Annotated in this window: 69 protein-coding genes and 5 tRNA genes (1 of these 74 running past the window's edge); 62 read left to right on the forward strand and 12 right to left on the reverse strand. The window is 31.6% G+C overall.

The genetic code is table 11. The annotated features are described in order from the left end of the window. Positions 1 to 288: 288 nt before the first annotated feature. Both feoB and QOR43_RS04040 read right to left on the reverse strand, forming a co-directional pair. Positions 289 to 2433: a ferrous iron transport protein B gene (gene feoB, locus QOR43_RS04035; RefSeq protein ID WP_265134331.1), complete on the reverse strand. Its 2145-nt coding sequence runs from the start codon at positions 2431 to 2433 to the stop codon at positions 289 to 291. Next, positions 2426 to 2665 carry a FeoA family protein gene (locus tag QOR43_RS04040; protein ID WP_265134330.1) on the reverse strand — a complete coding sequence of 80 codons (240 nt, stop codon included), beginning with the start codon at positions 2663 to 2665 and terminating at the stop codon, positions 2426 to 2428. The genes feoB and QOR43_RS04040 overlap by 8 nt, the downstream gene beginning before the upstream one ends. 99 nt (positions 2666 to 2764) lie before the next feature. On the opposite strand from QOR43_RS04040, the gene QOR43_RS04045 reads away from it, so the two are divergent. The 7 genes from QOR43_RS04045 (at position 2765) to QOR43_RS04075 (ending at position 10125) form a co-directional block, all read left to right on the forward strand. Continuing rightward, positions 2765 to 3409, forward strand: a complete 645-nt coding sequence (locus QOR43_RS04045; protein WP_265134329.1) for a response regulator transcription factor — start codon at positions 2765 to 2767, stop codon at positions 3407 to 3409. A gap of 35 nt (positions 3410 to 3444) precedes the next feature. After that, the gene (locus QOR43_RS04050) at positions 3445 to 4230 is read left to right on the forward strand and encodes a histidine kinase (RefSeq protein WP_283571427.1); all 786 of its coding nucleotides are present in this window, start codon (positions 3445 to 3447) and stop codon (positions 4228 to 4230) included. Positions 4231 to 4300: 70 nt separating this feature from the next. Further along, a complete protein-coding gene (locus QOR43_RS04055) occupies positions 4301 to 7933 on the forward strand; it encodes a pilus assembly protein (RefSeq protein WP_265134327.1) in 3633 nt (1210 codons plus the stop codon). Further along, a complete protein-coding gene (locus tag QOR43_RS04060; RefSeq protein WP_265134326.1) occupies positions 7918 to 8382 on the forward strand; it encodes a prepilin-type N-terminal cleavage/methylation domain-containing protein in 465 nt (154 codons plus the stop codon). The genes QOR43_RS04055 and QOR43_RS04060 overlap by 16 nt, the downstream gene beginning before the upstream one ends. After that, positions 8369 to 8743, forward strand: coding sequence for a type IV pilus modification PilV family protein (locus QOR43_RS04065; RefSeq protein ID WP_265134325.1), 375 nt, complete (start codon positions 8369 to 8371; stop codon positions 8741 to 8743). The genes QOR43_RS04060 and QOR43_RS04065 overlap by 14 nt, the downstream gene beginning before the upstream one ends. Continuing rightward, positions 8740 to 9687, forward strand: coding sequence for a prepilin-type N-terminal cleavage/methylation domain-containing protein (locus QOR43_RS04070; RefSeq protein WP_265134324.1), 948 nt, complete (start codon positions 8740 to 8742; stop codon positions 9685 to 9687). The genes QOR43_RS04065 and QOR43_RS04070 overlap by 4 nt, the downstream gene beginning before the upstream one ends. A 9-nt stretch (positions 9688 to 9696) precedes the next feature. Continuing rightward, entirely contained in the window at positions 9697 to 10125 is a 429-nt protein-coding gene (locus tag QOR43_RS04075) for a hypothetical protein (RefSeq protein ID WP_265134323.1), read from the forward strand. On the opposite strand, the gene QOR43_RS04080 is transcribed toward QOR43_RS04075, so the two are convergent. The 7 genes from QOR43_RS04080 to guaA form a co-directional block, all read right to left on the reverse strand. Further along, on the reverse strand, positions 10119 to 10535 hold the full coding sequence (locus QOR43_RS04080) for a type II secretion system protein (protein WP_265134322.1): 417 nt from the start codon (positions 10533 to 10535) through the stop codon (positions 10119 to 10121). The genes QOR43_RS04075 and QOR43_RS04080 overlap by 7 nt on opposite strands. Next, positions 10532 to 12448, reverse strand: a complete 1917-nt coding sequence (locus QOR43_RS04085) for an STT3 domain-containing protein (protein WP_283571428.1) — start codon at positions 12446 to 12448, stop codon at positions 10532 to 10534. The genes QOR43_RS04080 and QOR43_RS04085 overlap by 4 nt, the downstream gene beginning before the upstream one ends. A gap of 57 nt (positions 12449 to 12505) precedes the next feature. Beyond that, positions 12506 to 12910 (reverse strand): prepilin-type N-terminal cleavage/methylation domain-containing protein, encoded by a 405-nt coding sequence (locus tag QOR43_RS04090; protein WP_283571429.1) that lies wholly within the window; start codon positions 12908 to 12910, stop codon positions 12506 to 12508. Between the two features lie 134 nt (positions 12911 to 13044). Further along, positions 13045 to 14337: a UDP-N-acetylglucosamine 1-carboxyvinyltransferase gene (gene murA, locus QOR43_RS04095; protein WP_265134320.1), complete on the reverse strand. Its 1293-nt coding sequence runs from the start codon at positions 14335 to 14337 to the stop codon at positions 13045 to 13047. Between the two features lie 4 nt (positions 14338 to 14341). Then, a complete protein-coding gene (gene prmC, locus QOR43_RS04100) occupies positions 14342 to 15169 on the reverse strand; it encodes a peptide chain release factor N(5)-glutamine methyltransferase (protein ID WP_265134319.1) in 828 nt (275 codons plus the stop codon). Continuing rightward, entirely contained in the window at positions 15166 to 16335 is a 1170-nt protein-coding gene (locus QOR43_RS04105) for a class I SAM-dependent rRNA methyltransferase (protein ID WP_265134318.1), read from the reverse strand. Before QOR43_RS04105 ends, prmC begins: the two co-directional genes overlap by 4 nt. A gap of 3 nt (positions 16336 to 16338) precedes the next feature. Then, a complete protein-coding gene (guaA, locus tag QOR43_RS04110; protein ID WP_265134317.1) occupies positions 16339 to 17877 on the reverse strand; it encodes a glutamine-hydrolyzing GMP synthase in 1539 nt (512 codons plus the stop codon). 159 nt (positions 17878 to 18036) lie between these two features. Here guaA and QOR43_RS04115 point away from each other — a divergent pair. From QOR43_RS04115 to QOR43_RS04365, 51 genes are all read left to right on the forward strand, one after another. Then, positions 18037 to 18109 (forward strand) — tRNA-Thr (locus QOR43_RS04115). Positions 18110 to 18115: 6 nt separating this feature from the next. Continuing rightward, positions 18116 to 18198 (forward strand) — tRNA-Tyr (locus QOR43_RS04120). A 5-nt stretch (positions 18199 to 18203) separates the two neighbouring features. Further along, positions 18204 to 18276, forward strand: a tRNA-Gly gene (locus QOR43_RS04125). A gap of 65 nt (positions 18277 to 18341) precedes the next feature. Then, a tRNA-Thr gene (locus QOR43_RS04130) sits at positions 18342 to 18414 on the forward strand. A 105-nt stretch (positions 18415 to 18519) separates the two neighbouring features. Further along, the gene (gene tuf, locus QOR43_RS04135; RefSeq protein WP_265134306.1) at positions 18520 to 19710 is read left to right on the forward strand and encodes an elongation factor Tu; all 1191 of its coding nucleotides are present in this window, start codon (positions 18520 to 18522) and stop codon (positions 19708 to 19710) included. 12 nt (positions 19711 to 19722) lie between these two features. After that, positions 19723 to 19872 carry a 50S ribosomal protein L33 gene (gene rpmG / locus QOR43_RS04140; RefSeq protein ID WP_265134316.1) on the forward strand — a complete coding sequence of 50 codons (150 nt, stop codon included), beginning with the start codon at positions 19723 to 19725 and terminating at the stop codon, positions 19870 to 19872. 9 nt (positions 19873 to 19881) lie between these two features. Continuing rightward, positions 19882 to 19954, forward strand: a tRNA-Trp gene (locus QOR43_RS04145). 13 nt (positions 19955 to 19967) lie between these two features. Beyond that, positions 19968 to 20159: a preprotein translocase subunit SecE gene (gene secE / locus QOR43_RS04150; RefSeq protein WP_265134315.1), complete on the forward strand. Its 192-nt coding sequence runs from the start codon at positions 19968 to 19970 to the stop codon at positions 20157 to 20159. A gap of 3 nt (positions 20160 to 20162) precedes the next feature. Continuing rightward, the gene (gene nusG, locus QOR43_RS04155; protein ID WP_265134314.1) at positions 20163 to 20906 is read left to right on the forward strand and encodes a transcription termination/antitermination protein NusG; all 744 of its coding nucleotides are present in this window, start codon (positions 20163 to 20165) and stop codon (positions 20904 to 20906) included. A gap of 35 nt (positions 20907 to 20941) precedes the next feature. Then, on the forward strand, positions 20942 to 21379 hold the full coding sequence (rplK, locus tag QOR43_RS04160) for a 50S ribosomal protein L11 (RefSeq protein ID WP_265134313.1): 438 nt from the start codon (positions 20942 to 20944) through the stop codon (positions 21377 to 21379). Positions 21380 to 21385: 6 nt separating this feature from the next. After that, a complete protein-coding gene (rplA, locus tag QOR43_RS04165; protein ID WP_265134312.1) occupies positions 21386 to 22114 on the forward strand; it encodes a 50S ribosomal protein L1 in 729 nt (242 codons plus the stop codon). A gap of 13 nt (positions 22115 to 22127) precedes the next feature. Continuing rightward, positions 22128 to 22670, forward strand: a complete 543-nt coding sequence (gene rplJ, locus QOR43_RS04170; protein WP_265134311.1) for a 50S ribosomal protein L10 — start codon at positions 22128 to 22130, stop codon at positions 22668 to 22670. Positions 22671 to 22705: 35 nt separating this feature from the next. Further along, entirely contained in the window at positions 22706 to 23089 is a 384-nt protein-coding gene (gene rplL, locus QOR43_RS04175) for a 50S ribosomal protein L7/L12 (RefSeq protein WP_265134310.1), read from the forward strand. A gap of 119 nt (positions 23090 to 23208) precedes the next feature. After that, positions 23209 to 27663, forward strand: a complete 4455-nt coding sequence (gene rpoB / locus QOR43_RS04180) for a DNA-directed RNA polymerase subunit beta (RefSeq protein ID WP_265134309.1) — start codon at positions 23209 to 23211, stop codon at positions 27661 to 27663. A gap of 33 nt (positions 27664 to 27696) precedes the next feature. Then, positions 27697 to 32409 (forward strand): DNA-directed RNA polymerase subunit beta', encoded by a 4713-nt coding sequence (rpoC, locus tag QOR43_RS04185; RefSeq protein ID WP_265134354.1) that lies wholly within the window; start codon positions 27697 to 27699, stop codon positions 32407 to 32409. 112 nt (positions 32410 to 32521) lie between these two features. Next, positions 32522 to 32920, forward strand: coding sequence for a 30S ribosomal protein S12 (rpsL, locus tag QOR43_RS04190; RefSeq protein ID WP_265134353.1), 399 nt, complete (start codon positions 32522 to 32524; stop codon positions 32918 to 32920). Between the two features lie 25 nt (positions 32921 to 32945). Further along, the gene (rpsG, locus tag QOR43_RS04195; RefSeq protein ID WP_265134308.1) at positions 32946 to 33425 is read left to right on the forward strand and encodes a 30S ribosomal protein S7; all 480 of its coding nucleotides are present in this window, start codon (positions 32946 to 32948) and stop codon (positions 33423 to 33425) included. A 29-nt stretch (positions 33426 to 33454) separates the two neighbouring features. Beyond that, a complete protein-coding gene (fusA, locus tag QOR43_RS04200; protein ID WP_265134307.1) occupies positions 33455 to 35536 on the forward strand; it encodes an elongation factor G in 2082 nt (693 codons plus the stop codon). A gap of 23 nt (positions 35537 to 35559) precedes the next feature. Then, on the forward strand, positions 35560 to 36750 hold the full coding sequence (tuf, locus tag QOR43_RS04205) for an elongation factor Tu (RefSeq protein ID WP_265134306.1): 1191 nt from the start codon (positions 35560 to 35562) through the stop codon (positions 36748 to 36750). Between the two features lie 12 nt (positions 36751 to 36762). After that, the gene (rpsJ, locus tag QOR43_RS04210; protein WP_265134305.1) at positions 36763 to 37068 is read left to right on the forward strand and encodes a 30S ribosomal protein S10; all 306 of its coding nucleotides are present in this window, start codon (positions 36763 to 36765) and stop codon (positions 37066 to 37068) included. A gap of 14 nt (positions 37069 to 37082) precedes the next feature. Then, positions 37083 to 37763 (forward strand): 50S ribosomal protein L3, encoded by a 681-nt coding sequence (rplC, locus tag QOR43_RS04215; protein ID WP_265134304.1) that lies wholly within the window; start codon positions 37083 to 37085, stop codon positions 37761 to 37763. Positions 37764 to 37785: 22 nt separating this feature from the next. Next, on the forward strand, positions 37786 to 38412 hold the full coding sequence (gene rplD / locus QOR43_RS04220) for a 50S ribosomal protein L4 (RefSeq protein WP_265134303.1): 627 nt from the start codon (positions 37786 to 37788) through the stop codon (positions 38410 to 38412). Next, positions 38409 to 38702, forward strand: a complete 294-nt coding sequence (gene rplW / locus QOR43_RS04225; RefSeq protein WP_265134302.1) for a 50S ribosomal protein L23 — start codon at positions 38409 to 38411, stop codon at positions 38700 to 38702. The genes rplD and rplW overlap by 4 nt, the downstream gene beginning before the upstream one ends. A gap of 10 nt (positions 38703 to 38712) precedes the next feature. Beyond that, positions 38713 to 39540, forward strand: coding sequence for a 50S ribosomal protein L2 (rplB, locus tag QOR43_RS04230; RefSeq protein WP_265134301.1), 828 nt, complete (start codon positions 38713 to 38715; stop codon positions 39538 to 39540). Then, a complete protein-coding gene (rpsS, locus tag QOR43_RS04235; RefSeq protein WP_265134300.1) occupies positions 39540 to 39839 on the forward strand; it encodes a 30S ribosomal protein S19 in 300 nt (99 codons plus the stop codon). Before rplB ends, rpsS begins: the two co-directional genes overlap by 1 nt. Positions 39840 to 39851: 12 nt before the next feature. After that, entirely contained in the window at positions 39852 to 40199 is a 348-nt protein-coding gene (rplV, locus tag QOR43_RS04240; protein ID WP_283571430.1) for a 50S ribosomal protein L22, read from the forward strand. Between the two features lie 2 nt (positions 40200 to 40201). Beyond that, entirely contained in the window at positions 40202 to 40885 is a 684-nt protein-coding gene (gene rpsC / locus QOR43_RS04245; RefSeq protein WP_265134299.1) for a 30S ribosomal protein S3, read from the forward strand. A gap of 23 nt (positions 40886 to 40908) precedes the next feature. Further along, entirely contained in the window at positions 40909 to 41328 is a 420-nt protein-coding gene (gene rplP, locus QOR43_RS04250) for a 50S ribosomal protein L16 (RefSeq protein ID WP_265134298.1), read from the forward strand. 4 nt (positions 41329 to 41332) lie between these two features. Continuing rightward, the gene (rpmC, locus tag QOR43_RS04255; RefSeq protein WP_265134351.1) at positions 41333 to 41527 is read left to right on the forward strand and encodes a 50S ribosomal protein L29; all 195 of its coding nucleotides are present in this window, start codon (positions 41333 to 41335) and stop codon (positions 41525 to 41527) included. 16 nt (positions 41528 to 41543) lie between these two features. Beyond that, positions 41544 to 41801: a 30S ribosomal protein S17 gene (gene rpsQ / locus QOR43_RS04260; protein WP_265134297.1), complete on the forward strand. Its 258-nt coding sequence runs from the start codon at positions 41544 to 41546 to the stop codon at positions 41799 to 41801. Positions 41802 to 41863: 62 nt separating this feature from the next. Beyond that, positions 41864 to 42232, forward strand: a complete 369-nt coding sequence (gene rplN / locus QOR43_RS04265; RefSeq protein WP_265134296.1) for a 50S ribosomal protein L14 — start codon at positions 41864 to 41866, stop codon at positions 42230 to 42232. Position 42233: 1 nt separating this feature from the next. Continuing rightward, a complete protein-coding gene (gene rplX, locus QOR43_RS04270; protein WP_265134295.1) occupies positions 42234 to 42584 on the forward strand; it encodes a 50S ribosomal protein L24 in 351 nt (116 codons plus the stop codon). A 13-nt stretch (positions 42585 to 42597) separates the two neighbouring features. After that, complete coding sequence (gene rplE / locus QOR43_RS04275; protein ID WP_265134294.1) at positions 42598 to 43161, forward strand: 50S ribosomal protein L5; 564 nt, start codon at positions 42598 to 42600, stop codon at positions 43159 to 43161. 12 nt (positions 43162 to 43173) lie between these two features. Then, on the forward strand, positions 43174 to 43362 hold the full coding sequence (locus QOR43_RS04280) for a type Z 30S ribosomal protein S14 (RefSeq protein ID WP_265134293.1): 189 nt from the start codon (positions 43174 to 43176) through the stop codon (positions 43360 to 43362). A 10-nt stretch (positions 43363 to 43372) separates the two neighbouring features. Then, positions 43373 to 43783, forward strand: coding sequence for a 30S ribosomal protein S8 (rpsH, locus tag QOR43_RS04285; protein ID WP_265134292.1), 411 nt, complete (start codon positions 43373 to 43375; stop codon positions 43781 to 43783). A 21-nt stretch (positions 43784 to 43804) separates the two neighbouring features. After that, entirely contained in the window at positions 43805 to 44350 is a 546-nt protein-coding gene (rplF, locus tag QOR43_RS04290; protein WP_265134291.1) for a 50S ribosomal protein L6, read from the forward strand. A gap of 16 nt (positions 44351 to 44366) precedes the next feature. Then, positions 44367 to 44738, forward strand: coding sequence for a 50S ribosomal protein L18 (gene rplR, locus QOR43_RS04295; RefSeq protein WP_265134290.1), 372 nt, complete (start codon positions 44367 to 44369; stop codon positions 44736 to 44738). Positions 44739 to 44750: 12 nt separating this feature from the next. Continuing rightward, positions 44751 to 45335 carry a 30S ribosomal protein S5 gene (gene rpsE, locus QOR43_RS04300; RefSeq protein WP_265134289.1) on the forward strand — a complete coding sequence of 195 codons (585 nt, stop codon included), beginning with the start codon at positions 44751 to 44753 and terminating at the stop codon, positions 45333 to 45335. Further along, complete coding sequence (rpmD, locus tag QOR43_RS04305; RefSeq protein ID WP_265134288.1) at positions 45332 to 45514, forward strand: 50S ribosomal protein L30; 183 nt, start codon at positions 45332 to 45334, stop codon at positions 45512 to 45514. The genes rpsE and rpmD overlap by 4 nt, the downstream gene beginning before the upstream one ends. Continuing rightward, positions 45511 to 45957, forward strand: coding sequence for a 50S ribosomal protein L15 (rplO, locus tag QOR43_RS04310; RefSeq protein ID WP_265134287.1), 447 nt, complete (start codon positions 45511 to 45513; stop codon positions 45955 to 45957). The genes rpmD and rplO overlap by 4 nt, the downstream gene beginning before the upstream one ends. Before the next feature lie 15 nt (positions 45958 to 45972). Further along, positions 45973 to 47259, forward strand: a complete 1287-nt coding sequence (secY, locus tag QOR43_RS04315; protein WP_265134286.1) for a preprotein translocase subunit SecY — start codon at positions 45973 to 45975, stop codon at positions 47257 to 47259. Positions 47260 to 47262: 3 nt separating this feature from the next. Then, positions 47263 to 47883, forward strand: coding sequence for an adenylate kinase (locus QOR43_RS04320; protein WP_265134285.1), 621 nt, complete (start codon positions 47263 to 47265; stop codon positions 47881 to 47883). Between the two features lie 15 nt (positions 47884 to 47898). After that, positions 47899 to 48645: a type I methionyl aminopeptidase gene (gene map, locus QOR43_RS04325; protein WP_265134284.1), complete on the forward strand. Its 747-nt coding sequence runs from the start codon at positions 47899 to 47901 to the stop codon at positions 48643 to 48645. Between the two features lie 12 nt (positions 48646 to 48657). After that, positions 48658 to 48891: a translation initiation factor IF-1 gene (infA, locus tag QOR43_RS04330; RefSeq protein ID WP_265134283.1), complete on the forward strand. Its 234-nt coding sequence runs from the start codon at positions 48658 to 48660 to the stop codon at positions 48889 to 48891. Between the two features lie 15 nt (positions 48892 to 48906). Further along, complete coding sequence (rpmJ, locus tag QOR43_RS04335; protein ID WP_265134282.1) at positions 48907 to 49020, forward strand: 50S ribosomal protein L36; 114 nt, start codon at positions 48907 to 48909, stop codon at positions 49018 to 49020. A gap of 12 nt (positions 49021 to 49032) precedes the next feature. Next, on the forward strand, positions 49033 to 49383 hold the full coding sequence (rpsM, locus tag QOR43_RS04340) for a 30S ribosomal protein S13 (RefSeq protein ID WP_265134281.1): 351 nt from the start codon (positions 49033 to 49035) through the stop codon (positions 49381 to 49383). A 12-nt stretch (positions 49384 to 49395) separates the two neighbouring features. Continuing rightward, the gene (gene rpsK / locus QOR43_RS04345) at positions 49396 to 49785 is read left to right on the forward strand and encodes a 30S ribosomal protein S11 (RefSeq protein ID WP_265134280.1); all 390 of its coding nucleotides are present in this window, start codon (positions 49396 to 49398) and stop codon (positions 49783 to 49785) included. A 3-nt stretch (positions 49786 to 49788) separates the two neighbouring features. Then, entirely contained in the window at positions 49789 to 50403 is a 615-nt protein-coding gene (rpsD, locus tag QOR43_RS04350; protein WP_265134279.1) for a 30S ribosomal protein S4, read from the forward strand. 20 nt (positions 50404 to 50423) lie between these two features. Further along, a complete protein-coding gene (locus tag QOR43_RS04355) occupies positions 50424 to 51395 on the forward strand; it encodes a DNA-directed RNA polymerase subunit alpha (protein ID WP_265134278.1) in 972 nt (323 codons plus the stop codon). A gap of 21 nt (positions 51396 to 51416) precedes the next feature. Further along, positions 51417 to 51785 (forward strand): 50S ribosomal protein L17, encoded by a 369-nt coding sequence (gene rplQ, locus QOR43_RS04360; RefSeq protein WP_265134277.1) that lies wholly within the window; start codon positions 51417 to 51419, stop codon positions 51783 to 51785. 26 nt (positions 51786 to 51811) lie between these two features. After that, a complete protein-coding gene (locus QOR43_RS04365; protein WP_265134276.1) occupies positions 51812 to 52084 on the forward strand; it encodes a YggT family protein in 273 nt (90 codons plus the stop codon). A 27-nt stretch (positions 52085 to 52111) separates the two neighbouring features. On the opposite strand, the gene QOR43_RS04370 is transcribed toward QOR43_RS04365, so the two are convergent. Next, on the reverse strand, positions 52112 to 53161 hold the full coding sequence (locus QOR43_RS04370; protein WP_283571431.1) for a GGDEF domain-containing protein: 1050 nt from the start codon (positions 53159 to 53161) through the stop codon (positions 52112 to 52114). A gap of 31 nt (positions 53162 to 53192) precedes the next feature. Beyond that, positions 53193 to 53675, reverse strand: coding sequence for a ferredoxin-thioredoxin reductase catalytic domain-containing protein (locus tag QOR43_RS04375; RefSeq protein WP_265134274.1), 483 nt, complete (start codon positions 53673 to 53675; stop codon positions 53193 to 53195). 143 nt (positions 53676 to 53818) lie between these two features. Here QOR43_RS04375 and QOR43_RS04380 point away from each other — a divergent pair, with 143 nt between their 5' ends. After that, positions 53819 to 54142 (forward strand): c-type cytochrome, encoded by a 324-nt coding sequence (locus tag QOR43_RS04380; protein WP_265134273.1) that lies wholly within the window; start codon positions 53819 to 53821, stop codon positions 54140 to 54142. 113 nt (positions 54143 to 54255) lie between these two features. Here QOR43_RS04380 and cutA read toward each other — a convergent pair whose 3' ends face one another. Then, positions 54256 to 54573 (reverse strand): divalent-cation tolerance protein CutA, encoded by a 318-nt coding sequence (cutA, locus tag QOR43_RS04385; RefSeq protein ID WP_265134272.1) that lies wholly within the window; start codon positions 54571 to 54573, stop codon positions 54256 to 54258. A 66-nt stretch (positions 54574 to 54639) separates the two neighbouring features. Between cutA and QOR43_RS04390 the strand changes: the two genes are divergently transcribed. The 3 genes in view from QOR43_RS04390 to QOR43_RS04400 are tightly spaced (at most 40 nt apart) and all read left to right on the forward strand, a layout consistent with a single transcriptional unit that may run on beyond the window. Continuing rightward, complete coding sequence (locus QOR43_RS04390; protein ID WP_265134271.1) at positions 54640 to 55764, forward strand: KamA family radical SAM protein; 1125 nt, start codon at positions 54640 to 54642, stop codon at positions 55762 to 55764. Between the two features lie 15 nt (positions 55765 to 55779). Then, entirely contained in the window at positions 55780 to 56313 is a 534-nt protein-coding gene (locus tag QOR43_RS04395; protein ID WP_265134270.1) for a hypothetical protein, read from the forward strand. Between the two features lie 40 nt (positions 56314 to 56353). After that, positions 56354 to 56438 carry the 5' portion of a pyridoxal-phosphate-dependent aminotransferase family protein gene (locus QOR43_RS04400; protein ID WP_345782852.1) on the forward strand. Its footprint extends 1055 nt past the window's final position, so only the first 85 of its 1140 coding nucleotides appear in the window; it begins with the start codon at positions 56354 to 56356; its stop codon lies beyond the right edge, outside the window.

Genomic DNA, 56438 nt, shown 5'->3' on the forward strand with positions numbered 1-56438 from the left:
AATATCAGTATTGTCATTAAGCAGACTTGTAGCATACAGCAGTTTAGTAGAAATTTCAGCAATAAAACTCAAAAGACTAATCAAATGGATAGATACACGAAATTATGGATATGGATAGATGGGACGGAATAGGAAAAGAAGAGATAGGAAAACAAAAATTTCCTTTTAAAAAAGAATTAACTCTCATTATTCTTCGGTATTAGTATAAGCAATCTTGAGAATAAATTAATAATCTTTATACCAAAAACGAGATAAAAAACAACAATTTAATTTAAGAATTAAGCTAATTTAAAACATCAACTTTCCTATATTATACACTATAAAACTTGTAATCCAAGCGGTGGTGAGGCTAATAAAGATTGAAAAGAAAGCCCATTTAAAGCTATCTGTTTCCTGTTTTATTGCAAAAATTGTTGCTAAACAGGGAGTATATAGTAATAAAAATACTAAAAATGCATAAGCAGACAAAGGAGTAAAGCTATTTTTAACAATTGAGGATAATGTAATATTTTCCTCTTTTTCTTCCTCCGGTTTAATTAATTTAAATGTAGAGAGTATATTTTTAAACAGCTGAATATTTGCATCTAAGAATGATACTGCTATCTCCTTTACACCTTCTGTGAAAGATAATTTTTTATTTTCTTCCTGCTCTGCAAGCTCCGGAGCATATATATTACCCATAGTAGATAAAACTACTTCTTTTGCTACAAAACCTGATAATAAAGCACCGGCACTTTGCCAATTACCAAATCCCATAGGTTCAAAAACAGGAGCAATCGTTTTGCTTATGGTTCCAAAAATTGTATTTTCTTTATTTTTTTCTCCAAAAGGGGTATTAAGTAAAAACCATACAACAATAGAAGTAGCAAAAATAAATGTTCCGGCTTCTAAAATAAAAGATTTGGTTTTAATCCAGGTATTTAAAAATATATATTTCAAAGTAGGAAATCTATAAGGCGGAAGTTCCAAAATAAATGTTTCTGTATATGTTTTAAACATAAATTTATTGAGAATAAAAGCTACAATTACAGCCATAAAAACACCAAGAAGATATAAAGAAAGTAGCACCAAAGAGCCATACTCTCTAAAAAATAAACTCACAAAAAATGTATAAACGGTTAGCCTTGCACCACAAGACATAAAAGGTATCATAAGAATAGTTAAAATCTTTTCTTTTGGAGATTCTATTGTTCTGGTAGAATAAACTGCCGGCACATTACAACCAAAACCTATAATAAGAGGTATAAAAGATTTTCCGCTTAAACCTACTATACTCATAAATCTATCCATAAGAAATGCAGCCCTTGCCATATATCCGGTTCCTTCCAAAATAGCAATAAGTATATATAAAACAAATAAAACCGGCACAAAAGCAATAACAAAACCAACCCCACCTATTACAGCTTGTGTAACAAAAGATTTTATAAATTCAGAAGCCCCTACGTAATCAAGTAAAGATATAGCCCATACCGAGATAACATTGGATAAAACATTATCAAACCAATCAACAAAAGGAGAAGAAAATGTAAAAGTAATTTCAAAAACAAGCCATAACAAAAATAAAAATATAGGTATTCCCAAATATTTATGTAAAAATATCTTATCAAGTGTAAATGTAATATCTACTTTATCTTCTCTTTTCTTTTTTACAACCTGCTCATATACACTAATAACAATTGAATATCTTTCTTCAACAATAATAATATCTATCTCTTTACCGTAAATTTTTTCTAAATCTTTTCTTATTTTTGCTACAAACTCTTTTATATTTGGATTTATCTCAATATCAAGATTATTTTCAAGCAGAGCAATTGCTAAATATCTCTTTGGATATAATGAGAGTAAAACCGGTTGATATTTCTCTACTACTTCAATAATTTTTTTTAGATATTCTTCTATATCTGTCTCAAAATGCTCACACTGGATGAAATTTTTATTTTGATAAATTTGTATAATACTATCTAAAATTTCCGTTATACCTAAGTTTTCTTTTGCAGATGTTGGGATAGCTTTGACGCATAAAAGTTTTTCAAGTTTTTTGTAATCTATTTCATATCCTTTTTCTACTGCTTCATCCCAGATATTAAGAGCTATAATCAGAGGTATTTCAAGCTCTAAGAGTTGAATTGTAAGATATAGATTTCTTTCTAAATTGGTAGAATCTACAACATTTAAAATAATATCTGGCTTTTCTTTTATTAAAAAATCTATTGCTATTTTTTCTTCTGCCACTTTATTAGATAAACTATAAACTCCGGGTAAATCAACAAACTCTATTTTATAACTTTTATAATCAATAACTGCTTCTTTTTTTTCTACCGTTACACCTGCCCAGTTTCCAACTTTCAGATTTGTTCCGGCTATTGCATTTAGCAGAGCAGTTTTACCAACATTAGGATTTCCGGCTATTGCTACTCTGATAATATTATCCATTATCTTCCTCTATAACTATATTTTTTGCCTCTTTTCTTCTAAGAGCTAAGCAATAATCTTTAACTTTTATCTTAATAGGGCCACCGAATAATCCATTTTGTAGCACTTCTACCTTTTGCCCCGGTATCAATCCAAGTTCATATAATCTTTTTTTCATACATCCATCACAAACAATATCTTTAATAACTACTTTTTTGCCTTCTTCTACATCTGCCAACCTTTTTTCGCTCATCTTCTCTCCAATTTAAAACTAAATCTCAATTTTATTATATAACAAAATAAGCCCGATTCAATGACAAAAAGCAATAAAAAATCATATATAATTTATTTTATGAAGATTTTATTGATAGAAGATGATTTAATACTTGGTGAAAGTGTTAAGGAATATTTAGAGCTAAATGATATTGAAGTAGTATGGATTTATGATGATAGACAGTTTAAAGATGTTCTAAAATTTAATCAGTTTGATGTAATGGTGATAGATTTAATGCTACGATACAATAAAGGTGAAGATATTATTGAATGGATACGGGATAATAATATCAATACTCCTATACTTGTCCTTACTGCGAAAAATAGTATAGAAAGCAAAGAAGAATGCTTTAACAAAGGAGCAGATGATTATTTAGTAAAACCTTTTGAACCAAAGGAGTTATTACTCAGATTAAAAGCATTATCAAAAAGAAAAAAAATAGAGCAACTCATAAAAATAGGAGATATTTTAGTAGATTTAGACAATAAAATCATTAAAAAACAAAATGAAGAGATAAAAATATCAAAAACAGCCTGGAAGATACTTTATCTACTTATAAGCAGAAGAGGAGAAATAGTTGATACAGAAACTATACTCAATTATGTATGGGGAGATAAAGCAGTAGGAGATGAGATAGTAAGAGCTTATATAAAAGAACTTAGAAAAATCTTGCCTCCTGATAGCATACAAACTTACAAAGGAAGAGGTTATAGATTAGTTTGAAACTACAAACAAAAATTTTATTGGTTTTTTTTATATTGATTACAATTGTTTTTGCAGTTATAAATTTTGTGGTAATTATTTTTTATAAAAATATTCAGGATTTTTATATATCACAGATTTCACAACTTGGTGTTAAATACTCTTTACCGGATTATATATTTAAAGATTTTTTTAGTGTGCTTTTTTTATGGGAAGCTTTTCTTATTTTGAGTTTGAGTTATCTTTTTTATAAGATTTTAGATTATAGTATAAAGAAAGAAGAAGAACAAAAAAATTTTTTAGAGCTGATAATTTTGATGATTTCTCATAAATTCGGAAATTTTTTATCGGTTTTAAAAACAAATTTAGAGATATTAAAGATAAAAAAAGAGGATAAAGTTATACAAAGATTAGAAAGAACTATCGGATATATGGAAGAAGATTTTAAATCTATTATAAATATTTTGAAAAATCTAAAACAGAACATAGATAAAAAAGAGCCGGTAAATATTAAAGAAATTATAGAATATCAGATTAATCTATTTAAACCGGTAGATAAAAAAATATATTTAAGATTAAAAGATAAAAAAATAGTAGCCACTAGATTAAATATTGAAAATATTTTGTTTTTACTGATTGAAAATAGTATTAGATACTCAAAAGAGAAGATATATATAAAATCATGTAAAAATGCAATATTTATAAGAAATGATATAGCTACTACTACAAAAGGAACCGGTATAGGATTAAATATAGCCTCTTATCTTGCCGAAAGAGAAAAAATAAAAATAAAATATAGAGAAAAAAATAACAGATTTATAATAGCAATAGTTTTCACATAATTTTCACGATTTTTGATAAAAAATAGAGTATAGTTATAATAAAAAGAAAATCCGGAGATAAGGTTGTATTATGTTAAGATTTAGAATTTTAATATTGTTATTATTTATAACATTTGGCATAAGTATAGCCGGTAGTATGCAAAATTATTGTCAACTTCCTACTTACATGTCTACACAAGTATCTCCTAATGTACTTATCATAGTAGACAAAAGTGGAAGTATGAGTTGGGCTGCATATTATAAAACATGGTCTAACTCTAACAAAGTTAGTGAGATAGGGTCATACAATTCTAATACTACTTATGAAGGATACTTCGTTCCAAATAAAGTTTATGAAAAGGTAAATGGTGTATGGCAAGAAACAACTAAATCAGAAAATTGTAATTTAACTTTAAACAGTAATTATTATTGGTATTATCGTCAATACTATAATTATTATTCAATATCTGGCACTTGTTCAGGGAATAAATTAAATTTTGCTTTAATGGCAAGAATTGACCTTCTTAGATGGGCTATGACAGGTGGAAGACCACAGGGATGTAGTAATTTTACTGACCAAAACTGTGACCCGGATTTAGCTTGCACAGGAACAACTTGCACATTAGAATTAGATAATAAAAAATTAGTTCAAGTCCCTAAAGATAGAGTAAAAGGAGTAATTCAATCTCTTGAAGAAAAGAAAACTAAACCAAGATTAGGAGTTATGTTTTTTGATACAACACCCTACAGTGATAAAGTTTATATAGGCGATTATCCAAATGGGGAGAATGCAGACAAAGACCATCCATATACATATACCAAAAGAGCTATAAATTATGTTAGTCCAAGCGGAGATACCGGAACAGGCCCTGCTATGTGGGAAGCTTATGATTATTTTAAACAATTAAATGAGCATAATATTACAAATGGATTTGATATACAATCCGGAACTTATAAAGATCCTATTTATGTTTGTGATTATCAAGGTCAAAATTGTAAACCGGCTCCTTGTGCAAAAAACTTTGTAATTCTTTTGTCAGATGGACAATGGAATACAGGAATTAATGGGAATACTTCATGTTCTATAGAAGATGGTTATGAAAATAATTCAACTGACCCTGTTGTTCCTGCTTATTGGATGCATAAAAAATTAGGTAGAACTTATGGAAATTATAATATTTATGTTGATTCTGTTTATACTGTCGGATTATTTTTAGGGGGTACAGGTGAAAAATCTTTAAAAAATGTAGCTATGTATGGTTCATTTGACCCATCAAAAGACTGGCCAGATAATCTAAGTGGGTACTCTCAAAATACCTGTGGTCCAGTTGATGATTGTTGTACAGGGTCAAATTGTGGAAAAGGGTCTGCATGTACAGACCTTCCGGCTTCATCTCCCGATTGGGATAAAGATGGAAATGGAATTCCTGATACTTTCTATTCTGCAAATAATGCACAAGAGATGAAAGATTCACTTTCCAGTGCCTTTGAAAGTATATTAAATAAAGTTTCATCTTCTTCTACCGTAGGAGTTCTTACCGGTGGGAAAGGTGATAATGGTGCTTTGGTAGAACAAGTTGTATTTTATCCTGAAAAATATTTCGGTAATAATTACAAAGTAAAATGGATTAGTAAATTAATTACACTTTGGGATTATAAATCTTCACTTGCATCAAACATAAGAGAAGATACTAATAGTAATTTTAAACTTGATTTAACAGGAGATAAAGCTATTAGTTATGATCTTGATAATAACGGTAATTTAGTAATAAAAAAATGTTCCGTATATGCAGATGGTTCTACTAATACATCTGATTGTCAAACTTATACCGGAGATATTGGTAAAAATAATATAAATTATCTAATAGATGTAGGTGAAAAATTAAAAGATAGAAGTTATAGTGATAGAAAAATATACTCTATTGATGAAAATGGAAATTTTAAACTATTTACATCTTCCAATGCATCTTCATTTGATACACTTCTTGGAACTAATACATCAGAATTCCCAAGTTGTTTAAAAGATACCAATGGTAATATAAAATATGGAGATTTGATAGATTATATACTTGGAAAACAAATATACGGATGTAGAAACAGAAAGGTTGATGATAATGGAAACACTTGGAAACTTGCCGATATAATGAATTCATCTCCACAAATAGTTCATTATGATAACTATGATGTTGTATACGTTGCATCTAATGATGGAATACTTCATGCATTTAAACTCGGTAAATATGAAAGTTTAAATCAAACTGACCAAGTTGCCCAGTTGACAGGTGATAATATAGGCAAAGAACTTTGGGGATTTATACCTAAGAATGCATTACCTTATTTAAGATACCTTGCAGACCCTAATTATTGCCATATATATCTTAATGATTTAACACCATATATTTTTAATAGTATTTCCGGTAAAAAGATATTAATAGGTGGATTTAGACTTGGTGGTGGATGTGGTTATAACTGTAGTGGTGACCAAAGTAGTTGTAGCAATCCGGTAAATCCACCGTCCGATACTTGCACATCATCTTCTTGTGTAGGACTATCTTCTTACTATGCACTTGATATTACAGACCCTGAAAACCCTAAGTTCTTATGGGAATTTACTTATAAAGATTTAGGATTTGCATATTCAGGTCCTGGATTAATCAGAACAAAAGAAAATGGTGTTGATAAGGAATACATTATATTTGCATCCGGAATGCATAACTACTCGGCACAATTCGCAAATGGTGCAAATAATGAAACTGACAGAGAATTGAAAATCTATGTTTTAGACTCTAATACAGGACAACTTGAAAGAACAATATATACCGGAATACAAAAAGCTTTTAGTGGAAGAATATTTTCTGAAGGACTTGATTTTGATGGTGATGGATATACAGATTATATTGCATTTGGATATACACAACAATCCGGTAGCAATACAAGTTTCAAAGGTGGAATAATACTTCTCGGTGGGAAGAAGATAAATAATAATTTATATCCATTTAAAAATGCTTCTTCTGTAAGTGATTGGAGTTTTAATAATTATACTTCATTTAAGATAGATGATAAAAATACGGTAGATATAAATCCGGTAACGACAAAAGTTGAGTTTATGAAATGTTTTGACAGATGGTATATCTATTTTGGAACCGGTAGATGGTTTAAAAAAGATGATGATTGGGAGGTTAATAGAAATACGTTATTCGGTGTTCCTTTTGATATAAAGAGCGATAATAATGGACAATATATAGATTTCATAACAACAACACAAAATGTTACAGACGAAAGCAATGTTTCAAATATATGCACAAGTAGTAGCTCAATAGGATGGTATATCAATTTAGACCCTGCTGATAGTAATACTTATAGTTTAAAAGAAAAGAATTTATCTGACCCGGTAGTAACAACTCAAAACCTTATAATATTTACAACAACTAAACCAAACGGTGATTTGTGTGGATTTGGTGGTAATACAAGAGTATGGACTCTAAATTGTGCTACCGGCGGACTACCTTCCGGATGTAGGGGTGATTTATATCAAGTATCAAATGTTGCTGGAACGCTTCTTTTACAACTTTCCGGTAGTAATATACAAGAAATTAATATTGCAAATATTGCCGACACCGGCAGAGTGTCCAATTGGTATAAAGGAACTCCACCGGAAGGTGCTTCGCCGTTTATTCAGTACGGAAATAGAAGAGGAGAAATTATATTATGGATAGAAAAATAAATGGATTTAGTTTAATAGAACTTTTGGTGGTTATTGCTATAATGACTATTATTTTATCTATTGGTATTCCTAATTTTTTTAGATGGATAGAAACATACCGGATAGAAAGCGATACAAAAAATATTTATGCCTTTATCCAACAAGCCCGTATGAAAGCTTTTACTGAAAAAATAAAGTTAGATATTGTTTTGGAAAATTCTAACACACCCAATAGATTATGCTTAAAATGTGATAGTAGTGATGATGATTGTAAAAATGAATATGGAACAAATTATATACAATGCATAGATTTAAAAAGACCTTTTAATGGAAATCAAGTAAATATATCAAAAAGAGGAACACTTAATGGAGGCCCTGTATATTTTTCGTCGCAAAATGATTCAGAGTATGATTGTGTAAGAGTTAGTGATATAAGAGTAAAAATGGAGAAATGCAATGGAAATCCTTAAAAACAATAAAGGTTTTACGCTTATTGAAAGTTTAGTTGCATTAGTTATTCTTGCTATCGTTTTGCTTGGACTATTAACCGGTTTGATGGTTGCTATTGATATGAATACGAGAAATATTTTAAGAGATGAGGCTGTAAAAATAGCAGATAAATATGCAGAAATATGTAAAAACGATATAACTAAATGCACATCATCAACAGAAGAAAGACAATTTAGAAATTTTAAGGAACAATATAATATTGATATTACAATAGATATTCCAACTGTTACAAATGTGAAGATAGTGACTATAAATGTAACTTGGCAATATAGAGGCAAAAATTATTCTCATACCACAAAAACAGCGGTAGGTGGAACATGAATAATAAAGGGCTAACTCTAACCGAACTATTAGTAACAATAATTATAATCATTGTAGTATTAGGTGCAGCATATCTAACATATATAAAAATACTTAAAGGATTCAAACAAGAAAGTGAAAAAACTGCTACACAGATAGAAAATATAGTAGGTCTTGAAATGCTAAGACTTGATTTGGAACATATAGGATATGGCATACCAAAAGATGAAAATAATTTAATAATAGAATGGAAAGATGACCCAGATAAAACAAAAAGATCATTAACATTAAGAATGACCTTAAACAATACAAACCAAAAAACAAGAGGCTATTTAATATCACAATGCAATAGTAGTAATAAACTTAATATTACCTATGATGGAAGGGAAGATAAAAGTAATAATTATGTAGTCTTAATAAAAGCTGAAGATAGAAGTTTCGTTGATAAAGCTGCTGATATTTCTAATATAAGTTGTGAGTCTGACAAAGTTTATATTGCTTTTCCTATAAGAGACGAAGTATATAATGGAACATCTAATGCTTGCTCTGTTTCTTATTGCGAAAAAATAACATATAAACTCTCTGAAGAAACCAATAAAAATAATGAAGATAGTGTAAAAAGATGTAATCCTAATACTTATAATCTGATAAGACGGGTTGGTACCTCTAATACAGGTGGAAAACCGGTTTTAAATTGTGTAGCCGATTGGACAGTTACATTTGATACTACAGATAATGATTTAAGCACAAATGACAAGATTAGAACAAATTTAAAAGCCATAAATGTTTATATACTTGTTCAGGAAGGAAAATATGATAGAGAGTATACATTTAAACCAGATACATCTGATAACTCCGGTAGTTATATGTTAACAGATGACGGTCAAGCTTTAAAACTTCCACAAGATTATCAGCATTACAGATGGAAGGTTTTAAAAATAAAAGTTAAACCAATGGATTTGTGAGGTAAAGATATGAAAAATAATGAAAAAGGTATAGCTTTAGTTACGGTTTTGGCTTTAAGTGTAGTGGCTTTATTGATAGTTGGTGCTTTAATTTATATGTTAATCAAGGGAACTTGGCTATCCGGAGCGGATAAAAGATATCATTCTGCCCTTGAAGCCGGTAAAGGTGCTGCAACTATTGTTATGAATAAATTATTAAATGGTGAAAATCTAAAATGTAATAAAAATAACTGTACTCCTTGTCCTACAACGGAAAATGACAATTGTAAAATTGATTTAGGCGTATCTGATTTTGGTGATTATAATGTAAATGTTTATCTTATTGATATGAAACCAACTCAAAACAGTGGAACAATTTACACTTTCAGAGTAAGAGCCAAGAACAAAAATAACCAATCTGAAAAAGCAGAAATAGAGTTTGTGTATAGGGTTTATTGATTTTCAGTTCCAATCATTGGGTCAGTGCAAGAGTTGAAAGAAAAATTATAATTTAATGTTTTATTCTGTCCTGTTATTTTAAATCCTTTAGTATTATTTTGACAGGTTATTTCTTCCATTTTAAGTTCTACACCTTTTGTTTTCCTTATAGTATCTTGATTTGTGCCATCTGTCAGTGCACATGTAGTTAAGTCTTCACTGCAGGGATTAGGATATAAATTTGGAGTGGTTTTATATGTGGTTTCAAATAAAATAATACTTTCTATTAAATTCCTTACATCACTTTTTACCTGAATTTTATAAGCGGATTCTTTATATTTTAGATAATAAGGTATTGAGATACCAACAAGAACACCTATTATTGCAATAACAACAAGTAATTCTATGAGAGTAAATCCTTTTTTATTCATTTTAAAACCTCATAAATCACCAAATCCGGAAAATCATCAAAAACAATTTTAAAGTTTGTAAAACTATCTTTAAATATTAACATTCTATTTAAAATAGAATTTTTAATTTTTCTATTTCCAATTAAGATATAAAGTTCATTTCTATCTTTTATTATTTCTAACATTCTATCGTAAGGATAATTTTCATTTTGATATATAACTTTTCTTGTAGAGTTATCTCTATTTATAAAAATTACTTCCTTATATGGTGGATTATTTTTTAATGATTGTCTTGCCCATGTTAATTCTTCATTTTCTTTTTGTAATTTAAATAAACCACAATCATAAAAACCTATTTTATTATCACATTTTTCAAATACAGAAACAGAGGCAACATCTTTATCATATAAATTTAGACCAAAAGTCCCTAAATTATGAATGATAGATTTTTGCATAATATCTCCAAACAAAACAACATATACCGGTTGTTTTAAAGGTTTATCATACAAGTATGCCTTATCTTTTAATAACCAAGTATCTTTTAAACTTTTCAAATTTAGACCATAATCTTTATAAAGATTATTTGTAATAAATGCAATTAGATTTCGTGATTTGTTTTCATCATCTATTATAATAGAATGGGCAAAAAAATAGTTTTTTATAGGATTGAAATTCCCATTATCTACATATACACCTTTATTTAAAGCATAACTTAAAATATAACCATAATCCCACCAACTCCAAAGATAAGCATTCTCTTTCAAAGAAGATTTTACAATCTTAAAATCTTCCCATATTTTATTTTTTAAAAGAGGTTTTGGGTCTGCATAAATTCTTTGTGCCGGAAAAGAAAAAAACAATACTAAGAATAAAGAGAATACATAAAATATATTTTTAAAATTAGAATATCTCTTAACTCCAATCTCATATAATAAATAGAATATATATCCAAGCCCCATACCTATAAAAGGAGCTAAATACATAACAAATCTATTTCCTGCCCAAAAAGAAGTTATACCTATTATAAGTATAGGCAAAGAAATTATCATATATCTAAAATTTTTATAAAAAAACAAAAACAATCCAATAAAAGATAATATAACCGTATAAATGTTATCTGTTGTATATGCAATTAATTGATTAAAATCAATAGGCATCAATTCAGTGATATTTGCCATCAATGAAATAGGTATTATTTGGCTACTTTGTTTTAAAACATATACATCTATATATCCTTTTATATATCTTCTGATGCTATCAATTAAAAATAAAGGATTTGTTAAAAGGATAAATAATGATACTTTATAGAGTATACTTTTTAAGTTTTCTTTATTTATCAGAAATCCTAATAGTAATGATAATAAAAAGAAAAAAGAAAATATAGGTTTATTATACCACCACATAAAAAGATTAAAAATAATTGAAGATACAACTATCCAAAAGTAGGATTTTTCTCTATCGTATACTGCTTTTGTAATGAAGATAAATATAAGAAAAACAAAAAATAAAATTAAACTATCTGTATCAAATCTTCCAAGCATTGTTCTATTAAAATAGATAAGATTAAAAATTCCAAGTATCGCTCCACCAATAAAAACATGAACCGGAGCAAATCTTTTGAGCCAAAAATAAAGCGGAAAGATAAATAAAATAGATGTAATAGGAGGAATTAAAACAAAAAATGTTTCTAATTTAATACCGGTAATGTTTGAGAGCCAAACAGGTAATAAACTGATTAATGGAGGTGGATAACTATTAATACTAAAGTCAGGGACATCTCTTAAATAATCAATACCCAAATAATTTCCATTTAATATTTCCTTAGATAATCTTGCATACCAAAAAGCATCAAATCCTGATAGGACATTTTCTCCTGAAAAGTTTTCTAAACCTTTTAGTTTTATAATTAAGGAAAAAAGAAAAATCCCTCCCACTAAAAGGAGAGATTTAATAGAATTGATATTTTTCATGATTTTTTTATTATTTTTTTATTATTCACAAGTTATACTTCCGCCAGGAGAACCAATACATTTAACTTTAAATTGACTACCTGTTGCTGTTACGTTATAGCTTTTATCAGTACTATTACTACTTATATCTATACTAATAGTACTAACTGCTCCACCTTGATATTTTTGACAGATACCTGTATTTTGGGATAAATCAAAACTTACGTTATCAGCATATTGTGCTTCAATTTCGGTGATACAGTTTCTAACTGCACTTTCAACTGCTGCTTTTTCCGCATTCTTTCTATACTTGTTGAACTGCGGAATTGCAATGGCTGCAAGGATTGCAATAATTGCAATAACTACGAGTAGCTCAATGAGTGTAAAACCACCTTGAGCTTTGTTTTGCCCTACTCTTCTTTGGGCATTTGACAATGTTTGTAACATGATACACACCTCCTAAAAAGATTTTATTTGCAATTCTATTATATACAATTTTCGTGCCAATTTCTGAATATTGATTTTTCGTAAAATAATATTAAAAACCTGACAATTTTTGTCAAGATTAATAGCGATTTTTGTCATTCGTTTATCTCTCTCCAGAGGTTTGCACCTATATTTTTTAGTTTTGTGTCTATATGCTCATAGCCTCTGTCAAGGTGATAGATATTATGGATTTTTGTTATTCCATCGGCTACAAGGCCAGCTATTACCATTGCAGCACTTGCTCTTAAATCTGTTGCTTTTACATCTGCTCCGGTTAACTCTTTTATACCTTTTATTATTGCAGTTCTATCTACTATCTTTATATCTGCTCCCATTCTGTTTAGCTCTGAGACATGCATAAATCTATTTTCAAATATATTTTCTGTTATCTGGGATACACCATCTGCAAAACATAAGAGCGTCATAAATTGGGCTTGTAAATCTGTAGGAAAAAGAGGATATTCTTTTGTTTGTATATCTACCGGTTTTAATCTCTCTTCTCTTTTTATTATCACTTTATCTTTATCTACCGGTAAAATATAAATACCTATATCTTTAAATACTTCATTTACATATTCTAAATATTCCATAGGATAGTTTTGTATTATTATCTTTCCATCTGATAATGCTGATAAAACTGCAAATGTTCCGGCTTCTATTCTGTCAGGGATTATTGTATGTTTTGTGCCGTTTAGCTCTTTTACGCCGTTTATTACTATTCTCGGTGTTCCTTCTCCCTGTATATCTGCTCCCATCTTTTTTAACATTTTTGCTAAATCTACTACTTCCGGTTCCAATGCAGCATTTTCTATAATTGTTTGTCCTTCTGCAAGGACTGCTGCCATCATTATATTTTCTGTTCCGGTTACTGTTATTTTTTCAAAGAATATATGGGCTCCTTTTAGACCTTTCGGTGCATAGGCTTTTATATATCCGTGTTGTAGCTCTATTTTTGCTCCCATCATTTCAAGGGCTTTTAGATGCAAATCTACCGGTCTTGCTCCTATGGAACATCCACCGGGAAGGGCTACCTCTGCATAACCAAATCTTGCAACCATAGGGCCAAGCACAAGTATAGAAGCCCTCATTTTACTAACTATATCATAATTAGCCACAAAAGATTTTGGCGAAGATAATCTAAAACTACAAACATTGTTATCTATACAATCTATATGAGAGCCTATATCTTCAAGAAGCTGTTTCATTAATTTTACATCTAACAAATCCGGAAGATTTTCAAGAATCACTTCTTTATCTGTTAGTATTGTTGCTGCCATATTAGGAAGGGCTGAATTTTTTGCACCGGATACTCTCAAAATACCTTGTAGTTTTCTTTTTCCTTCTATTACAAGAACTTCTTTTTGCATTTTTTCCACCTGTGTTATCATTTTATCATCTCCTTGCAATTATTACCCTTTCTATATCTTGCAAATCTTTTATTATCTTTATATCTTCATATCCATAAGATTTTAAAATCTGTTTTACTTTTTCTGCTTGATTGTATCCTATCTCAAAAGCTAAAAATCCATCTTCTTTTAAATAATTTTTTGCTTGCTTTATTATTTCTTCGTAAAAATAAATTCCTTCTTTAGAAATTAATGCTTCTTTTGGTTCTTTTTTTACTTCTTCTTGAAGATATTCATATTCTTCTTCCGGTATATATGGCGGATTAGATACTATAAAATCAAATTTTTCATCTATATTTTCAAAAAGATTGGATTTTATTATTTTTATTCTATCATAAAGCTTTAATATTTTAGCATTTTTTTCCGTTATTTTTAATGCTTTTTCAGATATATCCGTTGCATACATTCGTAGATTTTCTCTATTTTTTAAGAGTGATAATGATACTACCCCGCTACCGGTTCCTATATCCAAACCTATTATCTCTTTATCCGTAGGCAGTATTTTTAAAATCTCTTCTACCAAAATCTCTGTTTCCGGTCTTGGTATTAATACTCCTTCCTCTATATAAAATGTTATCCCGAAAAACTCTTTTTTATTAATAAGATAAGCAAGAGGATATCTCTTTGCCCTTTTTTCTGCTACTTTTAACACTTCTTGATAATTTATTATATCTAAATCCGGCTCGGTTATTACTTTATATTTTGGTATATTTAAACTTTCTGATATTATTATTAATGCTTCAAGCTGTGGATTTGGAATTTCTGCTTCTTTTAATTTATTTATAACTTTTTCATAAAGCTCTTTTAATTTCATAATTTTTGTATAAGTAAGCCTTTTAAATATAAAGAGTTTGGTATATTTAATATAAAAGGATGGTCTATATCTTGAAATAGATGTTCTAAAATCTCTATCCTTGTTTTTGTATCTACCGATGCAGATAAGGCTGTATTTTTTAAATCTTCTAAATCTATATGATGGGAGCAGGAAAAAACTGCTATATAACCATTTTGCTGTAGTATTTTTAAAGAATTTAGTATTAAATCTTTAAATCCTCTTAATGCTCCTTCTTTTTGATTTTTTGATTTTGCAAATGCCGGTGGGTCAATGATTATCATATTATAGATATTTTTGTTTTTTCTTTCTTCTCTTAAAAAATCAAAAGCATCTGCTTTTATTGCTTGAATTTGGGTATTATTTAATTTTGCATTTATATCTATCTGTTTTATTGCTTCTTCTGATATATCTACTGCTTTTATCAGGGATGCTCCTTTTGATTTTGCATATAAACTAAATCCACCTACATTAGAAAATAAATCAAGAACTTTAAAATCTTTTTCTATATATTCAGATACTATTTTTCTGTTCTTTCTTTGGTCTAAAAAAAATCCGGTTTTTTGTCCTGATTTTAGATTTATCCTAAATTTTATATTATTTTCTTCTATATATATATCCTTCGGAACTTCTCCATATATAACTTTTTCCTCTGTTTGTAAGCCTTCTTTTTCCCTTGCTTTTTCATCTGATTTTTCATAGATACCTTTTGGTGAGATTATATCTATCAATGCTTTTATTATAATATCCCTAAACTGCTCTATTCCAAGGGTATTGAATGCTACCGATAAATAGCCATTATAATAATCAACAATTAATCCGGGTATATTATCTGCTTCCGAATGGATAATTCTAAACGCATTGCTATTTTTTATTCTTTTTAATCTTTTTTGATATGCTTCTTCTATATTTTTATAAAAAAAATCTTTATCTATATTTATATCTTCAAAAGATAAAACTCTAAAAGTTATTTTGCTTTTTGTGTTGATATATCCAATTGCAAGAAATTTTCCGTTTGGCGAATATGCTTTTACAATATCTCCATCTTTTACGGATTTTGATATCTCTTTTATCTCTTGGTTATATATCCAGGGGTTTAATGCTTTTATCTTTTCTATACCGGCTTTTTTTAAGATTATTTTTTTCAAATTTTACTCCCACTCAATAGTAGCCGGTGGTTTTGAAGATATATCATAAACTACCCTATTTACGCCTTTCACCTCATTTATAATTCTTCTGCTTATTATATCTAAAACATCATAAGGAAGCCTTGCCCAATCTGCTGTCATTCCATCTGTGCTTTCTACTGCTCTAACTGCAATAACTTTTTCATAAGTTCTGTAATCTCCCATTACTCCTACTGTAAATACAGGAAGTAATACTGCAAAAGATTGCCATAAATCTCTATATAAACCGGCTTTTTTAATCTCTTCAACAACGATTGCATCGGCTTCTCTTAATATATTTAAATCATTTTCATTAACTTCTCCTATTATTCTGATTGCAAGACCGGGTCCCGGGAATGGCTGTCTGTAAATTATTTCTTCCGGTAATCCAAGCTCTTTACCAAGCTCCCTCACTTCATCTTTAAATAACTCTCTAAGTGGTTCTATTAGCTTTAAATTCATTCTTTCAGGTAATCCGCCTACATTATGATGGGTTTTTATTACAGCAGAAGGTCCTTTTACAGATACACTTTCTATAACATCCGGATAAAGTGTTCCCTGAACTAAGAACTCAACATCTTTTATTTTTTTAGCTTCTTCTTCAAATACCTCTATAAATAGATTTCCTATTATTTTTCTTTTTTGCTCTGGGTCTGTTACTCCTTTTAAAGCATTTAAAAATCTATCCTTTGCATCTACTACAATAAGAGGAATATGAAAATTATCTCTGAATGTTTTTTCTACCTGCTCCCTTTCTCCTTTTCTAAGTAATCCGTTATCTACAAATATACAGGTAAGATTATCTCCTATAGCATTATGCACTAAAACTGCTGCTACTGAAGAATCAACCCCACCGGATAAAGCACATATAGCTTTTTTATTGCCAACTAAATTTTTTATCTCAACCTGCTTTTCCATTAAGAAATTGCCCATTGTCCAATCTTGAGAACATCTACATATCCTTACGGCAAAATTTTTAAGAATTTCTTTTCCAAGATAAGTATGGGATACTTCCGGATGAAACTGGACACCCCATATTTTCTTTTCTTTATTTCTTATTGCAGCATAAGGTGCATTAAATGTTCTTGCAATTACCTCAAAACCTTCCGGTAGTTTTATAACCTTATCTGCGTGGCTCATCCATACATGCATATGATTTGGTAAATCATAGAATAAATCTTCGTGGTCTAAAATATCTATCTCTGCTTTTCCATACTCATGTTTATCCGATTTTACAACTTCTCCACCAAAAATATGGGTTATAAGCTGTAATCCATAACATATTCCAAGTATCGGAAGCCCAAGGTCAAAAATTCTTTTATCCGGAAAAGGTGCATCTTTTTCATAAACAGAAGCAGGACCACCGGATAATATTATTCCTTTTGGATTGTGGGATTTTATCTCTTCAACTGAAGCATTAAACGGCAGTATTTCACTATATATATGTAATTCTCTAATTCTTCTTGCTATAAGCTGTGTATATTGAGAACCAAAATCTAAAATAACTATCCCTTGATGACTCAAAACTATACTCCTTTATTTTTAAGATTTTTTAGATTATAATATTTTAACACACTCAATGATGACCATTTTATAAATGTTAAAAAAAGTTAAAAACTATTGACAAAAATAAGCAAGAGGATATATAATATTATTTGCAATTTTGCAATGGTTCTTGAATAGGCCGGTGTAGCTCAGTCGGCAGAGCAGGTGATTTGTAATCACCAGGTCGTGGGTTCAAGTCCCACCGCCGGCTTTTGATGGAGAGGTAGCCAAGCGGCCAACGGCAGGAGACTGTAAATCTCCCGGCGCAAGCCTGCGTAGGTTCGAATCCTACCCTCTCCATATATGCGGGAGTAGCTCAGTTGGTAGAGCATCTGCCTTCCAAGCAGATGGCCGCGGGTTCGAGTCCCGTCTCCCGCTCTCTTATCCGTTAAAAAGGACGCAAAAGGATAAGTTCGTCTTTTTGCGTCTTTTTATATTTTTATGCCCAGGTAGCTCAGTCGGCAGAGCACACCCTTGGTAAGGGTGAGGTCGCGGGTTCAAGTCCCGTCTTGGGCTTATGAATAGCAAGAATATGAGTGTTAAAGTTTAAAAGATTATAAATATGGAAAGATGAGACGGAAGATTAAAGATATTATAGATTTATATCCATAGGAGGAAATTATGGCAAAGGAAAAATTTGTAAGAGGAAAAGAACATTTAAACGTAGGAACAATAGGACACGTTGACCATGGTAAAACAACATTAACCGCTGCTATCACTTATGTTTTATCTAAAAAAGGTCTCGCTAAATTCGTTGGATACGGAGATATTGATAAAGCTCCTGAAGAAAGAGAAAGAGGTATTACTATTAACATAACCCACGTTGAGTATGAAACTGAAAAAAGACATTATGCCCACGTTGATTGCCCTGGACACGCTGACTATATTAAAAATATGATTACCGGTGCTGCTCAAATGGATGGTGCTATCCTCGTTGTTTCTGCTGCTGATGGCCCTATGCCTCAAACTAGAGAACACGTTCTTCTTGCCAGACAGGTTAATGTTCCTTATATCGTTGTTTTCTTAAATAAATGTGATATGGTTGATGACCCTGAATTGTTAGACCTCGTTGAACTTGAAGTTAGAGAGTTATTAAATAAATATGAATTCCCTGGAGATGAAGTTCCTGTTATTAGAGGTTCAGCACTTGGTGCTTTAAATGATGACCCTAAATGGGTTGCTTCTATTGAAGAGTTATTAAAAGCTATGGATGAATATATCCCAACTCCTCCAAGAGAAACTGATAAACCTTTCCTTATGGCTGTTGAAGACGTATTTACTATTACAGGAAGAGGTACAGTTGTAACAGGAAGAGTTGAAAGAGGTGTTTTAAAAGTTGGTGATGAGGTAGAGATAGTAGGACTTTCTGATGAGAAAAAGAAAACTGTAGTAACCGGAATAGAGATGTTTAGAAAAATATTGGATGAAGCAGTAGCTGGAGATAACATAGGGGTATTATTAAGAGGTATAACAAAGGATGAAGTAGAAAGAGGACAGGTATTGGCAAAACCTGGAACAATAACTCCACATAAGAAATTCAAAGCACAGGTATATGTGCTTAGCAAAGAGGAAGGTGGAAGACATACACCATTCTTCTTAGGATACAGACCACAATTTTATATGAGAACAGCAGATATAACAGGGACAGTAGTAGGATTACCGGAAGGACAAGAGATGGTAATGCCTGGAGATAATGTAGAATTAACAATAGAGTTAATGGTGCCTGTAGCTATGGAAGAGCAGATGAGATTTGCTATTAGAGAAGGTGGTAGAACTGTTGGTGCAGGTGTTGTTACACAAATTATTGAGTAAGAGGGCTGAAAAATGAGAGAAATAATAACCTTAGCATGTACAGAATGTAAAAGGAAAAATTACACAACAACAAAAAATAAAAGAAAACATCCGGAAAGATTAGAGTTAAAAAAATATTGTAAATTTTGTAAAAAACATACTCTACACAGAGAGATTAAGTAATATTTGGTCGGGGTAGTAGCTCAATTGGCAGAGCAGCGGACTCCAAATCCGCAGGTTGAGGGTTCGAGTCCTTCCTGCCCCGCTTGGAGAAAATGATGTCTATAAAAGAAGGTATTAACTTTTTAATAGAAGTTAAAGAAGAGCTAAAAAAAGTTACATGGCCATCTAAGGAGCTTGTAAAAAATGCTACGATAGCAGTGATTGTTTTTACCTTACTTGTTTCTCTTTATCTTTGGGGATTAGATATAATTTTTTCAAAAATAATAACATTTTTATTAGAGAGGTAATTGATGCCTGAAGAAAAAGATGAGAAAAAGTGGTATGCTCTCTATACCCAATCTAACTTAGAAATAAGAGCAAAAGAAAATTTATTAAAGATGCTTGAATTAAATAACCTTTCTGATTTAGTTGATGAGGTTTTGGTTCCGGCAGAAGAAAAAGTTGTTATAAAAGCTCTTGGAAAAGAAAGATATAGATTATCTTTAAAAGGTGCAAATAGAGAAATACCTGTTCAAGGTAAAAAAGGAGAAACAATATTTGTTTTAGAAGATGGAACTGTAAGGGTAAAAGAAAGCGTACCTGGAGATGAGGCATGTGTAGCCCATAGCCCAATCTCAAAGCCTGGACAAAAAATCAGTTGTAAAGAAAACAGAACGGAAGCTAAAATTATTTTAGAAAATAAAGTTTTCCCGGGATATCTTTTAATAAAAGCTAAATTAACAGATGAGTTGATAGATTTAGTAAGAAAAACTCCTTATGTTATTGGTTTTGTCAGTGCTGGTGGAATACCTGTTCCTCTTGAAGAAAAAGATGTTATGAAAGTTCTCGGACAGATACAAAAAGGTGCTCCAAAAACAAAAAAATTATTATTTGTAAAAGGTGATAATGTAAGAGTTATAGAAGGTCCATTTATGAACTTTACAGGTGTAGTTGATGAAGTAATCCCTGATAAAGAAAAATTAGTTGTTTTAATAAATATTTTCGGAAGAGCAACACCGGTTGAACTTGATTTCTCCCAAGTAGAGAAAATTTAGTCAGCCGGGAGAAAAATTTCAAGGAGGTGTAATTTATGGCAAAGAAAGTAACAGGAACAGTTGAGCTACTTATTCCGGCTCAACAAGCATCACCATCTCCACCAGTTGGTCCTGCACTTGGACAACGTGGTGTAAATATTATGGAGTTTGTTAAAAGTTTCAATGCCGCTACGGCAAATATGAAACCGGGAACATTAGTTCCGGTTATCATCACTGTTTATTCAGATAGGTCTTTTACTTTTGTCCTCAAAACTCCACCGGCATCTTATCTTCTAAAAGAAGCGGCAGGTATCAAAACAGCTGCATCTGACCCTAAAAGACAAAAAGTCGGCAAAATAACTGTAAATCAGCTTAGAGAAATCGCAGAAATGAAACTAAAAGACCTGAACACAGAAGATATTGAAGCTGCAATGAGAATTATTGCCGGTACTGCAAGAAGTATGGGAATAGAAATTGAAGGATATAAGGGGTAAGAAGCCATGGCAAAAAGAGGAAAAAAATATTTAAAAGCTTTGGAATTGATTGATAAAAATAAAGCATATTCTTTGCCAGAAGCAATAGAAACATTAAAACAGGTAGAAAATGTTTTACAAAGAAAATTTGATGAAACAGTAGAGCTTATATTTAGACTTAATGTTGACCCTAAGTATGCAGACCAGATGGTAAGAGGCTCTGTTGTTTTACCTCATGGGCTTGGAAAAGAGTTAAAAGTGCTTGTTTTAACACAAGGTGAAAAAATTAAAGAAGCGGAAGAAGCCAGTGCAGATTATGTAGGTGGAGAAGAACTAATAGACAAAATAGCCAATGAAAACTGGATTGATTTTGATGTTGTTATTGCTACACCTGATATGATGCCAAAAGTAGCAAAGCTTGGTAAAATACTTGGGCCAAGAGGATTAATGCCAAATCCAAAAGTAGGAACTGTAACAACAGATATAAAAAGAGCTGTAACGGAAGCTAAAAAAGGTAGAGTAGAATTTAAAGTTGATAAAACAGGAAATCTACATGTTCCAATTGGAAAAATATCATTTGATACAAATAAACTTGTAGAAAACGCTCTTGCTGTAGTTGATGCTGTAATTAAAGCAAAACCTACCGGTATAAAAGGAAATTATATTAAAAATGCTGTAATCAAAACAACAATGAGTCCGGCTGTAAAACTTGATGTTGCTCAGCTTCAAAAATCTTTAGAAGCTAAGGTAGCTTAATTAGGAGGCGAAAATGGCTGTTTTAGAAAGAAAATCAATACAAAAGAAGAAAGAGATAGTTCAAGAGCTAAAAGAAAAAATAGAAAAAGCTCCTATCGTGATACTCCTTGATTTTAAAAAGATAGATGCAAACTCGGTTGCAGATTTCAGAAAAGCCTTAAAAAAAGAAAATGCAGAGATGAAAGTTGTAAAAAATACACTTTTATATAGGGCTTGCAATGGGACACCACTTTATGATAAAATAGATATCTTCAAAGAGCAAACTGCTGTTATATTTGGTTATGGAGATATAGTAGCACCTGCTAAATTATTAAAAGAGTTTTTAAAAGGAAAAGAAGAAGCTAAAATTAAAGCAGGTCTTGTAGAAGGTGCATTTGCTACTGCTAAGGATATAGAAGCTGTTGCATCTTTACCAAGCAAAGAACAGCTTATTGCTCAGCTTCTTGCAGTTATGCAGGCACCTATTACAAACTTTGTGCGTGTGCTTAATGCACTGCCGCAAAAAACTGTTATGGTTTTAAATGCTATAAAAGAGCAAAAAGAGAAACAAGGTTAATTTTTAAATAAAATTTTATAGGAGGTTTAAATAGTATGGCAACAATTTCAAGAGAAGAAATCAAGGAAGCTATCAAGTCTATGACTGTATTAGAACTCTCTCAACTTGTAAAAGAGTTAGAAGAAGAGTTTGGAGTTTCTGCTGCTGCTATGGTAGCTGCTGCTCCTGCTGCTGTTGGTGGTGCTGCTGCTCCTGCTGCAGAAGAAAAAACAGAGTTTGATGTAATACTCACAAATCCTGGAGCTAACAAAATTAATGTAATTAAAGTTGTTAGAGAAATTACAGGACTTGGATTAAAAGAAGCTAAAGATTTAGTAGATGGAGCACCAAAACCAATTAAAGAAGGCGTTTCTAAGGATGAAGCTAACCAAATCAAAGCTAAATTAGAAGAAGCTGGTGCTACTGTCGAAATTAAGTAATTTTAGCAATTTGTTTAGTAAAACAGAATTTTGTTAACAAAAAAGGCAGGCCAAGGGATAGGTCTGCCTTTAATCATTTTAATACTAAATTTTGAATAAGAAATAAAAGGTGGTGTAGAATGAAGATAAAAGCTTTAACAAATAATCCTTTAAGAAAGAGATTATCAAAAAGAAAAGAAATTATATCACCTCCTGACCTTCTATCTGTCCAAAAAAATTCATTTGAAGATTTTATCCAATTTCATAAAAATCCTTATCAGAGAGAAAACAAAGGCCTTGAAAATATATTCAGAACTTCCTTCCCTCTAAAAGATACTAATGAACAAATAGAAATTAGATATATCGGTTATGAAATCGGTGATTGGGAATGTGGAAAATGTAGAAAAGAATTACCGGATGATGTGCTTGGCGGCGTAGATGTTAAATGTCCTCATTGCGGAAGTGTATTAATCTATAAAGAAAAACATTCTGTAGAAGAATGTAAATATAAAGGTTTAACTTATGCTGCTCCACTTAGAATTTTAGTTGAGCTTGTGGTCAATCAGGTAGACAAAACTACCGGAGAAATTGTACCTAAAACAGTAAGAAAACAAAAAGTTTATGTTGGAGAGATACCTCTTTTAACAGAATTTGCTTATTTTATAATAAATGGTAGCGAGAGGGTTATAGTTAGCCAGCTAATCAGGTCTTCCGGTATATTCTTTGAAGGTAAAGAAGATAAAACAAAAGACGTTATAACAAGGGTAATATATAAAGGTAGTGTAATTCCTGAAAAAGGTTCAAGGGTTGAAGTTGAGTTTGCAACAAATGCAGAATTATTTTATGCAAAGATAGATAGAAGAAAAATTATCGGAACAACATTAATCAGGGCTTTTGGACTTGATACTGCTTATAAGATATTAAAAGCATTTTATGATGTGGTAGAAAGATATACAGTTTCAGAAGGAAATCTAATAGATGAGAAAGGAACACCGGTTTCTATTGAAGCTTTAGAAAATAAAGAAATATTTGTAACTTATGTTGTAGAAGAAGAACAAGATAAAGGAGTAAAAGTTCCTGTAAGACATGAAAAATCAGTAGGAGTTTCAGAACTTTTAAAACTTTTAAAAGATGAAAGATTTAAAGTAGAAGAAGTTGTTGCAATTGAACCAATTGTTATAAGAAAATCTCCTTATTCAAATATTGTTGTAGAAACCCTTAAAAAAGATGAAGTTAAGATTAATGCTATATTTAGTTTTCAAGATGCCGCCCAAATTGAGATATACAAAAAAATGAGACCTACCGATACTGCTGTATTAGATCCTAAGGCATTTATGAGAAGAGCAAGAGAATTATTTAACACAATGTTCTTTGATATACAAAAGTATGATTTATCAAAAGTCGGTAGAGTTAAATTAAATGCAAAAGTTCATAATATACCACGAGAAATCTATCCAAAAGATATAGAAACTCTTTTTGAAAAATATCCTCCTCTTGCCCTTGATGAAGATATAGAAATTGGTTCTGAAAAAATACCTGCCGGAACCAAGATAGATAAAAATTTAGCAGAAAAATTAATAAATCTTCCAAAAGTAAAAGTCAGAGAATATCTTGATGAAGAAGCAAGATTTTTATCATTAGCAGATATTGTTGCTATCGTTAAATATTTACTTGAATTAAGACTTGGAAAGAAAACAGTTGATGATATTGCTCATCTTGGAAATAGAAGGGTCAGACCTGTTGGGGAACTTCTTGAATTTCAAGCAAGAACCGGTATAGTAAGAATGCAAAAAGCCTTTAAAGATAGGTCTGCTACTGTAGATATAGAATCTCCGGATTTAAAACCATCAGAATTAATTAATCCAAGATATATATCTAATGCTGTATTGGAATTTTTAAAAGGTGGACAGTTATCACAATTTATGGATCAGACAAATCCACTTTCAGAACTTACCCATAAAAGAAGATTATCTGCCCTTGGCCCTGGTGGATTAACAAGAGATAGTGCAAAATTTGAAATCAGGGACGTTCACCCATCCCATTATGGAAGGGTTTGTCCGATAGAAACACCGGAAGGTCAAAATATCGGTCTTATTTCATCAATGACTGTTTATTCAAAAATTAATGAATTTGGATTTCTTGTTTCACCATATAGAAAAGTGGTAGATGGAAAAGTTACAAACGAAATAGAATATCTAACTGCTTATGATGAGGAAAAATATGTAATAGCACAGGCAAATGCTCCTATTGATGAAAATGGTAATTTCTTAAAAGATAGAATTCTTGCAAGGGCTTACGGTGATATAAGATTAGTAGAAGCAAAAGAGATACATTATATGGATATATCTCCAAAACAGGTTGTTTCGGTTTCTGCTTCTTTAATACCTTTCCTTGAGCATGATGATGCAAACAGGGCTCTTATGGGTTCTAACATGCAGCGTCAGGCAGTCCCTCTTATAAAAACTGAATATCCAATTGTTGGAACCGGTATGGAAAGAATTGTGGCTACACATAGTGGCTCTGCAGTTGTGGCAAAAAGAGGTGGTGTAGTTGATTATGTTGATGGAAATAAAATAGTTATAAAAGTAAATGATGATGAAATTAATGAAAATGACCCACTTGATATAGGAATGGATATATACACCCTCAAAAAATTCAAAGGTTCAAACCAAGCAACATGTATGAACCAAAGACCTCTTGTTAAGAAAGGCGATGTTGTTGAAAAAGGAGCTGTAATAGCAGATGGAACATCTACGTATAAAGGAGAATTGGCTCTAGGTAAAAATGTTCTTGTTGCATTTATGCCTTGGAGAGGTTATAACTTTGAGGATGCTATAGTTATTTCGGAAAGATTGGTTAAAGATGATGTATTTACATCTATCCATATTGAAGAATTTGAAGTAGAAGCCAGAGAAACTAAAATTGGTGCAGAAGAAATTACAAGAAGTATTCCTGGAGTTTCAGAAAAAGCATTAGCTAATCTTGATGAACACGGTATAATAAGAGTAGGTGCTTATGTTAAACCGGGAGATATACTTGTAGGTAAGGTAACACCAAAAGGAGAAACAACACCTACACCGGAAGAAAAACTATTACTTGCAATATTTGGTGAAAAAGCAGCTGATGTAAAAGACTCTTCCTTAAGGGTTCCTGTTGGAGTAGAAGGTGTTGTGATTGATGTTCAGGTTTTTGCAAGAAAACCAAAAGAAGGAAAAAGCGGTAAAAAGAATAAATATATAGAAAATCTGATAGAAGAAGAAAAGGAAAAGCTTAAAAAAGAGCTTGAAGATAAGAAAAAATTCCTTCTTGAGAAAAGAGACAGCTATGTAAAAGAGCTTATTATAGGTCAAAAAACAACAAATGATATAAAAGTTAGAGGACAGGTTATTCTCAAAGCTAAGGAAAAAATTACAGAGGAAAATGTTGAAGAAGTTTTAAGATTTATCATACTTAATCCTTCTTTATATATAAAAGACGAGAAGATTTTAGAAAAGATACAGGATATTGTTGATAAAACTAAATTGCAGATAGAGTTGTGGGAAAATCTATATGAGAAAAAGATAGGTGAAGTAGAAAAAGGTGCAGATTTAAAACCGGGTGTAAATGAGCTTGTTAAGGTTTATATTGCCCAAAAAAGAAAGATACAGGTTGGTGATAAGATGGCAGGAAGACACGGTAATAAAGGTGTTATATCCGTTGTGCTTCCTGTTGAGGATATGCCATTTATGGAAGATGGAACACCTGTAGATATAGTTCTAAACCCTCTCGGTGTGCCTTCCCGTATGAACGTAGGACAGATATTAGAAACTCATCTTGGACTTGCTGCTAAATTACTCGGTAAAAAGCTCGGGGAAGAAATTGCAAAAATAACAGACAGGGAAAATATTATCAACACTATTTTAAAGTTTTATAAAATAGCAAATGATGTAGAAGACCCAATATTGAAAAAATTAAGAGATGAAAATGTTGAAGAGCTTGAAAAATTCTTAAGAGAACTTGATGATGATTCTTTAAAAGCTGTTGTAAAAGATTTATCTGAAATAGGAATTCCTATTGAAACAGCAATATTTGAAAGTGCATCGGAAGAAGATATTAAGAAAATGTTAAAAGAAGTAGGTATAAAAGAAACCGGTAAAATGAAGTTAATAGATGGAAGAACCGGTGAACCATTTGATTTTGAAGTTACAGCCGGATATATGTATATGTTAAAACTTATACATATGGTTGATGACAAGATACATGCCCGTTCTACAGGACCATACTCTCTTATCACACAACAACCTCTTGGTGGAAGAGCACAGTTTGGTGGACAAAGACTTGGAGAGATGGAAGTTTGGGCTCTTGAAGCTCACGGTGCAGCTTACACACTTCAAGAAATGCTTACAGTTAAATCTGACGATATAGAAGGAAGAAAGAGAGCTTACGAAGCTATTGTAAAAGGAAAATATTATTATGATATTGGTATTCCTGAATCATTTAAAGTTCTTGTAAGAGAGCTTAAAGCACTCGCACTTGATGTAAAATGCCATAACAATGGCGATGAAGGTGTAAGCTGTGACCAAGTTGATTCAGTAGCTAAGAAAAAGGAGGTTTAAGCCTTGATTAATGAAGAAAAAGCAAAAGGATTAATGCCATTTGAAAGTATTAGACTTGGTTTAGCTTCTCCTGAGGTTATCCGTTCTTGGTCTCATGGAGAAGTAAAAAAACCTGAAACATTAAATTACAGAACATTAAAACCTGAAAAAGATGGATTATTTGATGCAAGAATATTTGGACCAATAAAAGATTATGAATGTCTCTGTGGAAAATATAAAAAGAAAAAGTATGAAGGAACCATTTGTGATAGATGTGGAGTTGAAGTTACCCGTTCTGATGTAAGAAGAGAAAGATTTGGACATATAGAGCTTGCTTCTCCGGTCGTTCATATATGGTATTTAAAATCAACACCATCTAAAATAGGGAATCTTTTAAATTTATCTTCAAGAGATATAGAAAGAGTGGTATATTTTGAATCTTATATGCTTATAGAACATCCAGCAGAAGAGGAAGAGGAAGCTTTTGAAAAAGACAGTTCAACATTACCTTTATTTGAAGGTGGATTAACAAAATACGTAAAAATCTCTGTTATTTCTGAAGATGAATTTAGAGAAAATGAAGCTATTTATTCAAACTCAGAAAAGTACGAATATGGTATGGGTGCTGAAAAAGTTAAAGATTTACTTTCCCGTATAGACCTTGAGATGCTTGCTAAAAAATTAAAAGATGAAATTCATGGTTATGCAATAGGGTTTGATGATTTAAATCTTGAAACAAAAATTAAATATCCAAAATCTTATCAAAAATTAGTTTCCGATATTGCAAAAAGATTTACAGAATACGGAATAAATTTAAACGGACATTTACTCTCTGACAAAGAGATAGATGCGATAATAACCGGTGAGCTTTATGTAGTAATAGACCCAAAAGATTCAGGATTAGAGAAATATAAAGTAATAAGTGCAACAGATTATCAATCAATTGCTGAGAAGGTAGAAGCCTTAACCGGAATAGAAGCATTAAAAGTAGTTTATAAAGAGTTTAGAAAGATAAATCCTGAGATACCACTTCTTGAAGTATTTAAAGAGAATTTAAGAAACAGCTTACTGAGAGAAACTGCTGAACAAAAACTTAAAAAATTAGTTAGAAGGTTAAGACTTGTAGAAGGATTTTTAAAATCCGGAAATAAACCTGAATGGATGATTTTAGATGTTATACCTGTTATACCACCTGATTTAAGACCTTTACTTCCACTTGATGGTGGTAGATTTGCAACATCTGATTTAAATGATTTATATAGAAGGGTTATAAATAGAAATAACAGATTAAAAAGATTAATAGACCTTGATGCTCCTGAAATCATTATTAGAAACGAAAAAAGAATGCTACAGGAAGCAGTTGATGCTCTTATAGATAACGGAAGAAGAGGAAGAACAGTAACCCAAAACAACAGACCTTTAAAATCCCTTTCTGATTCATTAAGAGGTAAGCAAGGAAGATTTAGACAAAATCTTCTTGGTAAAAGGGTTGATTATTCCGGCCGTTCGGTAATAGTTGTTGGGCCTGAAATGCAAATGCATGAATGTGGTCTTCCAAAACAGATGGCTCTTGAACTATTTAAACCTTTCGTTTACAGAAGACTTGAAGAAAAAGGATATGCTACTTCTATAAAAATGGCTAAAAGAATGGTAGAAAATAAAGAACCGGAAGTTTGGGAATGTCTTGAAGAGGTTGTAAAACAGCATCCGGTTCTACTAAACCGTGCACCTACACTTCATAGAATGTCAATACAAGCTTTTGAGCCTAAGCTTGTAGAAGGAAAAGCTATAAGATTACATCCTCTCGTCTGTCCTCCTTTTAACGCAGACTTTGACGGCGACCAAATGGCAGTTCATGTTCCTTTATCAGTAGAAGCACAGCTTGAATCATATATATTAATGCTTTCTACCCAAAATATTCTCTCTCCTGCCCACGGAAAACCTGTTACAATGCCTTCTCAAGATATAATTCTCGGAGCTCACTATATTACACAGGAATTAAAAGGAGCAAAAGGAGAAGGAAAAATATTTGCAAACCCTGATGAAGCAAAACTTGCCTATGACCTTGGTAAGATAGATTTACTTGCAAAAATAAAAGTTAAGCTAAATAGAAAGATAATAGAAACAACAGTCGGAAGATTAATATTTAATGAAATTCTGCCTGAAGGATTTCCTTTTGTTAATGAAGTTTTAAATAAGAAAAAGATATCTAAGTTAATCTCGGATATATATGAAAAATATGGTAATGAGGTAGCCGCAATAACCCTTGATAGAATAAAAGAACTTGGGTTTAAATTTGCTACAAAAGCCGGAATATCCATATCTGTATCAGATTTAGTAGTTCCACAAAAGAAAGCAGAGATTATCCAAAAAGCAATAAAAGAAGCAGAAGAAGTATGGCAACAGTATGTAGATGGTATCATAACAAGAGGAGAAAGACATAACAAAGTTATTGATATATGGTCAACAGTCACAAATGAAGTTGCTAAATTAATGTTTGATGAGATAGAAAAAACAGAAAGAGTTGAAAATGGCAAAAAATATCCAGGAGAATTTAACCCTGTATATATGATGGCATCTTCCGGTGCAAGAGGTAGTAAAGACCAGATAAGACAGCTTGCAGGTATGCGTGGTCTTATGGCTAAACACTCAGGAGAATTTATAGAAACTCCTATTATATCTAACTTTAGAGAAGGTCTATCTGTTGTTGAGTACTTTATATCAACATACGGAGCAAGAAAAGGTCTTGCAGATACAGCTTTAAAGACAGCAGTAGCAGGATATCTTACAAGAAGACTTGCAGATGTAGCTCAAGATGTTATAATTACAGCAGAAGATTGCGGAACATTGAAAGGAATTACAGTCTCTGCCATTATTGAAGGTGGAGAAATTGTAGTGCCTCTAAGAGATAGAATTATTGGAAGATATGCAGCAGAAGATATAATAGACCCTTACACCAATGAAGTTATCGTTGTTATGAATGAAGAAATTACAGAAGAGAAAGCCACACAAATAGAAAAAGCAGGCATAGAAAAAGTTAAAATCCGTTCTGTGCTTACCTGCGAACAAACAGTTGGCGTATGTGCTAAATGTTATGGAAGAGATTTAGCCCAAAGAAAACTTGTAGATATTGGAGAAGCGGTAGGAATTATAGCAGCCCAATCTATCGGTGAACCGGGAACACAGCTTACAATGAGAACATTCCACATTGGTGGTGCAGCTACAGCACAGGCAGCCCAAACTGCTCATATAGCATCAGTTAATGGAATAGTAAAATTAGTAAATGTTAAAACAGTTAAAGATAGAGAAGGAAAAGAATTAATTATAAACAGGGAAGGTTCAATAATAATCTTAGATAAAGAAGGAAAACCATTAGAAAGATTTCCGGCTCCTTATGGTGCTATCTTAAAAGTTAAAGATGGTGAAGAAGTAAAAGAAGGAACAATCTTAGCAGAATGGGATCCATTTAGTATTCCGATTATTGCTGAAAAAAGCGGTACAGTTGAGTTTAGGGATGTTATCGCAGATGTTACTTTAAGAGAAGAAAGAGATAATATCACCGGTAAAACAATTCTTGATATTAGCTTTATGAGACCTAAGGATGCAGCTTTACATACACCAAGAATGGTTATCCATGGAGATGATGGAGAAGATTATGTATATGATTTACCTGTGAACTCTTTAATATTATTAACAAAAGACCAGCTTGAAGAAAAATGGGATAAATGCTTAACATGTTCTGAAGCAGAAAAAACGGAAGTTTATCATAAATATATACAACCAAAAGAAGGTTTTAGAGTATATGAAGGAGATGTAATAGTAAAAATACCAAGAGAAAGAGCAAAAGTTAGAGATATTGTTGGTGGTCTTCCAAGGGTTGAAGAATTACTTGAGGCAAGGGAACCTAAAAATAAAGCTATTGTTTCTGAAATTGATGGTATAGTTAGAATATATGAAGATGCTGATGAAATAATATTATTTAATCCTAAGACAGGAGAATCTAAAACATACAAAATAAATCCGGATACATTCGTTATCGTTAAAAACGGTCAACAAGTAAAAGAAGGTCAGGAACTCACAGATGATGGTTCTGTAAAAGCTGAGTTTAGTGGAACTGTAAGAGTTAGAAGTAAAGGAACATTAATTGTAGTATTTAATAAAGAGACAGGACAACAGAAAAAATACAGAGTAGCAAAAGGTAGATTTATTATAGTAAAAGATGGAGCAGTTGTTAAAGCCGGAGACCCACTTACAGATGGCTCTCCAAATCCTCATGATATATTAAAAATAATGGGACCTGAAGAGCTTGCAGCATTCTTAGTAAAAGAAGCCCAAATGGTTTATAGATTACAAGGAGTTGAAATCAACGACAAACATTTTGAAGTAATTATCAGACAAATGCTCAAAAAAGTAAAGATAGTAGACCCAGGAGATAGCAGATTTTTACTAAATGAGATAGTTGACAAAATTGACCTTGAAGAAGAGATACAAAAAATTCTTGAAGAAGGTGGTAAGCCACCAAAAGCAGAACCAGTGCTTGTTGGTATTACAAAGGCTTCTCTTACAACAAGAAGCTGGATTTCTGCGGCTTCATTCCAAGAAACAACCAGAGTACTTGCAGATGCATCAGTAGAAGGAAAAGAAGATAAATTACAAGGATTAAAAGAAAACGTTATAATAGGTAATATAATTCCTGCAGGAACAGGTGTTAAAGATTATATGAATGTGAAAGCTGTATTAGAGGAAGTTGAAGCATTTAAAGAATAAAATAATTTGTTAAATCTCCCTCCTTTTTGGGGGAGATTTTTTATTGACAGCATAAAAAAGATATATTATAATATTAGCTTTGCTTTACTATGTTTATTTAGGAGGTATAATAGTGCCAACAATTAATCAGCTTATTAGAAAGGGAAGAGAGAGTGTAAAAAAGAAATCAAAAGCTCCAGCCCTTGAGGGAAATCCTCAAAAAAGAGGAGTTTGTGTTCGTGTTTATACAACAACACCAAAGAAGCCTAACTCTGCTTTGAGAAAAGTGGCAAGGGTAAGATTGTCAAATGGTTATGAAGTAACATGTTACATACCGGGAATAGGACACAACTTACAGGAGCACTCTATAGTTCTTGTAAGAGGTGGAAGGGTTAAGGACTTACCTGGTGTAAGATATAAAATTATTCGTGGTGCTCTTGATGCTGCAGGTGTAAAAGATAGAAAACAATCAAGATCAAAATACGGTGCTAAAAGACCAAAACCAGGTGCAGCACCAGCAGGTAAAAAATAATTCTGTTAAGGAGAGGTAATAAAAAATGCCAAGAAAAGGACCGGTAAAACCAAGAGAAATTATGCCAGACCCAATTTATAAAGATGTTCTTGTTCATAAATTAATAAATAAAGTTATGGTAGATGGTAAAAAATCAAAAGCAGAAAAAATAGTTTATGAAGCAATGAAAATTTTATCAGAAAAAACAGGAGATGATCCTTTAACAGCTTTACACAAAGCAATAGAAAATATAAAACCACAATTAGAAGTAAGGCCAAGAAGAGTTGGTGGTTCAACATATCAGGTTCCAATGGAAGTTCCACCAAGAAGACAAATATCTTTGGCTTTAAGATGGCTTGTTGAAGCCGCAAGATCAAGAACTGGAAAAGGAAATTATACAATGTTAGAAAAATTATCAAATGAATTATTAGATGCCTACAATAATAAAGGAAATGCAGTAAAGAAAAAAGAAGATACCCATAGAATGGCTGAAGCTAATAAAGCTTTTGCTCATTATAAATGGTAATAAATCAAAAGTTTGGAGGAAAATAAAAAATGCCAAGGCAAGTGCCTATTGAAAAATTAAGAAATATAGGAATTGTAGCTCACATTGATGCAGGAAAAACTACAACAACTGAAAGAATTTTATTTTACACCGGTAAAACTTACAAAATTGGTGAAGTTCATGAAGGCGCTGCAACTATGGACTGGATGGAACAGGAAAAAGAAAGAGGAATTACAATTACTGCAGCAACAACAGCAGCTTATTGGAAAGGATATCAGCTCAATATAATTGATACTCCTGGGCACGTTGATTTCGGAGTGGAAGTTGTAAGATCAATGAAAGCTCTTGATGGTATTGTTTTTGTATTTGCTTCAGTTGAAGGGGTTCAACCTCAATCAGAAGCAAACTGGAGATGGGCAGATAGATTCCAAAAACCAAGAATAGCATTTGTAAATAAAATGGATAGAGTTGGAGCAAATTTCTTTGGTGTATATGAAGATATAATTAAAAAACTCGGAGCAAAACCTGTTCCTATCCAAATTCCTATAGGGGCAGAAGATAGTTTTATTGGAGTTGTTGATTTATTTAATATGAAAGCTATTGTTTGGGATGGTGATGAACTTGGAGCTAAATTTAGTGAAAAGGAAATTCCTGCTGAACTTGTAGATTTAGCTCAAGAATGGCGTGAAAAAATGGTTGAAGCAATTGTAGAAACTGATGAAGCTTTAATAGATAAATATTTTGGTGGAGAGGAAATTACGGTAGAAGAGCTTAAAAAAGCTTTAAGAAAAGCTACAATAAATAGAGAACTTGTTCCTATGCTTTGCGGAACAGCTTTCAAAAATAAAGGAATTCAGCCATTATTAGATGCAGTTTTAGATTTCTTACCATCTCCGTTAGACTTACCTCCTGTAAAAGGAACAAATCCAAACACAGGACAGGAAGAAGAGAGAAAACCACTTGATACAGAGCCTTTCTGTGCACTTGCATTTAAAGTTATGGCAGACCCTTATGCAGGTCAGGTTACATATTTTAGAGTTTATTCAGGAGTGGTAAAAGCCGGAGATACCATATTAATAGCAAATAAAGGTCAAAAACAAAGAGTTGGTAGAATACTTAGAATGCATGCTAACCAAAGAGAAGAAATTACAGAAGTTTATGCAGGGGATATAGCTGCAGCTGTTGGATTGGATGCGGTTACAGGAGATACCCTCTCTGATGAAAAAAGACCTATTGTGCTTGAGAAAATGGATTTCCCTGAGCCTGTTATTGCTATGGCTATTGAGCCTAAAACGAAATCAGACCAAGAAAAACTTTCTCAAGTATTAAATAAATTTATGAAAGAAGACCCTACATTTAAAGTTTCTGTTGACCCAGAAACAAACCAAACATTGATACACGGAATGGGTGAATTACATCTTGAAATTATAATAGATAGAATGAAAAGAGAATATAAACTTGAAGTTAATGTAGGTAAACCTCAAGTTGCCTATAAAGAAACTATCAAGAAAAAAGCTACTGCAGAAGGTAAATTTATCAGACAGTCCGGTGGTAGAGGTCAATACGGACATGCTGTTATAGAAATAGAACCACTTCCTGATAAAGAGTATGAATTTGTAGATAAAATAGTTGGTGGTGTAATTCCAAAAGAATTTATACCGGCAGTAGATGAAGGTATAAGGGAAGCTATGAATTCCGGTGTAGTGGCAGGTTATCCGGTTATAAATGTAAGGGCTACATTATTTGATGGTTCTTTCCACGAAGTTGACTCTTCAGAAATAGCATTTAAAATAGCAGGTTCTATGGCATTTAGAGAAGCTATGAAAAAAGCAGACCCTGTTCTTTTAGAACCAATAATGACCGTAGAAGTTGACACTCCGGAAGATTATATGGGAGATGTAATGGGTGATTTAAATAGAAGAAGAGGAAGAATTCTCGGTATGGAGAAAAAAGGAAATACTCAAACAATAAAAGCAGAAGTTCCACTTGCAGAGATGTTTGGATACGCAACAGATTTAAGATCTTTAACACAAGGAAGAGCAACATTTGTAATGACATTTGCAAGATATGAAGAAGTTCCAAGAAATATTGCAGAACAAATTGCAGGACAAAGAAATAAAGCTACAGCTTAAAATTTAGAAAGGAGGTTATATATATGGCAAAGGAAAAATTTGTAAGAGGAAAAGAACATTTAAACGTAGGAACAATAGGACACGTTGACCATGGTAAAACAACATTAACCGCTGCTATCACTTATGTTCTATCTAAAAAAGGTCTCGCTAAATTCGTTGGATACGGAGATATTGATAAAGCTCCTGAAGAAAGAGAAAGAGGTATTACTATTAACATAACCCACGTTGAGTATGAAACTGAAAAAAGACATTATGCCCACGTTGATTGCCCTGGACACGCTGACTATATTAAAAATATGATTACCGGTGCTGCTCAAATGGATGGTGCTATCCTCGTTGTTTCTGCTGCCGATGGCCCTATGCCTCAAACAAGAGAACACGTTCTCCTCGCAAGACAGGTTAATGTTCCTTATATCGTTGTTTTCTTAAATAAATGTGATATGGTTGATGACCCTGAATTGTTAGACCTCGTTGAACTTGAAGTTAGAGAGTTATTAAATAAATATGAATTCCCTGGAGATGAAGTTCCTGTTATTAGAGGTTCAGCACTTGGTGCTTTAAATGATGACCCTAAATGGGTTGCTTCTATTGAAGAGTTATTAAAAGCTATGGATGAATATATCCCAACTCCTCCAAGAGAAACTGATAAACCTTTCCTTATGGCTGTTGAAGACGTATTTACTATTACAGGAAGAGGTACAGTTGTAACAGGAAGAGTTGAAAGAGGTGTTTTAAAAGTTGGTGATGAGGTAGAGATAGTAGGACTTTCTGATGAGAAAAAGAAAACTGTAGTAACCGGAATAGAGATGTTTAGAAAAATATTGGATGAAGCAGTAGCTGGAGATAACATAGGGGTATTATTAAGAGGTATAACAAAGGATGAAGTAGAAAGAGGACAGGTATTGGCAAAACCTGGAACAATAACTCCACATAAGAAATTCAAAGCACAGGTATATGTGCTTAGCAAAGAGGAAGGTGGAAGACATACACCATTCTTCTTAGGATACAGACCACAATTCTATATGAGAACAGCAGATATAACAGGGACAGTAGTAGGATTACCGGAAGGACAAGAGATGGTAATGCCTGGAGATAATGTAGAATTAACAATAGAGTTAATGGTGCCTGTAGCTATGGAAGAGCAGATGAGATTTGCTATTAGAGAAGGTGGTAGAACTGTTGGTGCAGGTGTTGTTACACAAATTATTGAGTAAGAGGGCTGAAAGATGGAAAAAATAAGAATTAAATTAAAAGCTTTTGACCATAAAGTGTTAGACCAATCTGTTAAACAGATTGTTGACACCGTAAAAAGAGGCGGTGGGGTCATTAAAGGGCCCGTCCCGCTTCCTACTGATAGAAAAGTATGGTGTGTTTTAAGGTCTCCTCACAAATTTGAACAATCAAGAGAACATTTTGAGATGAGAATTCATAAAAGATTAATAGATATAGAAAATGCAACACCTCAAACAATAGAAGCATTAATGGATATAAGCCTTCCTGCAGGTGTTGATGTAGAAATTAAATTAAGCTAAAAGGAGAGATAACCATGCCAAAGGGCATAATAGGTAAAAAAATAGGAATGACAAGGGTTTTTATACAAGGAAAAGCTATCCCTGTAACAGTAATAGAAGTAAAACCTAATTATGTTGTTAGATTGAAAACAGAAGATAAAGATGGATATAATGCAGTAGTTCTTGGAACAGAAGAAAGAAAAGAAAAAAATACCCCAAAACCTTTATTGGCAATATTTAAAAAAGCTAATCTAAAACCTCTCAGATATTTAAGAGAGTTTCCTTTAAAAGAAGGAGAAAATTTAGAATTAGGTCAGGAAATAAAAGTAGAAAATGTTTTTGAAAAAGGTGATTTAATTGATATCACCGGAAAATCAAAAGGTAGAGGTTTTACCTCTGTTATGAAAAGATGGGATTTTGCAGGATTTCCAAGATCTCACGGACACAGATACCACAGAGCTGTTGGTTCTATCGGTTGTAGAACAGAACCAGGTAGAGTATGGAAAACAAAAAGAATGGCAGGACATTATGGAAATGAAACAGTTACAGTTCTTGGGCTTGAAGTGGTAGATATTATTCCGGAAAAAAATGTAATCTTAGTAAAAGGTTCTGTTCCGGGACATACAAATTCCATATTAACATTAAAATCAAGTGTTATTGCAGATAGAAGAAAAGGTAAAATAAAATTACAAAAATCAAAAGCTATGTATGCTTAAAAAAGCTTTAGAGGTGAATTAGATGGAAATCAATGTAGTTAATAAAAATAATGAGAAAGTCGGCACTATAAATTTAAATGAGAATATTTTTAATGTAGAAGCTAATCAAGGTACAGTTTGGGAAGTTATAAAATGGCAACTTGCAGCAAGAAGAGCCGGAACTGCAAGCACTAAAACAAGAGCAGAAGTTGCCGGTTCCAATAGAAAAATACTTCCACAAAAAGGAACAGGTAATGCAAGACATGGAGATAGAAAAGCAAATATCTTTGTAGGTGGTGGTGTAGCCCACGGCCCACATCCAAGAGATTATTATTACTCTTTACCTAAAAAAGTTAGAAAAAAAGTTTTAAAAGCTTCCTTAACTACAAAATTAAAGGAAGGAAGCTTAACAATAATTGAAGATTTTACATTTGAAGCTCCAAAAACAAAAAATGCTGTTGAAGTGCTTAAAAATTTCGGCTTAGAAAATGAAAAAGTATTGTTAGTATTACCAAAAAAAGATATAAATGTAATAAAATCTTTTAGAAATATTCCAAAAGTAAAAATTTTATTGGTAGAAGGATTAAATAGCTATGACATTTTAAATGCAAACCATGTATTAATTTTCAAATCAGCAATAGATAAGATTAATGAGAGGTTAGGACAATGAAAACTGCTTACGACATACTTATTAGACCAATATTGACAGAAAAAGCTGTAAAAGATAATGAAAAAAATAATGTTCTTGTTTTTGAAGTTGCTATGGATGCCAATAAAATTGAAATAAGAAAAGCAGTTGAAGAAATTTTTGGTGTGAAAGTTAAAGAAGTTAGAACTCAGATTGTTAAACCAAAACCAAAAAGAGTTGGATTTAGAGCCCCCGGATATACAAAAAAATGGAAAAAAGCTATCATTAAAGTAATATCTGAAAAACCTATAAATATAACTGAATTAGTATGAGGTGAAAAAAATGGGCGTTAGAAAATTAAAACCTGTTACAAATGGAACAAGGCATGCAATTTTATATGATTTTGCTGAAATAACAAAAACAGAGCCGGAAAAATCTTTGACCGAACCTCTTAAAAAACATGCAGGTAGAAATAACCAAGGAAGAATAACAGTAAGACACAGAGGTGGCGGACATAAAAGATTATACAGAATAATAGATTTTAAAAGAGATAAATTTGGAATACCTGCAAAAGTTGCTGCAATAGAATATGACCCAAATAGAAGTGCAAGAATAGCATTATTACATTATGTAGATGGAGAAAAAAGATATATTATCTGGCCTGAAGGATTAAAAGTAGGTGATATTGTAATGTCTGGGCCAGATGCTGAAATAAAAGTAGGAAATGCCCTTCCACTTGAAAATATACCGGTAGGTACATTTGTTCATAATATAGAATTAACACCAGGAAAAGGTGGACAGCTTGCAAGAGCAGCAGGAATGTCTGCCCAAATACTTGGAAGACAAGGTGATTATATCCAACTTAGACTTCCTTCCGGTGAAATTAGATTAGTTCATAAAAAATGTATGGCAACAGTTGGAGTGGTAGGACTTGCTGAACACGAACTTGTAGAGCTTGGTAAAGCCGGAAGAAGTAGATGGCTCGGTATTAGACCTACTGTTAGAGGTACTGCGATGAACCCTGTTGATCACCCACATGGTGGTGGTGAAGGTAAAACATTTGGTAAACATCCTGTATCACCTTGGGGATTACCTACAAAAGGTTATAAAACAAGAAGAGGAGCTAAATACTCTGATAAATTTATTATTAAACGTAGAGGTAAGAAATAATGGGTTACAAAGGTAAATGGAATGAAAGAAATAAAAATCCTTATGTAAATGAGAAAATTCTTAAAAAAATAAGAAAGATGAATGAAACCGGAGAAAGAAAAGTAATAAAAGTATGGGATAGAGCCTGCGCAATTACACAAGAAATGGTAGGACATACAATTGCCGTATATAATGGAAATAAATTTATACCGGTATATATTCAACCAGAAATGGTAGGACATAAGCTCGGGGAGTTCTCATTAACAAGAACATTTAGAGGACACCCTGATAAATCAGCTAAAGTAGCTAAAAAGAAATAGTGAGGAGAAAAGATGATGGGAAATGAAGTAAGAGCTATTTTAAGATATGCTCATATATCACCTTACAAAGTAAGGCAGGTTATTAACCTAATCAGAGGAAAAGATGTAGCAACTGCAATGGCTATTTTACAAAATATAAACAAAAAACCTGCAAGAATAGTGGAAAAATTGTTAAAAAGTGCTATTGCAAATGCAGAATATCAAGATATGGATATAGATAATCTCTATATCTCAAAAATACATGCAGAAGAAGGCCCTATGTTAAAAAGATACACACCTAAAGCTCACGGTAGGGCAACAATGATAAGAAGAAGATTTTCCCATATATATGTATATTTAACAGAGAAATCGGAGGAATAATTATGGGTCAAAAAGTAAATCCAATAGGTTTTAGGCTCGGAATTACACAAGATTGGAAATCAAAATGGTTTGCAGACAAAAAAAGATATGGAAAATTATTACATGAAGATATAGCAATAAGAAAATTTATTGAAGAGAAATATAAAGCAGCCGGAATATCAAATGTGATAATAGAAAGACTTGGAGACAAGTTAAGAATTAAAATACTTGCTGCAAGACCTGGTATTGTAATTGGTAGAAAAGGTGCAGAAGTAGAAGAATTAAATGAAGCAATAAGAAAAATAACATCAGCAAAAGATATAACTGTTAATGTTGATGAAGTAAAAAGACCTGAACTTGATGCAAAACTCGTAGCAGAAGATATAGCTCTACAACTTGAAAGAAGAGTATCCCATAGAAGAGCTATGAAAAAAGCTATTGATAATGCTTTAAAAGCCGGTGCCAAAGGTATAAAAACTCAAGTTGGTGGCAGAATTGGTGGTGTTGATTTAGCAAGAAAAGAATGGTTTATGGCAGGAAGAATGCCACTTCAAACATTAAGAGCGGATATTGATTATGGTACAGCAAGAGCTTCTACGAAATACGGAATCCTTGGAATAAAAGTATGGATATACAAAGGAGATAAATTAGAAGAGAAAAAAGAAGAAGTTTTAAGCAAAATAGAAGAAGAACTTCACACTACTTAAAAATGATACAGGAGGAAAGATAGATGTCATTATTACAACCTAAAAAAGTAAAGTGGAGAAAACAGCAACGTGGAAGAATGAAAGGAAAAGCTTCCCGTAGAAACCAAGTAGATTTCGGGGAGTATGGACTTCAAGCCCTTGAACCTTGCTGGATGACATCAAGACAGATAGAAGCAGCAAGGATAGCAATAGTTAGGGAAGCTAAAAAAGGAGCAAAACTCTGGATTAGAGTATTTCCTCAAAAACCTATAACTAAAAAACCGGCAGAAACCCGTATGGGTAAAGGAAAAGGTGATTTAGACCAATTTGTTGCTGTGGTAAAACCAGGACATATTTTATTTGAGCTTGCAGGTGTACCCGAAGAAGTTGCAGCAGAAGCTTTTAGAAAAGCAGGACATAAACTTCCTATAAAAACAAGAATGGTAAAAGCTGTAGAGGGGTAAGATGATGAAAGCGATAGAACTTAGAAAATTAACTACAGAAGAACTTAAAGAAAAATTAAAAGAGCTAAAGAAAAAATTAATGAATCTTAGATTCCAAAATAGTATAGGTGCTCTTGGTAAAAATAGCGAAATAAAAGAAACCAAAAGAGATATAGCAAGAATATTAACTATTTTGAGAGAAAGAGGAATAAAATTATAGTAAGGAGAGAAAACAGATGACAGAACAAAAGAAACATATAAAAGAATTTATTGGTAAAGTTGTAAGTGATAAAATGGATAAAACCGTTGTAGTTGTCGTAGAAAGAAAATTTCCTCATCCTCTTTATAAGAAAATGGTAAAGAAAACAAAAAAATTCTATGCCCATGATGAAAACAATCAAGCAAAAGTTGGAGATATTGTAAGAATAAGAGAATCCAGACCTTTATCTAAATTAAAAAGATGGGTTGTTGTAGAAATCATAAATAAAACTTGATTTTATCTAAAATAAATAGTAAAATATTATTTTGCCATTATTAAAAAAGGAGTGTGGCAGTCATGATACAAAGAGGAACTTATTTAAATACAGCTGATAATTCAGGAGCTAAAAGAGTACAATGTATAGGAATACCTGGTGGGGCTAAAAAAACCCATGCAACTGTTGGAGATGTAATAACAGTTACTGTTAAATCTGCTATACCAAATGGTACTGCGAAAAAAGGAAAAGTTTATAAAGCAGTAGTAGTAAGAACAAAAAAAGAAATTGCAAGACCTGATGGAAGTTATGTAAAAGCTGATGATAATGCGGTTGTTTTATTAAACAACCAACTTGAACCTATCGGAACCCGTATTTTAGGTCCGGTTGCCAGAGAATTAAGGGCAAAAGGCTTCTACAGGATAATCTCACTTGCACCGGAGGTTATATAATATGTTAAAACTCAGAAAAGGAGATCCTGTTATAGTAATAGCAGGAAAAGATAAAGGTAAAAAAGGAAAAATAAAAGCTATTGTAAAAAAAGATGGCAAAGTTAGAGTTGTTGTTGAAGGTGTAAATATAGTAAAAAAACATGTTAGAAAAATAGAAGGTGTTAGAGAAGGCGGTATTTATGAAGTAGAAAAACCAATAGATATCTCTAATGTTGCTTATTTTGACGAAAAATCAGGAAAACCTGTTAAAATAGGTTTTGCCTATCAGCAAGAAGGAGACAAAATAATTAAAGTAAGAATAAATAAAAAAACAAAAGAAGTTATTGATAAAATTTGGGAAAAATCTAAATAAGAGGTAATAGATTATGGCTGTAGCTACTGGATATAAACCAAGACTACAAATAAAATATGAACAAGAAGTCGCAAAAAGATTAATGGAAAGATTTGGATATAAAAGTCCTATGCAAATTCCAAAAATTAAGAAAGTTGTAATTAATATGGGTGTTGGAGAAGCTGTTGGTGACATAAAACAGCTTGATAGAGCAGTAGAAGATTTGACTGCTATAGCAGGACAAAAACCTGTTATTACAAGAGCAAAAAAATCAGAAGCTGCATTTAAATTAAGAAAAGGAATGCCAATTGGAGCAAAAGTTACATTAAGAAAAGATAGAATGTGGGATTTCTTAGATAAATTAATCTCTGTAGCTCTTCCAAGGGTTAGGGATTTTAGAGGATTAAACCCTAAATCTTTTGATGGAAGAGGAAATTATTCATTTGGATTAGCAGAACAGATAGTTTTTCCTGAAATAGATTATGACAAAGTAGATAGAATAAGAGGAATGGATATTATAATTGAAACAACTGCAAAAACAGATGAAGAAGCATTATGGCTCCTATCACTGATAGGATTGCCAATCAGAGCTCAATAAGGAGGCTATTTTATGGCAAGAAAATGTTTAATTGTAAAATCATTTCAAAAGAAACCTAAATTTGCAACAAGAAAACATTCAAGATGCCCTTTATGTGGAAGACCGAGAGGATATATTAGACAGTTTGATATGTGCAGAATATGCTTTAGAGAAAAAGCATCAAGAGGCGAAATTCCCGGAATAAAGAAAGCAAGCTGGTAAGGAGGAAAAAATGATTACAGATCCAATTGCTGATATGTTAGCAAGAATAAATAATGCAATTAAAGCAAGAAAAGATGAAGTTTCAGTTCCATCTTCAAAAATTAAAGTAGCAATAGCAGATATCTTAAAAAGAGAAGGATATATAGAAGATTATGTAGTTTCAGAAGAAAATAAAAAAGGAACTCAGGGAACATTAATAATTAAATTAAAATATCTTGGAAAAAGAAATACAAAACCTGCAATTGCCGGTGTTAAAAGAGTTTCAAAACCAGGACGTAGGATTTACTCTCCTGTAGAAGAAATACCTTATGTTCAAAAAGGATTAGGTCTTGCTATCTTATCTACAAATAAAGGAATAATTACAGACCACGAAGCAAGAAAGTTAAAAGTAGGCGGAGAAATTCTCTGCTATGTCTGGTAAAAATTAATCAGGAGGCTTTAAATGTCAAGAATTGGTAAAAAACCTATACCTATTCCATCAAATGTTGATGTAAATATTGCACCGGATAATACAGTAACAGTAAAAGGGCCAAAAGGTCAGTTATCTTATAAATTCAATTCAAATATTATAATCAAAAAAGAAGGAAATGAGATTATAGTTGAAAGAAAATCAGACGATGGTCTTTCAAGAGCATTACATGGAACAACAAGAGCATTACTCGCAAATATGGTAAAAGGTGTAACAGAAGGATTTACAGAAGAACTTGAAATAGTAGGTATAGGATACAGAGGTGCAGTTAAAGGAAATACCTTAGAATTACAACTTGGTTATTCTCACCCAGTTATATATCCTATACCAAAAGATATAAAAATAGAAATGGAAGGAACAAATATAATTAAAATCTCAGGAATAGATAAACAAAAAGTAGGACAGGTTGCTGCAGAGATAAGAGCATTTAGAGAACCTGATGCTTACAAAGGAAAAGGAATTAGATATAAAGGCGAAGTTATTAAATTAAAAGCCGGAAAAACTGTTGGTAAAAAATAATAGGTGAGGAGTAAAAATGGCTGTCAAAACAAGAAGAGAAGGAAGAATAATAAGACATAAAAGAATTAGAAAGAAAATTTTCGGAACTGCAGAAAGACCAAGACTTTCTTTTTACAGAAGTTTAAATGCTATTTATGCTCAAATAATCAATGATGAAGAAGGTAAAACATTAATATCTGCTTCAACAATTGATAAAGATTATGTTGCTAAATATGGAAAAAGGGGCGGAAAATCAATAGAAGATGCTAAAAGACTCGGAGAATTTTTAGCAGAAAAAGCATTGGCAGCAGGAATCAAAACAGTTGTTTTTGATAGAGGTGGTTTTATATATCATGGTAAAGTTAAAGCATTTGCTGATGCAGCAAGAGAAAAAGGATTAATCTTTTAAGAGGAGAAAAAGATGGGCGTAAAAAATATTGAAAGATTAATAGAAGAAAGATTAAAAGACCAACCTGTAGATATATCTTCTTTACAATTAGAAGAAAAAGTTGTTGAAATAAGAAGAACAACCCGTGTAATGGAAGGTGGAAGAAGATTTTCATTTAGCTCTCTTGTTATTGTAGGAGACAAAAATGGTCATGTTGGATATGGACATGGAAAAGCCAGAGAAGTACCTCAGGCAATCGCAAAAGGAATAGCAGATGCTAAAAAAAGAGTTATAAAAATACCTCTTATAGAAGGTACAATACCTCATGATGTTATAGGAGAGTATGAATCAGCTATTATTTTATTAAAACCAGCAAGGAGAGGTACAGGTGTTGTTGCCGGTGGAGCAGTTAGACCTGTTTTAGAACTTCTTGGTGTAACTGATATACTTGCTAAAATAATAGGAAGAACAACAAATCCTCATAATACGGTAAGAGCAGTTTTTGATGCACTTTTAAAGATAAAAGCTCCGGAAGATGTTGCAAAAATAAGAGGAATAGAAGAAGAAAAAATCCTTAAAAATTACAGAATATATGCCGGAGGTACACCAGTAAGATGAAAATAAAAGTTAAATTAATAAGAGGATTAGCAGGTAAAAGCGAAAAGCAAAAGCAAGCTGTGAAATCTCTTGGATTGAAAAAATTAAATGATGAAAGAATATTAGAAAAAAATCCAATGGTTTGTGGAAATATTGAAATTGCAAAACATCTGTTAAAAGTGGAGGAGATACAACAATGAAATTACATGAGCTTAAACCAAATAAAGGTGCTACCCATAGAAAAAAAAGAGTTGGTAGAGGTATAGGTTCCGGACACGGAAAAACTGCTACCAGAGGATACAAAGGACAGACATCAAGATCCGGCGATTCTAAAATGCCTGCAAGATTTGAAGGTGGACAAACGCCATTTTTAATGAGAATACCAAAAAGAGGATTTAAAAATCCAAATAAAAAAGAGTATGAAATAGTAAATTTAAAAGTATTGGAAGAAAAATTTTCCGCTAATGATGAAGTTAATCCTGAAATTCTTGTTCAAAAAGGAATTATAAAATCAGGAGAATGTGTAAAAATATTAGGTGATGGAGAACTTACAAAACCATTGAATGTAAAAGCCCATGCATTTTCTAAATCAGCAGAAGAAAAAATAAAAGCAGCAGGTGGTTCTGCTGAAAAACTCTCTTAAAAATAGGAGAGTCTTTTGATAGAAAAATTAATAAATGTATTAAGTATAAAAGAATTAAGACAAAAATTTATATTTACCCTTATTATTTTTGCAGTATATAGACTCGGAACCCATATACCGGTTCCTGGAGTTGATTCTGCCGCTTTGATGCATTATTTTAATGCATCAGGTGGTGCATTATTCAATATATATAATTTATTCTCAGGTGGAGCCCTCGGAAGATTATCAATATTCGCTCTTGGAGTTATGCCTTATATATCTGCATCTATCATAATGCAGTTAATGACAGCCGTCATTCCTTCTTTAGAGAGATTACAAAAAGAAGAAGGAGATTACGGTAGGTGGAAAATTTCCCAATATACCAGATATTTAACAATAGCAATTGCTGCTGCCCAATCTTTTGGATTATCTATCTGGATTTCTAATCTAAAAACAGAAACAGGACAATCGTTAATAACAGATTCTACATTCTTATTTATAATAACCACAACAATAACAATAACAACAGGTACAGTTTTACTTATGTGGCTTGGTGAAAAAATCACAGAATTTGGAATAGGTAATGGTATTTCTATGATTATTTTAGCCGGTATTGTTGCTACTATCCCTACTGCATTAATAAGAAGTTATGAATTACTTAAAGTTGGGGAAATCTCTATCTTAACTGCTATTGCTGCTGCTATTATTGTTGTTGTTGTTGTTGCCGGTATAGTGTATATTCAAGAAGCAGAAAGAAGAATACCTATCCAATATGCAAGAAGAAATGCTCCATCATCTATGGCATCTTATTTGCCTTTTAAACTCAATCCATCAGGTGTTATTCCTATAATATTTGCAGTTGCTTTATTAATTTTTCCTGTCACTATTGCTCAGCTTTTTGCAGACAAAGTTGCATTTGCAAGATTAATTTTAGATTATCTATCACCTCAAAGTTATGTATATTTTGTATTATATGTTGGACTTATTATATTCTTTGCTTATTTTTATACTGCTATATTAATCAATCCTCAAGATATAGCAGATAATTTAAGAAGAAACGGTGCTTTTATTCCAGGAGTAAGAGCTGGTTCACAAACTGCAGAATATATAAATTATGTATTAACAAGATTAGTATTTGCCGGTTCTATATTTTTATCAATTTTAGCAGTTTTACCTATGATTTTGATAAAATGGCTTAATGTTCCATTTTATTTTGGGGGAACATCTGCATTAATTGTTGTTGTGGTTGCATTAGATACACTTCATCAGATAGAAGCTTATCTTTCAATGAAAAAATATGAAACGTTTTTAAAAAGAGGTTAGATAATGGGTAAAATTTTGATATTTCTTGGGCCTCCCGGAGCAGGAAAAGGAACCCAATCTCAATTTTTAAAAGATAGAGATAATTTTATTCAGATTTCCACGGGAGATATATTGAGAGAAGCAGTAAAGAATGGAACAGAACTTGGCAAAAAAGCAAAATCTTATATGGATACAGGTCAGCTTGTTCCTGATGAAATTATCATTGGGATAATTGAAGAAAAATTAAAAGAGTTATCAGATAAAAATATCATTTTTGATGGATTTCCAAGAACTCTAAACCAAGCAGAAAGCTTAGATAAACTATTAAATCAAATCGGAAAAAAAATAGATGCAGTTATATTATTTGAGATACCGGATGAAGAAGTTATAAGAAGATTGTCAGGAAGAAGAATAGACCCAAAAACAGGAACTGTATATCATATAGAGTTTTCACCACCTCCTAAGGATGTAGAAGTTATTCAAAGGGATGATGATAAAGAGGAAGTTATCAAAAAAAGATTAGAAGTATATCATTCCCAAACAGCTCCACTCATTGATTATTATTCTAAAAAGAATATCTTATATAAAATTGATGCTACTTTACCGCCAGAAGAAGTTTACAAAAAAATAAAATCTGTGTTATAATATTAATTTATTGAAATGATAGAACTTAAAACCAAAGAAGAAATTGAGAAATTAAGATATAGTAATAAAATAGTTGCTGAGATTTTAGAGTATCTAAAAGGGCAAATAAAACCCGGAATTACCGGTATAGATATTGATAAATTGGCAATTGAAGAATGTAAAAAAAGAGCTGTAAAGCCTGCTTTTTTAGGTTTATATGGTTTTCCTGCAGCTGTTTGTGTTTCTATAAATGAAGAAGTTGTGCATGGTGTTCCTAAGAATAGGATAATAAAAGAAGGTGATTTGGTAAGTATAGATTTTGGCGTTGTTGTAGATGGTTGGTATGGAGATGCGGCAATTACCGTGGCTGTTGGCGAAATTAGCGATAGAAAAAAACGCCTATTAGAAGGCGTAGAAAAGGCTCTGATGGCAGGGATAGAGCAATGCTATCCCGGAAAGAATGTAAAAGATATATCTAAAGCCATAGAAGAGACTTTAAGAAGTTATAAATTGGCTCCTATTTGTGAATACGGTGGACATGGAATAGGAAGAAAACCTCACGAAGAGCCACATGTTTCTAACTGTTTATTTAATAGTGAAGATGTGGTATTAAAAGAAGGAATGGTTCTTGCAATAGAGCCAATGGCAACCCTTGGTAGTAATAAAATAAGAAAATTGAAAGATAACTGGACTGTAGTAACAGTTGATAAAAGTTTTGCTGCTCATTTTGAGCATTCTGTGGCAATTACAGAAAATGGTCCGGATATTTTATCAAAACTTTAAAAGAAGGTAAAGATGGCGAAGAAAAAGGAAGAAAACAAAGAAAAAGGAATAGTGTTAGAAGGAACTGTTTTAGAAGCTTTACCTAATGCTATGTTTAAAGTTCAATTAGAAACAGGGCATGAAGTTTTAGCCCATGTTTCCGGAAAAATGAGAATGCATTTTATTAAGATATTACCTGGAGATAAAGTTAAGGTGGAGTTATCTCCCTATGATTTAACAAGAGGAAGAATTATATTTAGAATGTAAAAGGAGGCATAAAAAATGAAAGTAAAAGCTTCAGTTAAACCAAGATGTGAAAAATGCAGAATAATAAAAAGAAATGGAAGAGTGAGAGTTATCTGTGAAAATCCAAAGCACAAACAAAAGCAAGGCTAAGGAGGAAATTATATGGCACGTATAGCAGGTGTAGATTTACCGGATAGAAAAAGATTGGAAATTGCTCTTACATATATATATGGTATTGGTAAAACAAGAGCAAAAGAGATATTAGAGAAAACCGGCATTGATGGTAAAAAAAGAGTTGGAGAATTAACTCCGGATGAACTTAACACAATAAGAAAATTTATAGAGCAAAATTACAAAGTGGAAGGTGATTTAAGAAGGGAAGTTGCTGTTGCTATTAAAAGATTAGTAGATATGGGATGTTATAGAGGAATAAGACATAGGCTCGGATTACCTGTAAGAGGTCAAAGAACAAAAACAAATGCAAAAACAAGAAGAGGAAAAAGAAGAAAGTAAGGAGTATAGACGATGGCAAAAAGAAGAAAAACAGTTAAAAAAGTAAAAAGAACCGTTCCTTATGGAATAGTTCATATTCAATCAACATTTAACAATACTATCGTTACAATTACCGATAAAGAAGGTAATGTTTTAACCTGGGCTTCCGGAGGAACTGAAGGTTTTAAAGGAACCAGAAAAAGCACTCCATATGCAGCTCAGATGGCAGCACAGAAAGCAGCTAAAAAAGCTATGGATGAATATGGTTTAAAAGATGTGGAAGTATGGGTAAAAGGACCAGGTGCAGGAAGAGAACCTGCAATAAGAACTCTTCAAGCTGCTGGTTTAAATATTAAAGTAATTAGAGATGTTACTCCTATACCTCACAATGGTTGTCGTCCACCAAGCAAAAGGAGGGTTTAATTTATGGGTAGATATTTAGGACCTTTAACAAAAGTAAGTAGAAGACTTGGAGTTTTTGTAGGTGGTGATTTAGAATCTTTCCAAAAGAGAAATTTTCCACCTGGACAACATGGAAGAACCCAAGGAAGAAAAAAATTATCTGATTATGGAGTCAGACTTCAAGAAAAACAAAAGTTAAAATATCTTTATGGTGGTTTAAGAGAAGGCCAATTTAAAAGATATTTTGAAGAAGCTTCCAAAAAAGCCGGAAACACAGGATTAGTATTATTACAACTTCTTGAAAGAAGATTAGATAATGTAGTTTATAGACTTGGTTTTGCAAAAACAAGAAGACAAGCAAGACAGCTTGTAAAACACGGACATTTCCTTGTTAATGGCAAAAAAGTAGATATTCCTTCTTACAGAGTTGATAAAGGAGATATTATAGAATTAAGAGAAAAAAGTAAAAATATTTCTTTATTTAAAGAAAATCTTGAAAGTAGAGATCCAAGATCTGTTCCTAATTGGCTTGAAATTGATAGGGAAAATATGAGAGGTAAAGTGGTAGACCTCCCTGAACAAATAGAGCTTGAGATACCTGTAAATGTTCAGTACATCATTGAGTTCTACTCAATGTAATAAAAGGAGGATTGATAAGAATGCCTTTTCTTGATTTTGTAACACCTACAAAAATATTTTGGGATGAAGCAACAAAAACAGAAACATTCGGTAGATTGTATGTTGAACCATTGGAAAGAGGTTATGGTATTACCGTAGGAAATTCTTTGAGAAGAGTTTTATTATCTTCATTACCTGGAACAGCTATAACTTCTGCAAAAATAGTTGGAGCTCATCACGAATTTACAACAATAGAAGGTATTTTGGAAGATGTTGCAGAGATAATTCTTAATTTAAAACAGATAAAATTTAAAATGGATGAAACTAAAAATGAAGAGTTTGCTGTTTTAGATATAGAAGGTCCTGCAAAAGTGTATGCAAAAGATATTAAACTTCCTCAGGGAGTTGAGATAATAACTCCTGATGTTCATATTGCTACAATTACTTCTAACATCAGATTTCAGATGGAGTTAAAGATAGAAAGAGGCCGTGGATATGTAATGGTAGAAGAGATGGAAGAGCCATCTGAAATAGGATGGATACAGATAGATGCTTCATTCTCTCCTGTAAAAAGATGCACTTTTAATGTGGAACCAACAAGGGTAGGTGGTAAAACAGATTATGATAAATTGGTTCTTGAGATAGAAACTGATGGTTCTATTACACCGGATGAAGCACTTACAAAAGCCTCAAATATATTAATAGAACATTATCAGCTTTTATTAAAACCAACTGTAAAAAGAGTTGAAACTGTTAAAAAAGCTATCCAAAGGGTTGAAGAACCAAAAATAGAAGAAGATAAACTTTCTTTATCCATAGATGAACTTGAAATATCATCAAGGGCTATAAATACTCTTAAAAAGATAGGAATTAATACAATAGGAGAGCTTGTTAGACTGACAGAGGAAGATTTAAAAGAAGCTAAAAGCATAGGTAGAAAAGCATTAAAGGAGATAAAAGATGCATTGGCAGAAATGGGTCTTGAACTTGCTCCTTCTAAATCTTCAGAATAAAATAAAGAGAGGTAAGTAAAGATGCGTCATAGAGTAAAAACTAAAAGTTTTCACAGAAGAAAAGAACAAAGAGAAGCTTTATTTGTAAATCTTGCAAAAGCAATGATAGAACACGGAAGAATTACTACAACCGTTGAAAAAGCAAAAGCATTAAGACCTTTTGTAGAAAAATTAGTTACCCTTGCAAAAAAACAAACAATTGCTTCCAGAAGATTACTTAATGCAAGATTAAAAGATGAAAAAGCAGCTACTAAATTATTTAAAGATATAGCTCCACTTTTTGCAAATAGAAACGGTGGATATACAAGAATTTACAAACTTGCTACAAAAAGAGTTGGCGATGGTGGAGAAAAAGCTATCATAGAATTTGTTGAATTTCCTGAAAAATAAAAATGTTTCTTTTACAAAATTTTTTAATGGCGGTGTCTCAAATCTTAGACATCGCCTTAACTGTCTATATGTGGATAGTTATAATCTCTTCTTTACTTAGTTTTGTAAATCCCGACCCTTACAATCCACTTGTTAGAACTATATATAACCTTACCGAGCCGGTTTACAGGATAATCAGAAAATATATTCCAACCATAGTTTATAATATAGATTTTGCTCCTTTTATCGTTATATTGATTATTATATTTTTAAAAAGATTTTTAATTCAATCATTAATAGATTTAGCATATTCATTATAAAACAATAAAAAAATAAAGTTTACAATTTTAGCCATCTGCAATTACAATATTTTTTCCACTTCTCTTTGCTTTATATAATAGTTCATCTGCTCTTTTTAGCAATGTATCAATAGTATCATCTTTTTTTGCTTGTGTAACTCCAAAACTGGCTGTATATTTAATGATTTTATCCTGATATCTTATTTCTCTATTTTCCATAACTTTTCTTATTCTTTCTGCAACTTTAACAGCATCTTCCAATTTTGCAGGTATTAAGATACCAAATTCCTCTCCACCTAATCTTCCTGCTATTGTGTTTGCTCTTAAATAAAATTTTAAAACTGAAGCAACATCCTTTAAAACTAAATCTCCAACATCATGTCCATAAGTATCATTTATTTTTTTAAAATTATCTATATCAAAAAGAATAATTGAAAAATCAATACCTTTTTCTTTGAGTAATTTAAAATATTCTTCTAATGCTCTGATGAAACTTCTTCTATTAGGTAAACCTGTTAAGAAATCCAGATTTGCTTCTTCTTTTGCTTCTATTAATTCCTCTTTTAATTTTTTAACTTCTTGATTATAATGTTCTAATTTTTCCTTTAATTCTTTATTTTGCTCTCTTAAAAATCTTAACTCTTCTAAAATCTTTTCTACATTTTCTCCTATTTTTTCTATATTAGCATTATTCCATTCCTGTTCTATTACTTTTTGGGAATTTTCTATATTTATATCCCCTTGTTCTATAAGTTTGACAACCATTTCTAAATCTTCACTGATTTTATCTGCTATTTTCTCAAGTTTTTTCATTTGAAGCTGAGATTTAAAATTTTCTACTTTATCATCACAACAATTTTCTTCAAAGAAATTTTTATATATAGATACTGCATCTATATCTGTAAAACTTTGCTTATTTTCAAAAAGATAACAAAAAACAATAAACCAATTTTTATAATTTGTTGGTAATAAAGGAATATTATTTCTTATCATAAATTTTATTTGTTCTTTTGCTATCTGTGCGATAAAAGAGATATCCTCTTTTGTTAATTTATAATCATTATTAAGTTGCTCTAAAAATTTACATTTTATCTCCATGTATTTATTTTCGGATAAAAATTTTTTATCTTTATTTCTTTTTAGCTGTTTCTTGTGCAAATTTTATTATTTCTTCTTCCGGAATATCTAATCCGTGTTCTTGCACAAATATTTTTAAATTTTCTATTATATTTTCTACCTTTGATAAAGCTCTTCCTTTATCAGGTGTTGGGTCTTTTACTAATCCATAAATCTGTCTGCCTTCATGCCATTCAGGCAAATACTCTGTTATTGGTAATCCTTCCGGTGTAGTAAATAAAAGGCAGTGGCAGTACTTAAATATCTGCATCTCATCACAGGCACAAATCCATCTTCTTTTTTGAACCTCTTCTTTTTTATCCGGATAAAAATTACAAGGACAAAGAGGTTTGCCAAGTTCTTGTACATGTGCTGCAAGCCCCTGTATTACAGCCTCTCTAACTTCTATATCTGGATTTGGAACTGTTCCGGATTTTTCTGCAAAACTTTCTGCAAATTTTCTCATTTTTTCTAATATCTCTGGTTTTATTTCCATCTTTTATACCTCGCTTTTAGATATTTATAGTTATAATCAGAATAAATTATCTCATAAATATTTTATATGATTTTTCTCTTATTGTTGAAATTATTTTAGCTTTAAGATATATTAATAATAACATTAATTTAGGAGGTGTTTAGATGAAAAAATTAGCATTATCAGTTTTATCAGTAGTAGCAGTAGTTTCTGCTTCTTTTGCAGCAGATGGAAAAGCTATATTCCAATCCAAAGGATGTACTGCCTGTCACCAACCAGCAGCTGACACAGTTGGACCTTCTTTAAAGAAAATAGCTACAACTTATGCCGGAAAAGAAGCTGATTTAATCAAATACTTAAAAGGTGAAGGTAAAGCCATAGTTGACCCTGCTAAAGAAGCTATAATGAAACCTCAAATTTACACAACAAAAGCATTAAAAGATGATGAAAGAAAAGCATTATCTGAGTTTATTTTATCTCACAAGTAAATTTTAATCACTTTATTATGAAGATGTTAAAATATGTATTTATAATAACTATATTAATATTTATAAATTTTTTTGCCTATGAAATACGATTTAGATTTAGATTCAGACCATTTTTAAATGGTTGATTCATCTATCCAATTTAAATAATCAAAGCTACCTGCTACAATAGGTAATGCAATAATCTCTGGAATAGTATATGGATGAATAGATTTGACAATTTCTTCAATCTTATCAAATAAATCTTTTTTAGTTTTTATAATCAAAAGAACTTCATTATCTTCTTCTATATTTCCTTTCCACCAATAGATAGAATATATATTTTTTACAATATTTATGCAGGCAGCAACTTTTTCTTCTATTAATTTCTTTGCAATATTTTTACCCACTTCTTCTGTTGGAGCAGTTATATATATAACTATAAATTCTTTCATTTTTTCGCCTCTTTATGATATCTTTATTATTATATTATAATCAAAAAATTTGATAAGGAGAAAAATTTGAGAATTTTAGAAGAAAATTATTGGCAGAATATAAATATCTGGAAAGATGTAAAAAAAGAAGATTGGGAAAATTGGAAATGGCAAATCAAAAATAGATTAAAAGAAGTTAAAGAGCTTGAAAATTTTATAAATCTGAAAAATAAAGAAGATATATTAAGAACCGAAGAGATATTTCATTTTGGGACAACTCCTTATTATTTATCACTTGCTAATTTTGAGGATAAAGATGACCCTATTTTAAAACAGATAGTTCCGGATATAAAAGAGATAGATGAAAATTATCAAAAATATGCCTTATTAGACCCTTTTTTAGAAGATATAAAAAGTCCTGTAAATGGTTTAACCCATAGATATCCGGATAGGGTTTTATTTAGGGCTACTAATTTTTGTAGTGTTTATTGTAGGCATTGTATGAGAAAAAGAATATTCTTAGAAGATGAAAGGGCAAGAACAAAAGAAGAGTATGAAGCCATGTTTAAATATATCAGAGAAAATAAAAATATAAAAGAAGTTCTTATATCCGGTGGAGACCCATTAACACTGCCTAATCAAAAGATAGAGTATATTATAAAAAATCTGTCAGAGATAGAACATATAGATATAATAAGAATAGGTAGCAGGGAGTTAGTAGTAAATCCATTTAGATTTTTTGATGAAGAGCTTTTGGAGATATTTGATAGATACGATAAATTATGGCTTATAACCCATTTTAATCATCCAAATGAGATTACAAATTACACAAAAATTGCAGTTAAAAATATATTAAAAACCGGAACTCCTGTTTTAAATCAAACCGTATTATTAAAAGGAATAAATGATGATAAATATATAATAGAAAAATTGATGAGAGACCTTTTAAAAATAAAAATAAAACCCTACTATTTATTTTATTGCGACCCAACTAAGGGGGTATATCATTTTAGGACAGATATTTTTAAAGGAGTTGAAATCTTAGAGTATCTAAGAGGAAGGTTATCAGGACTTGGTATTCCTACCTATGCGATTGATTTAAAAGGTGGTCTTGGAAAAGTGCCTATTATTCCAAATTATATTGTTTCCATAGAAAGTGATAAAATAATATTTAGAAATTATGAAAACAAGCTTGTAGAGCTTGAAATATAATTTGGAGGTTTTATTATGAAAAAGATTTTTCTATCGGTTTTATCTATCACTTTTTTGGCAAATGCACAGGATTTAGAAAGCAGAGTTTCTGACCTTGAAAAAAAGGTAAAGATGCTTGAAGAAAAATTAAACAGATTAGAACAGGCACCGGCTCAAAATATAAGCATTGTAAAAAAAGAAGTAATTCCGGAAAATGCTATATCTTTTTCTGTATTGGAAAAGAAATTTAAAAAATCAGATAATCAATTTGATAGAAATGATTATATAGTGTTAAAAGCAGTAGTAATAAACAATACAAATAAAACATTAAAAGCAATAGATGGGGTGTTAAAAATTTATGATAACTCAGGAAAAGAATTAATATCCAAAAATATAAGAATAGAAAAAGGAATGCTTAATTTAACCGGAACAAAAATAAAACCGGCAGAAAAATTAGAAAGAATTATAGAAATTGTTTATGATGAAGATAAAGAAGGATATAAAATAGTAAAAGATACACCTTTAAATCAATTAAAGATAGAGTTTATACCAATTAGTTTAGAAGAGTGATAAAATATTGTTAAATAATTTTTGTAAGGAGTAGCTAATGATTTTAAAAGAAAGGTTATTTACACCCGGACCTGTGCCTTTACCACCGGAAGTTATTAAAGCATTAGGGCAACAGATAATACATC

The organism is Venenivibrio stagnispumantis (assembly GCF_900182795.1).
Classification (GTDB): domain Bacteria; phylum Aquificota; class Aquificia; order Aquificales; family Hydrogenothermaceae; genus Venenivibrio; species Venenivibrio stagnispumantis.

What these genes read in the sequence shown, in the direction of transcription:
- feoB (WP_265134331.1), bottom strand. Translation starts at nt 2,433, where the DNA reads ATGGATAATATTATCAGAGTAGCAATAGCCGGAAATCCTAATGTTGGT.
- QOR43_RS04040 (WP_265134330.1), bottom strand. Translation starts at nt 2,665, where the DNA reads ATGAGCGAAAAAAGGTTGGCAGATGTAGAAGAAGGCAAAAAAGTAGTT.
- QOR43_RS04045 (WP_265134329.1), top strand. Translation starts at nt 2,765, where the DNA reads ATGAAGATTTTATTGATAGAAGATGATTTAATACTTGGTGAAAGTGTT.
- QOR43_RS04055 (WP_265134327.1), top strand. Translation starts at nt 4,301, where the DNA reads ATGTTAAGATTTAGAATTTTAATATTGTTATTATTTATAACATTTGGC.
- QOR43_RS04060 (WP_265134326.1), top strand. Translation starts at nt 7,918, where the DNA reads ATGGATAGAAAAATAAATGGATTTAGTTTAATAGAACTTTTGGTGGTT.
- QOR43_RS04065 (WP_265134325.1), top strand. Translation starts at nt 8,369, where the DNA reads ATGGAAATCCTTAAAAACAATAAAGGTTTTACGCTTATTGAAAGTTTA.
- QOR43_RS04070 (WP_265134324.1), top strand. Translation starts at nt 8,740, where the DNA reads ATGAATAATAAAGGGCTAACTCTAACCGAACTATTAGTAACAATAATT.
- QOR43_RS04075 (WP_265134323.1), top strand. Translation starts at nt 9,697, where the DNA reads ATGAAAAATAATGAAAAAGGTATAGCTTTAGTTACGGTTTTGGCTTTA.
- QOR43_RS04080 (WP_265134322.1), bottom strand. Translation starts at nt 10,535, where the DNA reads ATGAATAAAAAAGGATTTACTCTCATAGAATTACTTGTTGTTATTGCA.
- QOR43_RS04090 (WP_283571429.1), bottom strand. Translation starts at nt 12,910, where the DNA reads ATGTTACAAACATTGTCAAATGCCCAAAGAAGAGTAGGGCAAAACAAA.
- murA (WP_265134320.1), bottom strand. Translation starts at nt 14,337, where the DNA reads ATGATAACACAGGTGGAAAAAATGCAAAAAGAAGTTCTTGTAATAGAA.
- prmC (WP_265134319.1), bottom strand. Translation starts at nt 15,169, where the DNA reads ATGAAATTAAAAGAGCTTTATGAAAAAGTTATAAATAAATTAAAAGAA.
- tuf (WP_265134306.1), top strand. Translation starts at nt 18,520, where the DNA reads ATGGCAAAGGAAAAATTTGTAAGAGGAAAAGAACATTTAAACGTAGGA.
- rpmG (WP_265134316.1), top strand. Translation starts at nt 19,723, where the DNA reads ATGAGAGAAATAATAACCTTAGCATGTACAGAATGTAAAAGGAAAAAT.
- secE (WP_265134315.1), top strand. Translation starts at nt 19,968, where the DNA reads ATGTCTATAAAAGAAGGTATTAACTTTTTAATAGAAGTTAAAGAAGAG.
- nusG (WP_265134314.1), top strand. Translation starts at nt 20,163, where the DNA reads ATGCCTGAAGAAAAAGATGAGAAAAAGTGGTATGCTCTCTATACCCAA.
- rplK (WP_265134313.1), top strand. Translation starts at nt 20,942, where the DNA reads ATGGCAAAGAAAGTAACAGGAACAGTTGAGCTACTTATTCCGGCTCAA.
- rplA (WP_265134312.1), top strand. Translation starts at nt 21,386, where the DNA reads ATGGCAAAAAGAGGAAAAAAATATTTAAAAGCTTTGGAATTGATTGAT.
- rplJ (WP_265134311.1), top strand. Translation starts at nt 22,128, where the DNA reads ATGGCTGTTTTAGAAAGAAAATCAATACAAAAGAAGAAAGAGATAGTT.
- rplL (WP_265134310.1), top strand. Translation starts at nt 22,706, where the DNA reads ATGGCAACAATTTCAAGAGAAGAAATCAAGGAAGCTATCAAGTCTATG.
- rpoB (WP_265134309.1), top strand. Translation starts at nt 23,209, where the DNA reads ATGAAGATAAAAGCTTTAACAAATAATCCTTTAAGAAAGAGATTATCA.
- rpoC (WP_265134354.1), top strand. Translation starts at nt 27,697, where the DNA reads ATGCCATTTGAAAGTATTAGACTTGGTTTAGCTTCTCCTGAGGTTATC.
- rpsG (WP_265134308.1), top strand. Translation starts at nt 32,946, where the DNA reads ATGCCAAGAAAAGGACCGGTAAAACCAAGAGAAATTATGCCAGACCCA.
- fusA (WP_265134307.1), top strand. Translation starts at nt 33,455, where the DNA reads ATGCCAAGGCAAGTGCCTATTGAAAAATTAAGAAATATAGGAATTGTA.
- tuf (WP_265134306.1), top strand. Translation starts at nt 35,560, where the DNA reads ATGGCAAAGGAAAAATTTGTAAGAGGAAAAGAACATTTAAACGTAGGA.
- rpsJ (WP_265134305.1), top strand. Translation starts at nt 36,763, where the DNA reads ATGGAAAAAATAAGAATTAAATTAAAAGCTTTTGACCATAAAGTGTTA.
- rplC (WP_265134304.1), top strand. Translation starts at nt 37,083, where the DNA reads ATGCCAAAGGGCATAATAGGTAAAAAAATAGGAATGACAAGGGTTTTT.
- rplD (WP_265134303.1), top strand. Translation starts at nt 37,786, where the DNA reads ATGGAAATCAATGTAGTTAATAAAAATAATGAGAAAGTCGGCACTATA.
- rplW (WP_265134302.1), top strand. Translation starts at nt 38,409, where the DNA reads ATGAAAACTGCTTACGACATACTTATTAGACCAATATTGACAGAAAAA.
- rplB (WP_265134301.1), top strand. Translation starts at nt 38,713, where the DNA reads ATGGGCGTTAGAAAATTAAAACCTGTTACAAATGGAACAAGGCATGCA.
- rpsS (WP_265134300.1), top strand. Translation starts at nt 39,540, where the DNA reads ATGGGTTACAAAGGTAAATGGAATGAAAGAAATAAAAATCCTTATGTA.
- rplV (WP_283571430.1), top strand. Translation starts at nt 39,852, where the DNA reads ATGATGGGAAATGAAGTAAGAGCTATTTTAAGATATGCTCATATATCA.
- rpsC (WP_265134299.1), top strand. Translation starts at nt 40,202, where the DNA reads ATGGGTCAAAAAGTAAATCCAATAGGTTTTAGGCTCGGAATTACACAA.
- rplP (WP_265134298.1), top strand. Translation starts at nt 40,909, where the DNA reads ATGTCATTATTACAACCTAAAAAAGTAAAGTGGAGAAAACAGCAACGT.
- rpmC (WP_265134351.1), top strand. Translation starts at nt 41,333, where the DNA reads ATGAAAGCGATAGAACTTAGAAAATTAACTACAGAAGAACTTAAAGAA.
- rpsQ (WP_265134297.1), top strand. Translation starts at nt 41,544, where the DNA reads ATGACAGAACAAAAGAAACATATAAAAGAATTTATTGGTAAAGTTGTA.
- rplN (WP_265134296.1), top strand. Translation starts at nt 41,864, where the DNA reads ATGATACAAAGAGGAACTTATTTAAATACAGCTGATAATTCAGGAGCT.
- rplX (WP_265134295.1), top strand. Translation starts at nt 42,234, where the DNA reads ATGTTAAAACTCAGAAAAGGAGATCCTGTTATAGTAATAGCAGGAAAA.
- rplE (WP_265134294.1), top strand. Translation starts at nt 42,598, where the DNA reads ATGGCTGTAGCTACTGGATATAAACCAAGACTACAAATAAAATATGAA.
- QOR43_RS04280 (WP_265134293.1), top strand. Translation starts at nt 43,174, where the DNA reads ATGGCAAGAAAATGTTTAATTGTAAAATCATTTCAAAAGAAACCTAAA.
- rpsH (WP_265134292.1), top strand. Translation starts at nt 43,373, where the DNA reads ATGATTACAGATCCAATTGCTGATATGTTAGCAAGAATAAATAATGCA.
- rplF (WP_265134291.1), top strand. Translation starts at nt 43,805, where the DNA reads ATGTCAAGAATTGGTAAAAAACCTATACCTATTCCATCAAATGTTGAT.
- rplR (WP_265134290.1), top strand. Translation starts at nt 44,367, where the DNA reads ATGGCTGTCAAAACAAGAAGAGAAGGAAGAATAATAAGACATAAAAGA.
- rpsE (WP_265134289.1), top strand. Translation starts at nt 44,751, where the DNA reads ATGGGCGTAAAAAATATTGAAAGATTAATAGAAGAAAGATTAAAAGAC.
- rpmD (WP_265134288.1), top strand. Translation starts at nt 45,332, where the DNA reads ATGAAAATAAAAGTTAAATTAATAAGAGGATTAGCAGGTAAAAGCGAA.
- rplO (WP_265134287.1), top strand. Translation starts at nt 45,511, where the DNA reads ATGAAATTACATGAGCTTAAACCAAATAAAGGTGCTACCCATAGAAAA.
- QOR43_RS04320 (WP_265134285.1), top strand. Translation starts at nt 47,263, where the DNA reads ATGGGTAAAATTTTGATATTTCTTGGGCCTCCCGGAGCAGGAAAAGGA.
- map (WP_265134284.1), top strand. Translation starts at nt 47,899, where the DNA reads ATGATAGAACTTAAAACCAAAGAAGAAATTGAGAAATTAAGATATAGT.
- infA (WP_265134283.1), top strand. Translation starts at nt 48,658, where the DNA reads ATGGCGAAGAAAAAGGAAGAAAACAAAGAAAAAGGAATAGTGTTAGAA.
- rpmJ (WP_265134282.1), top strand. Translation starts at nt 48,907, where the DNA reads ATGAAAGTAAAAGCTTCAGTTAAACCAAGATGTGAAAAATGCAGAATA.
- rpsM (WP_265134281.1), top strand. Translation starts at nt 49,033, where the DNA reads ATGGCACGTATAGCAGGTGTAGATTTACCGGATAGAAAAAGATTGGAA.
- rpsK (WP_265134280.1), top strand. Translation starts at nt 49,396, where the DNA reads ATGGCAAAAAGAAGAAAAACAGTTAAAAAAGTAAAAAGAACCGTTCCT.
- rpsD (WP_265134279.1), top strand. Translation starts at nt 49,789, where the DNA reads ATGGGTAGATATTTAGGACCTTTAACAAAAGTAAGTAGAAGACTTGGA.
- QOR43_RS04355 (WP_265134278.1), top strand. Translation starts at nt 50,424, where the DNA reads ATGCCTTTTCTTGATTTTGTAACACCTACAAAAATATTTTGGGATGAA.
- rplQ (WP_265134277.1), top strand. Translation starts at nt 51,417, where the DNA reads ATGCGTCATAGAGTAAAAACTAAAAGTTTTCACAGAAGAAAAGAACAA.
- QOR43_RS04365 (WP_265134276.1), top strand. Translation starts at nt 51,812, where the DNA reads ATGGCGGTGTCTCAAATCTTAGACATCGCCTTAACTGTCTATATGTGG.
- QOR43_RS04370 (WP_283571431.1), bottom strand. Translation starts at nt 53,161, where the DNA reads ATGGAGATAAAATGTAAATTTTTAGAGCAACTTAATAATGATTATAAA.
- QOR43_RS04375 (WP_265134274.1), bottom strand. Translation starts at nt 53,675, where the DNA reads ATGGAAATAAAACCAGAGATATTAGAAAAAATGAGAAAATTTGCAGAA.
- QOR43_RS04380 (WP_265134273.1), top strand. Translation starts at nt 53,819, where the DNA reads ATGAAAAAATTAGCATTATCAGTTTTATCAGTAGTAGCAGTAGTTTCT.
- cutA (WP_265134272.1), bottom strand. Translation starts at nt 54,573, where the DNA reads ATGAAAGAATTTATAGTTATATATATAACTGCTCCAACAGAAGAAGTG.
- QOR43_RS04395 (WP_265134270.1), top strand. Translation starts at nt 55,780, where the DNA reads ATGAAAAAGATTTTTCTATCGGTTTTATCTATCACTTTTTTGGCAAAT.